This is a genomic window from Corynebacterium sp. p3-SID1194 (assembly GCF_025144155.1).
GTDB lineage: Bacteria > Actinomycetota > Actinomycetes > Mycobacteriales > Mycobacteriaceae > Corynebacterium.
In genome coordinates this window covers 1-57,671 of the sequence record NZ_JALXWY010000007.1, presented here as the reverse complement: position 1 = coordinate 57,671, position 57,671 = coordinate 1, and the positions used below count along the sequence as shown (strand labels likewise).

The following is a 57,671-nucleotide window of genomic DNA, read 5'->3' as shown; positions in this document are numbered from 1 at the left end:
TTCCCCTGAACCCCTGTTGTCTGCCTGGGAGCATGCGGAAAGTAGAATTGAGAATTATGACTGGCGTGGTTATCGGTGTTGTTTTCATTGTCTTTGCGCTCGCACTCCTCATCCCGGGTCTGCTTGCTGCGCTGGGGCGTTTGCCCGGCAATAACGTGATCGGACTCCACGTGCCGGAGGTGCGCAAGGATGAGGAGATCTGGGTCCAGGCGCACAAGGTCGTTGGCCCGTATTTGATTCTCGGCGGACTGGCCCTCGCATTCGGCGCCGCATTTGCATTCATCGCCGAGGGATGGCTGTGGGCAGGTCCGATCGTTCTCGCGATCATTGCCGTCGCCGCAATCGCCGCAGCTGGCAACCAGGGGGCACGTGCGGCGCGAGTCTTCAGCCAGGCCAAGGAAGACGAAGCGGAGGCCGATTCCGAACCGGCACCGCAAGTCGATCTCGGAGCTCTCCGAAACGCCGCCCGGCGGGCGGACGACAGGTAGTCTCTCATTTCAGAAAGGAGGCCAGCCGTGAGCGAGTTCCGCGCGCAGGTCACGCACCGCGAGGTGCGCTACCACGCCGATGCGTCGAGCCTGTTCGCCAGCATCGGCGGAACGGATATGACGGATGTGGTGCTGCTGGAAAGCGCCGACATCACCACGAAATCCGGCCTGCAGTCAGTCGCGGTTCTCGGTGCCTCGCTGCGTGTCACGTGCAACGGCCCCTCTGTCACGGTCGACGTGCTCAGCCCCGACGGGGAAGCCATCGCCGACCGCCTCCACGACCAGCTCGCCGACTACGCGACGGGAGAGCGCACGTTCAGCTTCCCACGACCGGACGCAGCCGACGAACGCGATCGACTCACCGCCCCGAGCTCAGCGGACGTTCTGCGCGCGCTCACCTTCGACGCCGGCTACACCGACACCGAGCACGCGACGTTGCCCATGCTCGTGGGCGGTTTCGCATTCGACTACCTCGCCACATTCGAGGAGCTCCCGGAGGTCGGGGACAGCACGAATACCTACCCCGACTACCAGTTCATTCTCGCGGATATCGTGCTCACGATCGACCACCGCGAGAGCACTGCACGGCTGACAGGAGTGGACGGGGGCAGGGGAGACGTCGATAAGCGAATGCGCACTTTCGCCGCGCTTATCGACGACGCCGAGCACCCCGCGCCCCGCCCTTCCCCCGCGCAAGGACCTTTGCGCGTTAAGGCGAGCATGGACGATGCCGAGTTCCGCCGCGACGTGGACAAGCTGAAAGACAATATCTATAACGGCGATATCTACCAGGTGGTTCCTGCGCGCGCGTTCACTGCGGATTGTCCCGATGCTTTCGCCGCGTACCAGTGTTTGCGCGAGACGAACCCGTCACCGTACATGTTCTACGTGCGTGGCCTCGACCGCAACGGGGAGCCGTACCAACTGTTCGGCGCATCGCCCGAGTCGAATCTGAAATTCGATGCCGCGTCCCGCGAGGTTCAGCTGTACCCGATTGCCGGAACCCGCCCGCGTGGCGAGACCCATGAACTGGATACCCGTATGGAACTCGAGCTGCGCACCGACGCGAAAGAGATCGCGGAACACACCATGCTCGTCGATCTCGCCCGCAATGACCTCGCCCGGGTCGCCGTGCCCGGGACCCGGAAAGTCCGCGATCTACTGCAAGTCGACCGTTATTCGCGCGTCATGCACCTCGTCTCCCGCGTGACCGCGACACTCGCCGACGATCTCGATGCCCTCGATGCGTACCGCGCCTCGATGAATATGGGCACGCTGACCGGCGCACCGAAGCTACGCGCAACGGAATTGCTCCGCGAGCTTGAGGGTGTCCGTCGCGGTTCCTACGGCGGCGCGGTCGGGTATCTGCGCGGCGACGGCGAATTCGACACTTGCATCGTGATCCGTTCCGCCTACGTACACGGCGGGGTGGCCACCGTTCAAGCCGGTGCCGGAGTTGTGCGCGATTCCGTCCCCCAATCCGAGGCCGACGAGACGCTCCACAAGGCCTACGCAGTACTCAACGCCATTGCGATGGCATCCGGCCAAGACGTGGAGGTGAACCGATGACCGCGCGCATCGTCCTACTGGATAACCGTGATTCCTTCGTCTACAACCTCGTCGACGCGCTGTCGACGCTGCCCGACGTCGAATTCACCGTCTTCCGCAACACCGTCACCGCAGACCACGTCCTCGCCACGGAACCCGACCTAGTCATCCTCTCACCCGGCCCCGGCTACCCCGCCGACGCGGGCTGCATGATGGAACTCATCGAGCGCATTCACGGCGAGATCCCGATCCTCGGCATTTGCCTCGGCTACCAGGCCCTCATCGAGCAGTTCGGCGGCCGCGTTTCACCGTGCGGACCAGTCCACGGAGTTAGCGAAGCCATGCACCTTACGGAAGAGGGCATTGGGCATCCGCTTTTCGACGGCCTCACCACCGACTCCGGCCCCCAATACCGCGACACTCCCGGGCGCCTCGTCCCGGTGGCTCGTTACCACTCCCTCGGAACTGTTGATGTGCCCCAGGGACTCGTCGCTCTCGCACGTGTGCCCGCCAAGATCGGCGACGTGGTCATGGCTGCAGAAAGCACCGACGGAATGTCGATCGGCCTTCAATTCCATCCCGAATCGATTCTCACGCCTCAGGGACCTGTCATTTTGCAACGGTGCGTGGACCAACTATTGGCCCACTCCAAGAAAGGTGATTTCAATGGCTAGCAGTTCTTCGCTGGATACGCTCCGAGCATTCCTCGACAACAAGACACCGACTCTCGAGGAAGCGACCGAAGCATTCGTTCCGCTAACCGTGGGCGATTACGACGATGTCCACATCGCCGCGCTACTCGCCACAGTGCGCACCCGCGGCGAGACATTCGCGGATATTGCAGGCGCCGCGAAGGCTTTCCTGGCTGCTGGCCGACCTTTCCCCATCACCGGCGAGGGACTCATGGATACCGCCGGAACGGGCGGCGACGGCAAGAACACCATCAACATCACCACCGCCGCCTCCCTCGTCGCTGCCGCTGGGGGAGTGAAGATGATCAAGTGCGGAAACCGCTCCGTATCCTCCAAGTCTGGGTCTGCCGACGTGCTCGAGGCACTGAATATCCCGCTCGACTTGGATCCTGAACGCGCCGTCCGCCAATTCGAAGCATCCAATTTCACGTTCCTCTTCGCCCCCGCGTACAACCCGGCCATCGCTCATGTGCAGCCCGTGCGCAAATCCTTGGGTGTCCCTACTTTGTTCAACACCCTCGGTCCGCTGCTCTCGCCCGGTCGTCCGGAGTACCAAATCATGGGTATCGCCAACCCCGCACTCGGACAGACCATCGCTGAGACCATGCGCGAACTCGGACGCGGCCGCGCCATGATCGTCCACGGCGCCGGAACCGACGAGCTCGCCGTCCACGGCGATACCCTCGTGTGGGAGCTCGACCGTGAGGGAAGTATCGAGCACTACACCATCACTCCCGAAGACATGGGTCTTCCCACCTATTCGCTTGAAGAGCTCGAGGGCGGCGACGGCAAGGAGAATGCCGCGGCCATCCGCGCCATTTTCGACAACACCGCCCCCGATGCGCACCGCGATGCAGTTGCCGCGACTGCCGGCGCCATTTTCTACCTCTACGGCACCGACCCCACGATTGCCGACGGCGTCGCACGCGCCCAAAAATTGCTTGTCGACGGCTCCGTCGCCCAGTGGCTCTCCACCCACGAAGGAGCTGATTACAGTGGCTGATAAACAAGCCTCTGACCAGCGCTTATCCGATACAGCTCCGTCTGCCGGGTTACCGACAGTCCTTGAGGACATAGTCACCGCACGAAAACGTCATATTGACGAAATTAAGGCTCGCATCTCCCATGTGAACCCGGCAAGCCTGCCGCGCTCCGAGCGCTCCCTCTACGATTCGCTGGCACGGCCCGGAACTCGCTTCATCATGGAATGCAAGTCGTCATCGCCGTCGCTCGGCATGATTCGCGAGCACTACGAACCGGGGGAGATCGCTTCCATCTACTCCCGCTATGCCGCCGGCATTTCCGTTCTGTGCGAACCGGAGCGATTCGGGGGAGACTACGACCACCTAGCCACCGTCGCCGCGACAACCCATCTTCCCGTTCTGTGCAAGGACTTCATTGTTGACCCGGTCCAGATTCACGCCGCCCGCTATTTCGGCGCCGACGCGATCCTCCTCATGCTCAGCGTCCTCGATGACGATGAGTATGCTTCCCTTTCTGCCGAAGCTGACCGACTCGGCCTCGACGTTCTCACTGAGGTGATCGACGAAGATGAGGCAGCCCGCGCGACCAAGCTCGGCGCAAAGATCTTCGGAATCAATCACCGAAACCTGCACGACCTGACCATCGACCTTGAACGCTCTGCTCGGCTCGCGCCGCTCGCTCCCGAAGGTGCACTGATTGTTTCCGAATCGGGCATTCGGGATGTCGAAACCGTCCGGCGACTCGGCGGTCACTCCGATGGCTTCCTCGTTGGGTCCCACCTCACAGGCACGCCAGATATCGACTGGGCAGCGCGAATGCTGGTCTACGGCCCGAATAAGGTCTGCGGCCTGACGTCTCACACCGCCGCACAGACTGCCCGTGCCGCCGGCGCAGTGTATGGCGGGCTCATCTTCGAGGAAAACAGTCCGCGCAATGTTTCACGTGAAACAGCGAAAAACATCATTGCTCACGAGCCCGGGCTCCACTACGTCTCCGTCAGCCGTCGCACCGACGGCTGGGACGAGCTGGTATTTCCAGGGATTCGCGCCGTGCAAATCCACTCGCCGTTCCAAGGCTCTCTCGACGCCGAGCATGACCTGATCGCGAAGATCCGCGACAGCGTCCGTGCCCTCGACCCGGATATTGAGATCTGGCGCGCAGTATCAATGTCAGATCCCGATGGGCCAGCGGTGGCAAAGGGGCTGGCAGCGGACGTCGATAAGCTCGTTCTCGATGCGAAGGACGGCGGATCCGGGACTGGATTCGATTGGTCCACGATTCCCGATGACGTGAGGGGCCACTCCCTCCTCGCCGGGGGATTGGGGCCAAAGAATGTCGACGAGGCCCTTAACGTCGGATGCCTCGGCCTCGACCTCAACTCGGGCGTCGAGTATCCCGCCGGCGCAGGCATATGGGCTGGCGCGAAAGACGCCGGCGCACTGCGCGTGACCTTCGACCGGATCCGCAATTTTCATTACTGATTAACGCTCAATAAAGACTTCCAACTACCAAGGACTCTTCATGACTGACTCCACAGACACACGCAACGGGGGACGCACGATTCTGCCGGCGTATTTCGGTGAATTCGGCGGACAGTTCGTCGCTGAATCGCTGCTCCCGGCGCTCGACCAACTTGAAAAAGCATTCGTCGATGCCTGGAATGACGAGCAGTTCATGGACGAGTACCGCGTTTTGCTCCGCGACTATCTCGGCCGCCCGACTCCGCTCACCGAAGCGAAGAACCTGACCAAGGGTAACGATTTCGCGCGTATCTTCCTCAAGCGCGAGGACCTCGTTCACGGCGGTGCCCACAAAACCAACCAGGTCATCGGGCAAGCGTTGCTGGCGAAGAAGATGGGGAAGAAGCGCATCATTGCCGAGACCGGTGCCGGCCAGCATGGCACCGCGACCGCTCTCGCGTGTGCGTTGATGGACCTTGATTGCGTGATCTACATGGGCGCAAAGGACATGGAACGCCAGGCACCGAATGTCTACCGCATGCGCCTAATGGGCGCGGAGGTGATCGGTGTCGATTCTGGCTCCGGCACCCTCAAGGATGCGGTCAACGAAGCCCTGCGCGATTGGACCGCTACCTTCCACGAATCGCACTACCTGCTCGGCACCGCCGCGGGCCCGCACCCGTTCCCGACTATCGTTCGCGAATTCCACAAGGTCATTTCCGAAGAGGCTAAAGCACAGCTCGCCGAGCGCACGGGAGCGCTTCCCGACGTGGTTGTCGCCTGCGTCGGCGGCGGATCCAACGCCATCGGCATGTTCGCTGACTTCATCGACGACGAGTCAGTGGAGCTCGTCGGCGCCGAGCCTGGAGGCGAGGGCATGGAATCCGGCAAGCACGGTGCCGCCATCGCCGCAGGTACAGTGGGTATTCTGCACGGGACGAAGTCCTACCTCATGCGGGATGCCGACGGCCAGATCGAGGAATCCTATTCGATTTCGGCGGGGCTCGACTACCCGGCCGTCGGTCCGCAGCACGCACACCTGGCCAAGTCCGGCCGCGCGACGTATGTCCCCGTCACCGACGGCGAGGCACTCCGCGCGTTCCAGCAGCTCTCCCGTCACGAGGGCATCATTCCCGCCCTCGAGTCCTCCCACGCGCTCGCGTACGCATTGCGCCGCGCCGAGGAAGCCCGCGACACCAGCACGCCGACGACCATCCTCGTCTCCCTGTCCGGCCGCGGCGACAAGGACATCGCCCACGTCCAGCAGACACTCGAGGAGCACCCGGAGTACGTCCTGAACAATTCGGAGGAGAAATAATGTCCCGCTTTGCCACCCTTTTCGCGGACCTCGACGCCAAAAACGAAGGCGCATTCGTCCCCTTCGTCATGCTCGGAGACCCCTCTGCCGAAGATGCCGTAGACATCATCAGCACGCTTATCGACGCCGGCGCCGACGCCCTCGAGCTCGGCATTCCCTTCTCCGACCCCGCAGCCGACGGCCCGACCATCCAGAAATCGCACTTGCGGGCGTTGGACGGCGGCGCCACCGTCGATAAGTGCTTGGACCAGATCCGTGAGATCCGCCGCCTCTACCCAGATGTCCCGATCGGCAAGCTCGTCTACGCGAATGTTCCCTACGTTCGCGGACTCGAGAAATTCTACTCTGACCTGCACGAAGCCGGCGCCGATGCCGTGTTGATTCCTGATGTTCCAGTCCGCGAGGGCGCTCCCTTCATCGAGGCCGCGACCGCAGCCGGTATCGACCCGGTCTTCATCGCCCCCGCCCAGGCCCGCCCCGAGGTACTCGAGGGTGTTGCCGCGAACTCCCGCGGATACATCTACGCCGTCTCCCGCGACGGCGTCACCGGTGCCGAGCGCGAATCCCAGACGCAAGGGCTTGCCGACGTCGTCTCCAACATCGCCTCCTACAACGGCGCCCCCGTCCTCCTCGGATTCGGTATTTCTACCCCGCAGCACGTGGCCGACGCCGTTGCCGCTGGCGCTGCCGGCGCGATCACCGGCTCTGCTATCGCGAAGATCATCGATGCCCACGTCGACTACGCGCACCCGAATCCCGGCACCATCCGCGATATCGATGCCCTGAAAGCCGAGCTACGCGAGTACGTCAGCACCATGAAGCAAGCTACGATCAAGGCATGACTGAGTTCTCCTGTTCCCGCCGCACATTCTTGCTCGGCACCGCGACCACCTTCGCCGGCGCATTCCTCGCCGCTTGCGGTAAAGCCCCGTCCGCGGAGGTCGCCGCCACGGAGGTTCCTGTCGGTAGCGCGGTGATCGTGGACAACCTCATCATCGCCCAACCCACCGAGGGCGAGTTCGTCGCCTACTCCGCCAAATGCCCGCACCAGGGCAGCCCGATCACGCAGGTCGACGGAGATACAGTGCGGTGCCCGTCCCACGGCTCGGTGTTCAATATCGCGACCGGCGATCCCGTCTCCGGACCGGCTGCAACAGGCATGACCACCGTCCCCGTCCGCGAGGAAGGCCACACTGTCGTCGCTGGCGGCAGCAACGAGTAGCAATAGGAGCAAGAAAATCAGCGAAAATCCCATGCGCCTCTTCGTGAAGACAATTTTCACCGCCCCAGACGGGTCTGGGCTGGTGAATGTCGCCGAGCTAGCAGAACTCGACGACACCCGCACTCACTGCCGCATGGTCAGGATGATCGAATTAACCCCTGACAATTCCATCGTCGGCACATACACTGAGGGCACGGTCTACGGCAGTGCTAACAAACCCCTCGATGTCGTGCCACACCCAGACCAGCTCGACCAATTCGAGGACATCGAGCACCACATGCTCGAGAAAAGCGCTTTCGATGGACTGTGGGCAGAAGCCCAAGCCATTTTCCCGGACATTCCCGATCGCCCAACATCCCCCGACCCGAACTAAGACCCTCGAAGCAGGAGTAGAAGATCATGGTGCGACAGTCCACAAAGATTTTGGCCGGAATTATCTTGACGGCTGCCTCTCTCACTGGTTGCAGCCAGTTTTCCGACGACATTGATGAACCGACCCTCACGGAGCGTAGCTCCACCGCGAGCCCAAGCCCCGCCGCCGACAAAGCAGCTGCAGGAACGACAACGATCGAGTCTGGGCCGTCCTTCGTGAAGTGCGAGAAGAAGGACACCGCGCAGCTTGCCGACGGCAGCACCGTCACCGACACCCGCCGATGCGGCGATTTTGAGGAAGAATCCGCACAACCCGAGCAGCCGGAACAACCAGAGCGACCGGCACAATCTGAGCAACCAGCAGCCCCAGAAGCTCCCACAGCTCCTCCGGCTGCGCCTGCTGAACCAGAATGCACCGGCGGTGCCGCGGAATGCGGTTACGGTCACGATGAGCAGGGAAACCCGAACCCATCCTCGGGTGAACTGCAGACCCAGTACGGATGCGAACAGGGTTATATCACCGACCCCGAGTTGTGCGCCGCGGTGAGAGATCTCTAGATGTACTGACCGAGGACGTTGGTCAATCGAGAGATGGGCGGCTGGTAGTCGCAGGCCGTGTGCGGCCGGTGGTGGTTGTAGTGGTGGAGCCAGTCAGCGAGTGCGTCGCGACGCTCCTGCTTGCTGGTGTAGCAGCGAGCGTAAGCCCATCCGTCGGCCATTGTGCGATGGAAGCGTTCGACCTTGCCGTTGGTTTGCGGCCGGTAGGGGCGGGTCCGCTTCGGGGTGATGGACAGCTCCTCACAGGTGCCGCGCCACAGGTGCGAGCGGTAGGCACCGCCATTGTCTGATAAGACTCGTTCGACAGTGACGCCACGATCAGTGAACCACTCGACCGCACGGTGCAGCACAGCGACCGCAGTGGTGGCGGTCTCGTCGTCGTGGGCCTCGGAGTACGCCACTCGTGAGTGATCGTCGATCACGGTGTGGATGAAGGCGTACCCGAGCTTGGGATCGCGCCACTTGTTCTTCGACTTGCCCGGGGGTGGCGGAACGGTTCTTCTCTCCTTGGCGGCGGCCCACGTAGCGCCAGCCACCGCCATCGGGGATGTTCCCGAACTTCTTCACGTCTACATGGACGAGGGAGCCAGGGTAGAGGTGTTCGTACCGGCGAACTAGCTCGCCAGTGGCGCGGTCGAGGTAAGCAAGTCGGTTCAATCGAGCCGAGCGCAGGATGCGGTGCACGGTCGATGGAGCGACACCGACGCGCACGGCGAGCTGAACCGGTCCTTCTCGCAGCCTCATTCGCAGGCTGATACAGCGCTTCGTGACCGCAAGCGATGTCTTGGTCGGTGAGTTCTTCGGGCGCGAGGACCTGTCCTGCATGGACTCGCCGGACAGATAGCGGTCGACCCAACGCTTCACGGTGGGCCACGACACCTGAAACCGGGCTGCGATCTCGCTGATCGGCCATCCTTCGTCGACGACGAGGCGGGCGACCTTGAGTCGGTGGCGAGGTGTGAGAGCGGCGTTCGCGTGCGTCGTCATCGGACCGGCTCCCACTGGAAGCGCCACCGGCCAACGAGAGCAGCGACAGCGAGTACAACGCACAGAAGAAACACCGGCATGATCATGGCGGCTAGTGGGTCGCCGTCCCACGCGTGTTGAGCGGCTTCGACGAACCAACGGACGGGTGAATACTTAACGATCTGCTGAATCGCCGACGGCATCGCCGCCAATGGCGTAAAGGCTCCGGATGTGAGCATGAGCAGGATCATGAGCACGTTCCCTATGCCCGTAGCGGCAGTGTCGGACGGATAGAGCGCTGCAAGCGCGCAACCCACTGCGAGGAAGGTGCTGAGCCCGATGAGGCACACAGCCAGGACACCTGGGACGTGGCTAGGCATGGGCACTCCGAAAACCCCGATCCCAATCGCCAAAGCGGTGAGCATGCCCGCAATACCTACGACGAAGTGCACGGTGAGGCTCGCTGCGATGAAGGTGGAACGACGCAGCGGCGTAAGACTCAGGCGTCGGAGTGCGCCCGTGTCACGAAGGGTAAGCATCGCCACGGGCACCTGGAGGACCCCGGTCATGGCGAGAACAAGAGAGGCGAAGGCGGGCAGGGTCGCATCGAGGAATCCCCGTCCACCGAACTCCGGTCGCGGATCGTTACCGAAGATCACACCCAAGGCCAGCACCAAAACCGGCGCGAAACCGAAAGAGAAGAACAGGCCTACAGGGTCGCGGCGCTGGGAGCGCCATAGGGCTTTGAGAAGGGCTCGATATGCGTTCATGCCGCCTGCTCCTCGGTGGTGATGTGTCGACCGGTGAGGGCCAGGAAGACGTCTTCAAGGCCGGGGGTCGTCGTGCTCATGCTCGTTACGGTGATGCGGTGTGCCGCCAGTGCAGCAAGGACGCCCTGCAGCCCGTCCGCAGCGCCGCGGATGGTCAGTTCCCGTCCCTCTGTTCGAGCGCTGGTCACGCCAGGAACTCCGTTGAGGTCGAACTCTGCGCTAGGCGACGCCGACAGGATGAGCTTCGCCGTGGTTTCGCCGGCGTGTTGCTGGATGAGGGAAGCCACTGTGTCCAAAGCAACCAACCGGCCGTGGTCGATGATGGCTACACGGTCGCATAGCCGTTCGGCCTCCTCCATGTAGTGGGTTGTGAGAACGACCGTTGCACCGCTATCGCGGACGTGCTCGACGGTGTCCCACATGTTTCGACGTGACTCAGGATCGAGAGCGGTGGTGAGCTCGTCCAAGAAAGCGAGCTGGGGACGGTTGATCAAGGCGAGGGCGACGAACACTCGTTGACGCTCCCCACCCGAGAGCCTGTCAACGCGGGCGTTGGCCTTGTCCTTGATCCCCAGATCCTTCAGCAGTTCGCGCCAAGGCCGCGGACGCTCGTAGAGGGCGGAGTAGAGCTCGAGGGCGTCCTGCACAGTGAGGCGAGGTGGCAGGGCCGCGCTTTGCAGCTGGACCCCAATTTGCTGAGCCAACGAGTGCTGGTCCTTGATGGGGTCGCAGCCGAGCACCTCGACGTGCCCAGACGAGGGGCGGTCCAGTCCTTCCAGGCAGTTCAACAGGGTCGTCTTACCAGCACCATTCGGGCCCACGACCCCGAAGATCTCTCCTTCGCGGACCTTGAAGGAGACGTCTTCGAGGGCAGTGAAGCCGCCGAAGTTGCGGCTGACAGCCGCACAGCTCACGACATTCTTCATCCCTCATCACCCTCGGAGTCCACGGGGGCCTGATGGCTAGGCATCGCCTGCATGACGATCTGATCGAGCGTCTCCTGGCGCATCAAAGCGATCCCTTGGTTCGTGTCAGCGAGCAGGAGCAGGGTGTCGCCCGGGTGAATATCGAAGAGCTCCCGCGCGCCCTTGGGGATGACGACCTGTCCCTTGGGGCCGACCTTGACCGTTGCGGCGTACTTGCCCGGTGGGGGCGTTTGATCCATGTCCATGCTGACCTCCTGGTTGGTGCCACAAGTATAACTAGTGGCACAAGTATAACAAGTGGCACCAACCAGGAAGTGACCTCACGGCATGTAGTCGATCAACGTGTCCGGTCAGTACATCTAGAACGGCGGCTCCTCGGGGAGCTGACATCCCCGGTGCTTTTCTGCCCTGTTTTCCTGACCGTTTTCCGGTGATTGTCCATTCACCTCCTCGGCTTCATCTTCGGGAGGCTCCGGACGGAACGGGAATTCCATGTTGAATTCCTTTTCGAGTTCGGCGATCGCTTCGAGCGTCTCCTCGTAGGTGATCGGGGAGAGTTCCTCGGAATCGGTACCGGATTCTGCGCCAGAATCGGGTTCGTCGTTGGTGGGGCGGGGGAGGCCTGCCTCGTACGCGTCGATAAGCGTGTGCCCTTTCGCGAGAAAATGGGCCTTTTTACGCTTGCGGTGCTCGATGTCCGCGGTGGAAGCGCGCCAGCGCGGTGCAGTCGGGGTGACCTGGGTGCCGATGAATCCGGCGGGTTCGGTGCGGGCGTAGGTTCCATCGTCGAAGAGCCAGATGATTTCGCCGGTGACCGGATCGGGCACGTAGAAAGCACGGCGATCGGTCTTGATGTTGTGGTGGTGAGCGCACAGGCAGTAGAGATTCGCTGCAGTGGTCTGGCCGCCTTCGTCGTAGGGGATGCGGTGGTCGAGCTGGCAGCTCCACGCCGAACGGTGACAACCCGGGAAGATGCAGGTGCCATCGCGGCCGCGAACGTACGCCTTGACTTTGTCGGGCGCGATATAACCGGCAACTGCGTAGTCCTCGTATTCTTCGAGGTCGATGATCTTGTCGGCCATCTCGTGGAAGGCTTCCGTGCCGGCGCCGGTGGTCCAACCGAATCCGGGGAGGAATGCAGACTTCGACGGATCGGGCATTCCGTTCTTCATCGGCGCGTAACCGTAGATGGTGGCCGACGTGGAACGAACCTTGTCGAAGATGAGCAGACGCAGTGCGTCCCACTGATCGACGCCATTTTCACGCGCGATGGCGTTGAGCTCGGCGCGCATAGCGGCGACTTCCACCTTGTCGCCCGTGACATTCATGTACGCGTTGCTGGGGTCGCCGGAACCGGAAGGGGGCACGGAGAAGGAGATCTCTCCTTCACCCGGCCCGAAAGGTTCCTTCTTCTCTTCCCGGTCCTTACGCTTCTTCTCGTCGTACGCGGCGGTGGAATCGAAGTTGGCGATCATCGAATTGATGCGGTGCGTGATCGCTTTCTTCGTGGGCAGCTGCTGGTTCATCTTCTCCGGCGTGAACAGGGCCGTGAGCATGTCGTCGAACTTCGCGTACACCTCGTCCGACACGTTGTTGCCCAGATCCGCGAGGCCGTTGGCGATAGCATTGACCCGCTCGAGATCGAGCCGGTAATGCTCGAATTGGAGGGCGCGGAGCTTGGGCAGATTGCGCAGGCACATATACGCGGTGATCGCGTTGTCTACCTGCGGCTTCGTCATTCCGGTCTGGGTGCAAACCTGAACGACTTCGCGGTCGTGGTCCTTAGAGCAGAACCCATAACCGGGCTCGGAATAGGGTGCGAAAATCTTGGTCTGTGCCTCACGGATGGCCAACGCGGCGCGGCACGTCGCATTGTCGAAGTTCTCAGTGGCGAAGCAGGCGGGTTTCTTGGAACGGGCTCCTTCCTTCTCGGGCTGGCTATTGGTCGTGCTATTGGAATCGGTGTGATGTTCGTTCGGAGGGCTGTCAGTCTTTCTATCTTCGGGTGGTCTCGCTGTAGTCATTGTGCTGGCTTTCAGTGAGTGCTTTGTTTGGTTGTATAGAACACTCTTTCACATAGACCGAACCATACCCCAGGGAGACAGGAACTCATTCGCCTCTTTGTTCGAACACATTGGCAAAACTCCAGGTCAACCCTGTGAAGAACTTTTGCTTTTCGAACAACCCCGGACGCGAGACCACCATCTAGACAGCGAACCAAGGCCGCACTGAGTACGAACCGCAAAGCAAACCGCGGGCCACACTGAAAGCCACCGAGCCCACGGCGCAAAAGCTACGGCAAGTACGCCTCAATCTGCGCGCGCACATCGCCTTGGACTCGCGCGAGATTCGACTGCGCATCAGCCTGCAGACGCCCGAAATCAGCAGAAGTGGGGAGCGCGATAAGACCAGCCTGATCAGCCGCGAAAACACCGCCGAACAGACCCACCAAGACACCAGCTGCGATCCACCAGTTCAGAGCCGTGCCCAGTTGCTGTCCACGCGCAGCATCCCACCGCAGGGAGCTTCCGAGCACCGCATTCGCGGATTCGTTATCCATGCGCTCTTCGAACCCGTCGGGGATCTCAAGGTCGTAAATCGACTCAATAATCGGGGAGAAAAAGCCCTTCCGCGAGGCGGCTGCCCACTCCTCGCGAAGCTGCTCGTCCGTTGCCATGCTGGAGTGCTCGGAACTGTGCTCTGGGGAGCTGAGCTCGAGCAACGGCTTGATCGAGCTGCGCTGATCGACAGGCCGCTCCTCGCCAGCATGCGCGGGCACGGCACCCGCAACGAGTGCGACGGTCAGGGCAGCAGCGACGGCACGACGCTTCATGGAAACTCCTTGAACGGCAGAAATACAGCACAGCAAGCATAGGACCTCAACGCAGCTCTAGCAGCACGTTTACAGAAAATTCACTCACCGAGCAAAAAGCATTCGCTTATCGACGCCCACCCCTCCCGCGCAGAAGCCCCAACCCGCATCCTTTTGAAGGAGCGTGGTTGGGGCTAAAAGACTGGAGCGCTAGGGCGCTAGAACGGGAGCTTCGGCAGTTGGACCAGACCCTGCTGGACAGCGAAATTACCGAGACCGCCGAGAATCAGGGCGGTGATGCCGGTGCCGAGCAGAATGTTCAAAGTCTTACCTGAGGCGTAACCGTTAGCGGCGTCATTACGTAGGGAACTGTAAAGAGCCTGCGCAGCGGGGGAATCATCACCCGGCTTCTGGTGCTCCTTTCTCGCAATCTGCTTCATGAGCGCAGTGACATTTCCATTCCGCGCTTGCTCCAGGAGGTAGCTCTTCAGCTCAGAGTCCGAGATTTCGGACGAGGTTTTATTCTCAACTGCCTGGGCGGGGGCGACGGAGAGGGACAGGGCCGTGGCGGCTGCAAGGCCGGCGGCGAGGATACGACGCTTCATTTCAAGGAGCTCCTTCGGGGTGTGAACCAGTGAGAAATGATCGACCAATGTAATTGGCATCACTTGATTAATAGCAGAGCCAAACCGAGTTGTTACTACAACTGACAAAAAGTTACGGAGCAGTGACCCTAGAACACCAGATTGATGAGCAGCATGTAGATGGCGGTGCCGGTGAGAATGGACAGGCCGGCGCGGCGCTTCCAGGCATGCAGTGCGAGGGTGATTCCGGCGGCGATGAGGGCAGCGACGAGGCCATGGGGAATGTCAGGGTCGCGAGAAATGGAGGAAATTGTGTAGATAGCGAGGACAGTCATCACGCCGACCGGCATGGTTGCGCCGAGGAACTGGACAACGGGGCTGTCCTTGAGCAGCCGCAGGAACGAAAAGGGGAGGGCACGCAGGAGCACAGTGACGATGCCGACGGGAATGAGGACAGCGGCGACCATGGCGAAGGTGACGCCTTCGGGAAGGCCCAAGATCACTGACCTCCTTCGTGGGAAGGGCGGAGCTCGAGGGCGCGGTCGAGGTCGGGGTGCGCGTAGCGGAACAGCAGGACAAAGAAGTAGGCGGTCAGGGCGACCATGAGGAGCCAGGAGGGGGCGATGACGGCGACAAGGATGGCGATTGCTGTGGCGGTCAGGGGCAGGGAGAAATCGCGGTTGGAATTGAAGGACTCGTAGGCGAGAACGACGAAGAGGGCGGTCAAGGCGAAGTCCATTCCTTTGACCTCCGGCGGGATGATCTCACCGAGCAAAGCGCCGAAAATGCCGGGGATGACCCAGAGAATTTGGCAGACGATCTCCACGGTGAGGATGCGGGTGCCGGTAAGGGTCGAGCGGGTGGAGGGGGGAAGGGAGGAGATGACGGCGTAGGTTTCGTCGGTAAGCGCGTAGGTAGAGTACGCGCGGCCGAGAGACGACGAAATGCGGTGGCGGGGGAAGGTGAGGCCGTAAAAAATGTGGCGGAAATTCACCATGAACCCGGTGACCGCCGCTGACAGTGGGCCGACGCCCGCGGAGACGAGCTGCACGGCGAGGAACTCCATCGACCCCGCATAGATGACGACGGAGAAAATGGGGGTCCACCACCACGCGAAGCCAGCTTGGGTCATGACCAGGCCGAATGCGAGGCCGAGGGGAATCAGCCCCAGGCCGACAACCCACAGGTCTTTGAGGGCGGCGCGGATCTCCCGATCCATGGCTAGTTGTCCTCGAGGTCCGCGGGGAAGGTCGAGAAGAGGGGCAGGGGCATCGGTTGACGGCGCAGGACATCGCTGTACAGGTCGGCGGCGGCGGGAGCGATGACGTCGGTGGGCAGGGCGGGGGCGACGTACCAGTCGCCGCGCTCGATCTCCTCATCAAGCTGGCCCGGGGCCCACTCGGCGTAACCGGAGAAGACGCGCATGCCCTCGAGGAGACCTTCGACAGACTCGGGTTCGGCCTGCAGGTTCACGTGGACAAGGCGATTAGCCAGACGGGTGAACTCGGGGTGGTCCTCAATGACGGTGCCGGAGGACGTCATGCCGACGGCAATAGCAGCCTGGGGGCGCAGGGGTCCGCCGACATAAAGAGCCTGCGGCTTTGCCACGTGGGGGAGCCAATCGGGCAAAACGGAGTGGACGGCCAATTCGGAGCGGCGGTTGAGGACGACGCCGAAGGTGGCGGAAGGGGAGACGTCGATAAGCAAAATGACGGTGCGGGAGAAGTCATCCGCGAGCATGCCTGGGGCGGCGACCAGCAGCATTCCGGGCGCTGGTGTTTCGCGCTCGAGCGCGGTGAATAAGCGGTCCGCGTAAAAGAACTCAGCCATTTTCCTTCTCCCACCAAGCCTTGAGCTCCGCAACGGCTACGTCGTGGTCGAGCTCGCCGCGTTCGAGGCGCAGGTCCTTCATATACTTCCAGGCTTTGCCGACCTCGGGGCCCGGTTTGAGGTCGAGAATCTTCATGATCTCGTTGCCGTCGAGGTCCGGGCGCACGCGGGCGAGGTCCTCCTTGGCGGAGATCTCCGCGATGCGTTCCTCCAGCTCATCGTACGTGCGGCGGAGACGCGCGGCCTTCTTCGGATTGCGGGTGGTGCAGTCGGCGCGCACGAGCTTGTGCAGGCGCGGAAGGAGATCGCCGGCATCCGTGACATAACGGCGAACCGCCGAATCGGTCCACTGGCCCTCGCCGAAACCGTGGAAGCGCATGTGCAGGTAGACGAGCTGGCCGACATCCTCGATGACGTGCTTCGGGTACTTGAGCTTGCGCATACGCTTGCGGGTCATCTTCGCGCCCACGACCTCATGGTGGTGGAAGGAAACGCCGCCGCCGGGCTTGAGCTCGCGCGTGTCCGGCTTGCCGATGTCGTGCATGAGCGCTGCCCACCGCAACTTGAGATCTGGGCCCTCATCCTCGAGCTCCGTGGCCTGGCGCAGGACGGTAAGCGAGTGGGCGTAGACGTCCTTGTGCTGCATGTGCTCATCGCGCTCGAGTTGGAGAGCGGGAATCTCAGGGAGAATATGGTCGGCCAGGCCGGTCTCGACGAGCAGGTCAATGCCCTCCCACGGCTGGAGACCCAGCATGAGTTTGTCGAGCTCAGCCTGGACGCGCTCAACCGTGATGCGGCCGATCTCTTCTGCCATATCCGTCATCGCACGCTTGACACGCGGGCTGACGGTGAAGCCGAGCTGGGAGACGAACCGGGCGGCGCGCAGCATGCGCAGCGGATCGTCGCGGAAACTCACCTCGGGTTCTTGCGGGGTGTCCAAGGTACGACCCAGCAGGTCCTTCAAGCCGTCGACGGGGTCGTGGAAATCCAGCGACAACGTGCCGTCGGCGGCGGGAATGAGCTCGATCGCCATTGCATTCGCGCGGAAATCGCGGCGGACGAGATCGCCCTCGATCGTGTCGCCGAAGGTGACCTCCGGATTGCGTGTCACACCGTCATAGAGGTCGGCGCGGAATGTGGTCACCTCCACCTGCTGCCCGTGCTTCACGGTGGACACGGTGCCGAATTCAATTCCGGTGTCCCATACGGCCTCGCCCCACTCGGTCAGGATCGCCTTGATCGTCTCCGGGCGGGCCGAAGTGGTGAAGTCCAAGTCGTGGCCCAACCGTCCCAGCATCGCATCGCGCACTGGGCCGCCGACGAGAAACAGCGACTCGCCCTCGGCGGCAAAGGCGGCAGCAAGGGGTCCGAGCAGGCCAGCGAGCACGCCAACGGCACTTTCCGCGCGGGCGAGCAGGGCAATGAAGGCTGTCGGATCCCCCTTCTCCGGCAGGTTGAACAGCTCCGCCGGGTCGGTCGACGTCGTCTGACTGCTGTTCTGGGTGGTCACCCGCACAACCTTACAGCCCCACGCAAACCACCCAGTAGCACCTCACAGAACACCACCTTGGAGCAACTCAAGTACCACATGGTCACCACGGGCGGATACCATTCAATAGATGGCTCAAGAAACCCCCGGCGATTCGAATTCGCCGCAGCACAACACGCGCAGGCGCAAACGCCGCCGGCGCGCGTCGAGCCGCGCCCACGATAACCAGAGCCAGAACAAGAGCCAAGGCAAGAATCAGGGCCAGAATCAGGGCGAAAAACACCGCGACAAGCAGGGCGAAAAACAGGGTGACAAGAATCGTCGCCGCAAGCGTCGCGGGGGAAGCAACAACCGGGGCAATAACCAACGGGGCAACCAACGCGGTAATCAGCGCGGTCGGAATCGCGGCGGCGGAGGCAATAGGTACCGCAAGCCTTCGCACAAGAATGCGCAATACGCGTCGCAAAACATGGAAACGCGCGACGAAACGAGCGCGGGCGGCCTCGTCGTTTCGGGCATGGCGGAGGCAGTTGCGCCGGACGGTTCCGTTGACATGTCGCAGATCTACGTCGCGCTCATCGGGCGGCTCGACAGGCGCGGGCGTTTGCTGTGGTCCATGCCGAAAGGGCATGTCGAGCCGGACGAGCACCAGTGGGACACCGCGCGCCGCGAGGTATGGGAAGAAACGGGTATCTCGGGAGAGCCGTTCGCTGAGCTGGGCGTGATCGATTACTGGTTCGTCTCGGAAGGAGTGCGCATCCACAAGACGGTCCACCACAATCTGTTGCGCTATGTCGACGGGGTGCTCAATGACGAGGACCCGGAGGTCACGGAAGTCGCGTGGGTACCGGTCAGCGAGTTGATCGAGCATTTAGCGTACGCGGACGAGCGGAAGCTGGCGCGCATCGCATTCGACAAGATGCCGGAGTTCGCCCGCGCGGAAAAAGAAGCGGGAAGGACTACCCCACGGTGATGAGTCGGCGCACGCATCGGGCGGCTGCGGTGCTCACCGCGGCGGTGCTCTCATGCGCGGCCCAGCCCGTCCCCGTCGATCCGAACGATCCCGCAGTCGCACACGAGTGGGTCAACGAGCAGATCCGTCCCAACGACGGGGAGCAAGGACTGAAGCTTTCGCTTATCGACGCCCCGGCCACCGTCCCTTCCGGCAACCCCCTGTCCGTCACTGTTCGTGTCAGGAATGAATCTGACGCGGACGTCTCCGGACTGACCGTGGCACCACTGCGCGGACCCGCCTCCGGCTCGGTGTCAGACGCGCGGGCGGCGAGCGTGGCATCGGTCTCGGAGTACCACGCGGCTGGCGACGAAGTGAAGGTCCCGGAGCTGGCACGAGGCGAGGAGACCGAGATCAAGGTCACCATCCCCACCCAGAAACAGCCGTATAACAGCAGTTTCCCGATGATGCTGGTGCTGGGCCAAGACGGCGCGACGCTGGATACGGAGCGCTGGCACATGGCGGTGAAGGGGGAAACGCCTGAGAATGAAGCAGAAGCAGAAGCAACCAAGCCCGCAGGAATGAGCGTGCTGTTCCCGATTTCTGCTCCGGTGGACATCGTCCCGGGGGAGACGGGAGAAGCACCGAACCGGCCACCGCTGATTCTGCGCTCGGAGGAACTCGCCACTCAGGTCGCGCCCGGGGGGCGCTTGGACGAACTGGTGAACACGTACGAAGAAGCGACGGAGGACGAGGGCGTACGCAGCTCGACGTGTCTCGCGGTCGACCCGGCGCTGCTCGACACCGTGGAACGCATGGCCCACGGCTACATGGTGGATGACGACCGGCCCTCGCCAGGACTGAACCGGAAGCGGCTGCGCGATTCTTGGGGCGGTGACGAAGCTAGCGCAGGTGCGGAACAAGGCACAGGTGCCGAAGACGCCGCGGCGTGGTTAGACAAGCTCCGCGGGGCCGCAAAAAACAATTGCGCGGTCGCACTGCCGTGGGCGAATACCGACCTGAACGCAGTGGCGCGCACCGGCGACACGTGGCTCATGCGAGAGGCAGTCGAGCGCGGACCCTTCACAGCAGAACGCATCCTTGGGACCCCGGTGGTACGCAACCTGGTGGTGCCCGGCGCGGGCTACCTCACCTCCGAATCCGCGCCGGGCATGGGCTGGGCGGACCTGAGCAAATCGGACCTGCCCGTCACCGGAATGCACACCCAGTGGGAGCTCGACCAGCAGGCGCAGGCGAAGAATGCCGAGGCCCCCGGCGGGCGCATCGAGGGGGAGCAAGGCGTTGCCTTAGACAACCTGAATAACCCGGCACTGCCGAGCGTGGCCGACATCGCGGCGCCAGAACCGGCTGAGACCGTGCGGGTGCTGGTGGCGGACAACACGGTGGATACGGTCGAAAGGTTCGCCACTCTCACGCCTGGGGTCACGGCGGTGACATTCGATAGTTCACTGGCGGCCACTTTGGCAGCGACGGGACCAGCGCCGGAAACAACGGGGTATTCCGACGAGCACCTGCGCTACGACTACACGCTCGACTCGGTGCAAGCGCGGGATCTCACTGCAGCGACGGCAGTGCGGACCGCGGCGGAACGGGCAGAACGGGCGGAAGAGCTCGATCCGACGCTGGTCAACCCACCGGCGGCGTGGGAGGCCTCGACGGCGCAAGCAGTCATGGCGACGGTGACGGAGCTCTTCGGGGAGCGCACTGCCGCTCCGATGACGCTCGAAAATTATGTGGGGGTGCCGGAAGAAGTGGGGCAGGGGGACGTCGATAAGCTCGGCGTCCCGGAGAGCGACCCGGCTGAAATCACGGACACCGAAATGCTCAATTCTGGGCAGCAAGCGCGCTTCATCAACGACCTGACGGCGCTGCTGGCCAACGACAACGCGATCGCGCTGACCCGGTACGGATACACGTTGCCACTGCGCACAAACCTGCTCACCGCGATGACGGTGACCGGGCGGCGGGCGTACACGGGCTACGCGGAGGCGGAAAAGCGCACCCGGGAGCGCCTCAACGGAGGCCGGGACACCCTGGCGGCGCTGAGGTCGTCGATCGCGCTCATCCCGCCGGGAAACGTGTACACGCGCACGTCTGCGTCGTCGCCGCTTTTGATCGTCGCGCAGAACGGCCTGCCGTTGCCCGTCGACGCGACGATCCTCTACCGCGGACCGGAGGGGGCAAAATTGAACACCCCGACGGAATTCCGCATCCCGGCGCGTGGCTCGATCACGCTGCAGATGACAGCGGACCTGCCGTCGAATAACGAACGCACCGACTTGCAGTTATTCCTTGCCACACCACAAAACCAGGCGATTTCGCAACCGGTGGGCATCGGGGTGCAGACGGCGGGGACGTCGATAAGCAACTGGGTGCTCATCTCGCTGCTGGCGGGACTGTTCGTGCTCGCTGTTCTCGCGCAGTTGGGGAAACGCCGACGAGATAGAGATTCCCGGCAGGACGACTAACATACCCTTGACCCAGAATTCCCGAACCCGGGATTCTCAAGACTTGGAGTGTGTATGGCGGAAACGACGACGGAGGAGCAAAAGACAACGAGCGATAAATCCGTTGTCCGCTCCACCGGCTCCATGGCGGTGGCGACACTGATGTCGCGCATCACCGGCTTCATCCGCACGGTGATGATCACCTCCGCACTCGGCGGCGCAGTGGCGTCGGCATTCAACACGGCGAACACGCTGCCGAACATGATCACGGAGATCGTGCTCGGGTCGGTGCTCACCGCGCTGGTCGTGCCGGTTCTCGTGCGCGCGGAAAAGGAAGACCCGGACCGCGGCGCCGCATTCATCAGGCGGCTATTCACGCTGACAATCACTCTGCTGACCGCAGTCACGCTGATCACCGTGATCGGTGCGCCGCTGCTCACCGAGGTGATGCTGAAAGAGGGCGGGCACGTCAACCTGGTGCAGGCGACGTCTTTCGCCTATCTGCTGCTGCCACAGATCATGTTCTACGGCCTGTTCTCACTGTTCATGGCCATATTGAATACCAAGGAAGTGTTCCGGCCCGGGGCGTGGGCGCCGGTGGCAAACAACCTGGTCTCCATCGGCGTGATGATGCTGTACATGATCCTGCCGGGCCAGCTCGACCCGAAGGAGCACACCGGCGTCACCGACCCGCACATTCTGCTGCTGGGTCTGGGCACCACGCTCGGCGTGGCGGTGCAGTGCCTGATCATGCTGCCGGCGCTGCGCCGACTGAAGATCGACCTGCGGCCGCTGTGGGGCATCGACGAACGCCTCAAACAGTTCGGGGGAATGGCCCTGGCGATCGTGACGTATGTGGCGATCTCGCAGGCGGGATACATCATCAACAACCGCATCGCGTCGGGCGTGGATAGTTCCGCGCCGGTGATCTACATGCAGCACTGGCAGCTGCTCCAGGTCCCGTACGGCATCGTCGGCGTGACCCTGCTGACGGCGATCATGCCGCGCCTGTCGCGCAATGCCGCCGACGGCGACGACGAGGCCGTGGTCCGCGATCTGACGTTGGGCACGAAGCTGACGTTCATCGCGCTGATCCCGATCATCATCTTCATGACGGCACTGGGCCCCGACATCGGCAACGCCCTGTTCGGCTACGGCAACTTCACCAACGAAGAAGCCCGCACGCTCGGCCTGACTTTGAGCTTCGCCGCGTTCACGCTCATTCCGTACGCGCTCGTGATGCTCCACCTGCGCGTGTTCTACGCCCGCGAAGAAGCGTGGACGCCGACCTTCATCATCGCCGGCATCACGCTGACCAAGGTGGTTCTGGCCACCTTGGCGCCGACTGTGGCGTCGCGGCCGGACCAGGTCGTGGTTCTGCTCGGCGCAGCCAACGGCTTCGGCTTCATTGCCGGCGCAGTGATCGGCGCATTCCTGCTGCACCGCAAGCTGGGCTCCCTGCGCTTTGCTTCGGTGCTGCACACCTCCGTGTGGGCGGCCGCCGCGGGCCTGGTGGGTGTCGCCGCCACCATGCTCGTGCGTTTCCTGCTGCGCCTGATTCCCGGCGGCATGCCCGGGCTGGCCGCGGCCTTGGGCCGCCGCGATTCCTTCGGCCTGCTGCTGGAAATCCTGATCCTCGGCATCGTCTTCGTCATCGCCACGGGCATCGCACTGTCATTCTCCAAGCTCCCTGAGGTTAAAAGCCTGGGCGCGGTGCTCGCACGCGTGCCTGGCCTGCGCCGCATCGTGCGCACGAGCCCCTCCGACGACATCGCAGCAGGCACCGGCGTAGACCCGCAGTTCCTCGGTACTGACACCTTCAACACCTCCCCGGTCCCGCCGCCGATGTCTGCCGGCGTGGTCCGAGGCCCGCGGCTCGTGCCCGGCGCGGCTGTCTCCGACGGCCGCTTCCGCCTCCTGCGCGATTGCGGCGCGTCCAATTCCGCCCGCTTCTGGCAGGCGCGCGAGCAAGCCACCGGCCGCATCGTGGCGCTGACATTCGTGGACACGTGCGGAGCCGCGCCCATGGCGCCCGTCACCCCGCGCCAAGCAGCGATCGACGCCGCCGGCATCTGCCACCGCACGAATCAGCTGAAAGAGCTAGGCCTGCCCGCGGTCGCACCGGTCCTTGAGACAATCCGCTACCGCACCGGCGCTGTCGTTGTCGCCGACTGGATCCCAGGCTCCGACCTGAAGACAGTTGCCGACTCGGGTGCAACACTTCTCGACGAAGCCGTCGCCGCCGCCATGATCCCCCTGACCGATGCCATGGCACAGTCCCGCGATCGGGGCGTGCCACTGGGTCTGGACAACCGCAACCGCATGAGAGTCAGCGACGATGGCATGGTGGTCCTCGCTTTCCCAGCGATCCTGCCCGATGCCGACGTTGAGGCCGATGCTTCCGCCTACGCATTCGCCCTTGAATTGCTGGCCGGTTCCGCGGAGACGGACGCACTCGCACCGCCCACCGCCGCCGCGCGCGAAGAGGTGCCCGACTACCGCGCCATCGAGCAATCGCTCGCCGAGATTGGGCACACGCACGTCGCTCCGGCACCGCTCGTGGAGGGCGCTGCTCCGGAGGAAGCGAATTACGACGCGACCTTCGAAACACACGAGTACACCGCGCGCAGAGGCGGCTTCGGCGAACGCGGCGTCGGCGCGCTCGGCACAGCAGGGCTAGTTGCCGTCGCCATCACGGCGGTCGTGCTCGTCGCGGCGCTGACCGTCTACCTCGTGGGTATGTTCAGCCACCGCGCCGATTCGCCGATCACCAGTGAATCCGCGCGCGACGGAGCCGACCAGGTCTCCGAAGGCATAGAAAACGGCCCGCTCGGAACACTGCCCGTGATCATCGCACCGCTCACCGCCGCCGCATGGGGCGAGGATGCCGACAGTGACAGGAATATCGACTTCGCCGCGCTTGTCGACGGCGAGGACTCCACCGCTGCCTCCGCCAAGGCGGGGGAGAAGGTCCTGCTCGCCGCCGATAACGGTGCCCCGTTCATCCCCGAGGAGCTCAATATCGACTCCGCCAGCGGCGCGGGCATGGACTACGTCATTTATGCCACGACCGAGCAGACTGCGGACGCCACAAACGTCAACCACCTGCGCATTTTGACGAACGGCACGTTGAAAGACGGCCGCACGAGCATCGAGATCGACGGCAGCAAAGAGGCGGTTACCGGTCTCGTCATTGCGTTCAACAGCGAGAACGACGCTGCAGCGATCATCCGCGGCATTTCCGTCGTCGGCACGCGCATGAGGTAGAAAGCCCTTTAGAAGCGTTGCGCACTATAGTGCGCACTTTTAGCGAGCGCGTCCCCCACGCGCCAGGGCAAAATGGGTCCCACAGCACACATACAGCTGGAAACAGGGGAGACTTGTTCGGGGGGACAAGGTGAATACGCATAGTCACGGCCGCTTGGCGCGCACATACCGGATCAACGCGCAGCGGAAGCAGCAACAGCTAAAGAAGACCGATAATGCACTGGTCACGGAATACGTCGCGGGGGACAACCGGGCCTTTCAGATCATTGTGGAAAGGCACCGGCAGCGGATGATGGCCGTAGCCAAGCAGTACGCGCGCAATGAGCACGACGCGCAGGACATCGTTCAGGACGCGTTGTTCAAGGCCTCGCGCAATATGCACACTTTCCGCGCCGAATCCGCACTGACCACGTGGCTCTACCGCCTCGTGAAGAATGCGGGCTACGATCACGCGAAACGCGCGGAGAATAAAAGGCAGCACACGAGCCTGGATGATTCGGAGAAGCTCAGCCCTGACGCGAACCGCTACCTCGCGCATGACCCGCTGGGCAATCTCGACCGCCTGCTCACGCTCCGCCAGGCCCTTTTCAAACTTCCGGCCGCGCAACGACGAGCTTTAATGCTTATCGACGTCGCCGGCTACTCCATCAACTCCGCCGCCTCCCATCTGGGCGTACGCCCCGGCACCGTGAAGTCGCGCCGAAATCGGGCTCGCCAAGCGTTATCTGACGGCTTGCGCAGTTAACTACACTGGCAGCCATGACTGAATCCAACGGGTCCACCGGCTCCAACAACATTCCGAAATTTCCCTCCGTCAATGCCCTGGGCGGATTCAAATCCGCACCGGAGACTGCTCCCACCGAGCAGATGAAGGAATCCGCCGAACGCACCGGCGCGGACGCCGACAGCAACACCATTTACGACGTCATCGTGGTCGGCTCCGGACCTGCCGGCTACACCGCCGCGTTGTACACCGCGCGCGCCGACTTGAAGCCGCTCGTGTTCGAGGGCTACGAATTCGGCGGCGAGCTGATGAACACCACCGAGGTGGAGAATTTCCCCGGTTTCCAAAATGGCATCCAGGGCCCGGACCTGATGACGGAGATGCGCGCCCAAGCCGAGCGTTTCGGTGCCGACCTCCGCGCTGACCAGGTCGATAGCGTCGAGCTGGACGGCGACATCAAGAAGGTTCACGTCGGCGACGAAGTGTTCCACGCCCGCGCGGTCATCCTGGCCACCGGTGCAGCGCCGCGCCACCTGGGCATTCCGGGCGAGCAGGAACTCACCGGCCGCGGCGTGTCCACCTGCGCGACGTGCGACGGCTTCTTCTTCAAGGACCAGCACATCGCTGTCGTCGGCGGCGGCGATTCCGCGATGGAGGAAGCCACCTTCCTGACCCGTTTCGGCTCCAAGGTGACAATCATTCACCGCCGCGAGGAATTCCGCGCCTCCCAGATCATGCTGGACCGCGCGAAGGAGAACGACAAGATCGAATTCCTCACCAACGCCGTCGTGGAAGAGGTCCTCGAGGACGGCGGCCGGGTCGCCGGTCTTCGCATCAAGGACACTCAGACGGGGCAGGAATCCACCCTGGACGCCACGGCAATGTTCGTCGCCATCGGCCACGACCCGCGTTCCGGCTTCCTTGACGGCCAAGTAGCCACCGACGCAGAAGGCTATGTCACCGTCGAGCACCCCACCACGAAGACGTCGTTGCCGGGCGTTTTCGCCGCTGGCGATTTGGTGGACAACTACTACCGCCAGGCCATCACCGCCGCCGGTTCCGGATGCCGCGCAGCCATCGACGCGGAGCACTACCTGGAAGCGCTGTAGGGAAACGGAAATCTAAAAGAAAGCGGAAACCGCAGCAGAAACAACTGTCAAAACAACAGCAGAAACAGCAGCGGTAAAAGAAAATCGCAAGTATTTTGGACGAAAATAAAGCAGAATAGGAGCGCAGCGACCATGAGCAAGCCCATAGACATCACGCAGAACACCTTCAAATCGGAGGTCGTCGAATCCGACGTCCCCGTCCTCGTCGACTTCTGGGCGGAATGGTGCGGCCCGTGCAAGAAGCTCTCGCCGATCCTCGACGACATCGCAGAAGAACTGGACGGCAAGGTCAAGGTAACGAAGGTCAACATGGACGAAGAACGCACACTCGGTTCGCTGTTCCAGGTCTTGACCATCCCGACCGTGTTGATTTTCAAGGACGGCCAGAAGGTCGACGAATTCAGCAGCGTGCGCCCCAAGGCCGAGATCCTCTCCCGCCTGGAACCGCACCTGTCTTAAGCAAAAACGGCGACACGCAAGGTGTTCGGCTTACCCAACGCAGGGGACAGTAAGATGAAACCGTTCCTCAATGCTCATAGAAAGGTGAGTTGTGTTCGGTCCGTATCGAGTGGGAGACTCCAGCGCACGCGTCGCTGAAGTCCGCTCGACCCTTGCGCGTCTGGGGTTGGTGGACGACTTCGAGGGAGATGTGGGGGAGTGGAACCGCCGGCGTTTCTCCCAGTCGGAAATGTATTTCGACGAGGAATTGTGCACCAAGCTCAAGGCATTCCAGCAGTCCCGCGGCATTCTGCCCTCGGGCGAGATCGACGAGCTCACTCTGCGCGAATTGCGGCACGCTTCCTACACGCTCGGTGCGCGTGCTTTGTCGTACCAGCCGAACCAGGTCCTCGTCGGCGACGACGTGGGCCAGCTGCAGAAGCAACTGCAAGAACTCGGCTTCTACTCCGGGCGTATCGACGGTCACTTCGGTCCCGACACCCACGCCGCACTGTCCAATTACCAGCTGAATTACGGTATCCAGGACGATGGTGTCTGCGGCCCGGAGACCCTGCACGCGCTGAGCTTGCTGGGCCGGCGCATTACCGGCGGTTCTACCCAGGCGATCCGCGAACGCGAAGTCGTCCGCATGGCGGGACCGCGCCTGACGGGCAAGCGCGTGGTCATCGATCCGAGTATCGACGTCGAGAGTATGGCACGCATCAAGGGGCCGTACGGCGAGATCACTGAGGAAGAAATCCTCTGGGACCTGGCCGCCCGCGTGGAGGCACGCATGATCGCCGCCGGCATGGAGACGATCATGTCGCGTCCGCGCGGCGATAACCCTTCGGCGAAATCGCGGGCGGATCTGGCGAATAGCTTCGAAGCAGACCTGCTGATCTCCTTGCAGCTAGACCGCTACCAGAATGAGAAAGCTAACGGCGTAGCAACCTTCTATTTCGGGTCTGAATTGGGCGCGTCGTCCATGACGGGCGAGATGCTTTCCGGCTTCATCCAGCGCGAAATCGTCGCGCGAACGCAGCTAGGCAACTGCTACAACCACGGCCGGACGTGGGAGCTGCTGCGCATGACGCAGATGCCGTCAGTCGAGGTCGTACTCGGATACGTGACTAACCCGCACGATATGTCCATCATCACGGATCCGACTCAACGAGACGCGATCGCCGAAGCGATCGTCGTTGCCGTGAAGCGCCTCTACCTGCTCGAGCAGGACAACCAGCCGACAGGCACCTTCTCTTTCACAGAGCTGTTGCGCCAGGAACGCGCTTAGCGTCCACCAACGGAAACAGCCGCGAGCAGATCTGCGATCTCCCGCTCAGTGAGCAGATCGTGCACTGGCGGCAATTCCAAACGCAGACGCGGAATCGCCGGGTGATCGGCGACAATGCGAAAGCCCGCTGACTCCAACATATCAACAGGCATCAGGCCGATGGTGGAGCGGTTGGCCACCAACTGGCGGCACATCCGGGTCAGGTCCTCGGGCAAATCAGAACGCAACCCGAACGCTTCCACCGCGGGAAGGGACCTTTGGGTGAGGGCGGCAACGGCGGCGTCGATAAGCACTGCCTCCCAGCCGATGCCCTCGACCGCCGCATCAATATGCAAGCTGGTCAGGCAAAATGCGTCGGTGGAGAAGGGCGCGGTGGGCATCCGAACGGCGCCGGGCGCTGCCGACGGCGGGCACATGAGCAGACTCGCGTGCGCGCCGACGGTGGTAGCCGGGTCGACAATGGAAAAGCCCACGGCGGGCTGCTCGTAGGCGAGGCTTAGGAGCCAGGCGGCCTTGTCCACGTCGGAATCGGTGCCGCTGAACGCGTCGCCCAGCGGATCGAGCTCCCAGAACACGCTGCGCGCGGTCGTGCGGTGAATGCGGTCCAAGGTGGCCGCCTCCAGCGGAATCACCCGGACGTGTCGCAGCGCCATGGCCCCAGGGCTAGTCCGTGCCCTCGATGAGCGACATGATGCGCTCGAAATCCTCGCGGTCACCGAATTCGACGACGATCTTTCCCTTGCGCTTGCCCATGGTCACCGAGACTTTGGTGTCCCACTCATCGGCCAAGCGGTCAGCTGCCTGGGTGAGGAATTCCGGCTGCGGCGTCGGCTCGCGCTTCGGCTTGTCCGGCAAGGCGCCCTGACGGTTGAGCAGGGTCACGGCCTCCTCCGTCGCGCGGACGGACAGGCCCTCGGCGACGATGCGGTCCGCGAGCTGCTCTTGGGCCTCCGGGCCCACCTTCACTCCGAGGAGCGCGCGGGCGTGGCCGGCACTCAGAACACCAGCGGCAACACGGCGCTGCACCGGCACAGGCAGGTTCAGCAGGCGGATCGAGTTGGTGATCACCGGGCGGGAGCGGCCAAGGCGGTCGGCGAGCTGCTCCTGGGTGACGCCGAATTCATCGAGCAGCTGCTGGTACGCGGCGGCCTCTTCCAGCGGATTGAGCTGCACTCGGTGGATATTCTCCAGAAGAGCGTCGCGGAGCATATCCTCATCGGATGTCTCGCGCACGATCGCCGGAATGCGCTTCAGGCCAGCCTTCGAGGACGCGCGCCAGCGGCGCTCACCCATGATCAGCTCATAGCCGTCCTTCGCCGGGCGAACCACGATCGGCTGAAGCAGACCGAATTCCTTGACGGAGTGAACCAGCTCAGCCAGCTCGTCTTCGTCGAATTGAGTACGCGGCTGCTTCGCGTTCGGGAAAATATCCCCGATCGGGATCTCCTGGTAGGAAGCGCCGAAAGAATCGTTCTTCTCCGTCACCATTGCCGCCGGCACGGAAGAAGGTCGGCTCATAGTCGGCGCACCGGGAATCGTCGGAGCGCCCTTGACCTGTTTCTTCTTCTTGGGCTTGCTGTTTTCATCCCGCGCGCCCTTATTCCCGCCGATGATCACGTCAGCCGCGCCATCACCAAGCGGGCCCGTCTTCTGGTGGTGGTCCGGATTCGACGGGATCAGCGCCGCCAGCCCGCGTCCCAGGCCGCCCTTGCGTTGCTCTGCCATAGCTCTACTCGTCCTCCTCGCCCAACTGAGCGAAAATCTCGGGGCTCACACCGATCGGCCCCGTCGTTTCATGCGGCTGATAGTCGCCGCGGGTAGCCAATTCACGCGCGGCATCGAAATATGCCAGCGCACCGCGCGAGCCTGGGTCGTACTCGATCACGGTCTGGCCGTAACCCGGCGCCTCCGACACCTTCACCGATCGCGGAATCATATTGCGCATCACCACATCCCCGAACTGGCCACGGACCTCCTCGGCGACCTGCTCCGACAGCTTCGTACGGGCGTCATACATCGTCAACAGCACTGCAGAGATGTGCAGGCTCGGGTTCAAAGCGCCGCGGATCATCGTGATGTTATTCAGCAGCTGGCCCACACCCTCGAGTGCGTAATACTCGCACTGGATCGGAATGAGCACCTCATCCACAGCATTCATCGCGTTGATGGTGAGCAGACCGAGCGACGGCGGGCAGTCCACAAAGACGTAATCGAAGCCGTGCTCCTCAAGAAATCCACCGCGCAACGCATCTGCCAAGCGGTACTCGCGCCGGACCAGACTGACCAGCTCAATCTCAGCGCCAGCCAAGTCGATGGTCGCGGGAATGCACCACAAATTGTCGTTGTCCCCGGAGCGCTGCAGAGCCTCTGCCGGACCCGCAGCACCGATGAGAAGCTCATAACTCGATGTCTCGCCGTCACGGTGGCCGGCACCCAGCGCGGTGGACGCATTGCCCTGGGGGTCCAAATCCACCACGAGCACCTTGCAGCCCAGCTTGGCCAGCGATGCCGCGAGGTTCACCGACGTGGTGGTCTTGCCCACGCCGCCCTTCTGGTTTGCCACAGTGATCAGGCGCGGTTGATCCGGCTTCGGAACAGTAGAGCGGCCGTTATTCATCTGCGCCGCACGGCGAGCCGCCGCAGCAATCGGGGTGTCATCCCACTGCTCGTCGTCCACGTGGCCTCCCGTCACTCTCAATATCAGTCAGTGTCAGATTAGTAAAGCGACCGAACATCCGTTACCCCGCCCGCTTAATGCGGATCAAGGTGGTGGGTTGTTCCAGCAAGCCCTCACCGACAGTGAGGATCTCCGCATCCGTACCGCGGGCCTTGGTGATCATGGCGGCATCGCGCTCCAATTCCTCTGCCACGCTCGCACCTTTCATCGCGGTCATAGAACCGCTGGGACGCACGAGGGGAAGGGACCAGCCAGCGAGCTTGCCCAAGGGGGCAACGGCGCGGGAGGTGGTGACGTCGAAAAGCATCTTTTTCTGCTCTTCTGCACGCCCGCGGACAACCGTGACGTTATCGAGTCCGAGTTCTGCGGTGATCTCGCTGAGGTACGTCGAGCGCTTCAGCAACGGCTCGATGAGCGTGATCTGCAAATCCGGGCGAGCGATGGCCAAGGGAATGCCCGGTAGGCCCGCGCCGGAACCGATGTCCGCAACGCTTTGGCCCTCGTCGAAGGCCTCGGCGATGACCGCGCAATTGAGCACGTGGCGGCTCCACAGGCGGGAGACTTCCTTCGGGCCGATGAAACCGCGCTCCGCCGCGGTGGTGGCCAGGGAATCGTGATAGGCCTGCGCGAGCGGCAGCCGGTCGCCGAAGATCTCGGCAGCTGCGGCGGGCGCGGTCTCCCACTCAGGCGTGTGCTCAGGCATGTGCCTTATTTCCCTTTCTTCTTTTTCTTCTTCTTGCCCTTCTTCGGGTTATTCGGCTTAGCTCCCGGCTTGGGCTTGAGGCCGACATTGGAATCCCCATCCGGATCAGCCTTGTCCGACGGCTTGCTCTCCGGCTCATTCGCCACGGACTTTTCCGTGTCGTTTTCCGGGTGATTATTGTTCGCGCGCTGCTTCGCGGCATCGCGCTGACGCTGTTTCTTGGAGCGGTTGTCCACCGTACGGGCACCGGCGACCGGTGCGGAAGCACGCTTCGCCTCGCGCTTGGCCTCTTCCTCTTCCGCCTCTTCCTTGTCCATCTTGGCGTAGACAATCTTGGTCTGGAAGAAGGTCCAGATATTGTTGGACAACATGTAGGTGAGCAGACCGATGTGCCAAAAAGCACCAGTGACCAGCAGGGTTGCTGGGAGGAACCACAGCATCATGCCGTTCATGGTCTTCATCTGCATTTCCATCATTTCCGGCGAGCCCGGACCGGTCTGGTCCGGCTTCTTGCCGGCAGCCGCCTGCTCAGCCTTGCGCTTGGCCATGCGCTCGCGCTGGCGGCTCATGGACATGCGCGCGTTGAAGTGTGTCAGCAGCACACAGGCGATGACCATCGGCAGGGCCACCATGATGATTTCAGTGCGGGTGAAGTCCGCCGGGGCGAACGCCGCGAACTGCTCTTCCGGCATAGACATGTACGACGACAGCGGAACCCCGAAGACACGGGCATCCAGGAAGGACTGGACATCTTCCGGGGAGAAGATGTAGTTCGCGGTGTTGCGGTTCTCCTCCACGGTCATGCCCAAACCGCCGCCGGAGGTGCCTGTGCGGTTAAAAGAGCGCAGCACGTGCAACAGGCCAATGAACACCGGCATCTGCACCAGCGGCACAATGCAGCTGGCCAGCGGGTTCATGTTGGCTTCCTTGTACAGGCGCTGCATTTCCTGCGCCTGTTTCTGCTGGTCCTTGGCGTATTTGGTGCGGATTTCCTGCATCTTCGGCTGGATTTCCTGCATCTTGCGGCCGGCGCGCAGCTGGTTCACCATCGGTTTGACCAGGAAGATACGGATGGTGAAGGTCAGGAACACGATAGCCAGCAGCCAGGACACACCGGAATCCGGCGAGAAAATGTAGCCGAAGACCTTGTGCCAGAACCACAGCACCGCGGAAATGGGCCAATAGATGAAATTCAGCACCGGTTGTCTAACTCCTGTTCATAGGTACGGGGTCGTAGCCGCCGGGATGCCAAGGCCCGCACTTGGCTAGGCGCACAAGCGCGAGGAGGCCACCGCGGGCTGCTCCATGCCGGGACACCGCTTCTAGCGCGTACGCACTGCAGGTCGGCTCGAAGCGGCACGTCGATCCCATCTTAAGGGGTGAGAAATGTTTTTGGTAAAGCCGCACGCACCGCACCACAGCCGCGCCCATGGGGCCGGAAGGTGCGGGGATGCGCTCACCGTCAGTATTGAAATGCTCGAAATCGGTCATGAGCGCGCGGCTGCTTTCTTGCGGGCCCGCGATACACCTGATTCCAAGTCCGCCAGCAGTTGCACACTCGTGGCGCCGGCACCCGCCGGAAGGGCACGGATGACAATGTCCACTTCCCGGTCGAGCGACCCAGCGACTTCCATGCACAGGTGTCGCAACTGCCGCGACAGACGGTGACGGGCAACGGCGTTGCCCACCTGCTTAGACACAATTAACCCGAACCGCGGGCCGCCAGAGATGACGGTGTCGGTTCGGGTGTAATAGTGCACCACGAGGGTGCGGGTGCCTGCGCGCCCGCCCTTAGAGATCACCCGGCGGAATTCCGCGGACGAGGTGAGCTTGTGGGCACGGGGCAGCACAGCGCGCTCGAGACGAGCCTAGAAGAACTAGGCAGTGAGCTTGGAACGGCCCTTGCGGCGGCGCGCGGAAACGATGGCGCGGCCAGCACGGGTGTTCATGCGGGTACGGAAGCCGTGCTTGCGTGCACGACGGCGGTTATTCGGCTGGAAAGTCCGCTTAGACATGGCGGGGTACTCCTTGCAATCTATGCGGCGGCCAGCGGCGCACACCGAATTTTGCGGTGCGTGCGCCTTCCCGGGAAGAGGCAGCCATTTTCAAAACATGTAAGTGAGATGCTCTTACAGCGAACTCGCTGGTGGCATACATTATCTGCGCTGACTCGCCAACACGGGCGGCCCGGTGCTCGGCGCTGATGATGCTCTCACGCACACCCCGACTTCCGCGGAACCGCAGAGGTCACAGAGTGCGACAGACCATGCCAGGATACGTGATCGTCGTCGCACCGGCCAAATCGACGCGCGGGGGTAGTTGACCCGAAATTCGTTCACCCCCGAAATTACAACAATGTGTTTTTCCGCAGGTCAAACCGCGACACGCCGACGTAGCCTGCACAGGACCGGTGGGGGTGTCGAACGTGCTTTCTCATACGCCGCGGACAAGGCCTCGGCCACGGATCGGTCGCCTAGACAGTCGGCGGCGGAGCAGGGTAAGAAAGCTTTATCACCACAACTTCACAGGAAAATTTCCACCACCGCTGTGGATAAACCTCAATCAGACCTTGAGGCTTAATCGAAAGATGCGGTAAAACACGAGGTCAAGGGCGGTAATTTGGCTCCAGGGGGTTATCCACAGCAAGATGAATGTCTTGTGGATAAACTTCGAGTCACCCTGTGGATAACATTGTGAATTCACATGTTCAGGGCGATGTTCACACTCCTGTGAGTTGTGAATAGCCCGCGGCACGCACGGCCCGGAACCGGGGGATCCCGTGTGCGCCGCGGGCTGATTGTTGGGATTTATATGAGGGAAAGCAGGCTTTCATGGCACACGACCAGCAGAGTTTGAATGCTCTGTGGCAAGACATTGTCGCCGAACTGCTCAACCTGTCCGAACGCCCGAATTCCCACGTTCCCACGTTCAGCCCGGGCGACCGCGCATACCTGCAGCTGGTCACACCCGTCATGCTCGTCGACGGCTACTGCATTCTCTCCGCGCCCCACGCGGCCGCGAAGAATGTCGTGGAGAATAATTTGGGCCCCTATATCGTGGAACTGCTCAGCCACCATATGGGTCAGCCCTGCAACCTCGCCGTTTCAGTGAATGCGCCAGCACCCGAACCGCAACCAGCGCCGCAGGAACAGCCAGCTCCGCAGCACACGCAGCACACCGACAGCTCCGCCGATGACTGGTACAGCACCTATTCGGAGCCGGCTTTTCCGATGACGCCGCAGCAAGCACCGACGCGGCCGGCGAATCCGTCGCCGTTGGCGGGGGAGCAGTTGCCGATGGGCCTTGACGAGCTCGCGCGCATTCATGCGCAGCAACAGGAGAACCCGGTCGAGGAATCCTCCCGCCAGCAATCGAGCCACCCAATCGTCGCGGCGCCGCAGCGCATTCCGCGTGAGAAACCGGCGCATGATCCCGACCGGGAGATGAGCCTGAACCCGAAGTACACCTTCGAGAATTTCGTCATCGGCTCTTCCAACCGCTTCGCTAACGGCGCCGCCGTCGCTGTCGCAGAGAATCCTGCCCGCGCCTACAACCCGCTGTTCATCTGGGGCGGATCCGGCCTGGGCAAGACGCACTTGCTGCACGCCGCAGGCAATTACGCCCAGGTGCTTCAGCCAAACTTGCGCATCAAGTACGTCTCCTCGGAAGAGTTCACCAACGACTACATCAACTCCGTGCGCGACGACCGGCAGGAATCTTTTAAGCGCCGCTACCGCGACTTGGACATCCTCATGGTCGACGACATCCAGTTCTTGGAAGGCAAGGAAGGTACGCAGGAAGAGTTCTTCCACACGTTCAATGCCCTGCACCAGTCGAATAAGCAGATCATTTTGTCGTCCGACCGTCCGCCGAAGCAGCTGACCACGCTGGAAGATCGCCTTCGCACGCGCTTTGAGGGCGGGTTGATCACGGATATTCAACCGCCGGATCTGGAGACGCGCATTGCGATTTTGATGAAGAAAGCCGCAGCCGACGGCACGCGAGTGAGCGAGGACGTCCTCGAGCTCATCGCTTCGCAATTCGAGTCCTCCATCCGCGAGCTCGAGGGCGCTTTGATCAGGGTGTCGGCGTATTCATCGCTGATCAACGAGCCGATTACGCTCGACGTCGCCCAAGTCGCGCTCCGCGACATCCTCCCGGATGAAGGGGATGTGACGATCACGGCGGAGACAATCAAGGAAGCCGCAGCGGAATTCTTCCGCGTCCCGATGGACAAGCTCACCGGCGCCGGCAAAACGCGCGTTGTCGCGCACGCCCGCCAGTTGGCCATGTATCTGTGCCGCGAGCTCACAGATCTGTCTCTGCCGAAGATCGGCCAGGAATTCGGCGGCAAGGACCACACGACGGTGATGTACGCCGACCGCAAGATCCGCAAGGAAATGACGGAAAACCGCGAAACATACGACGAGATCCAGGAGCTCACCCAGATCATCAAGAATCGCGTTCGCGCGCGCTAGTCACAAACGGTAATCACGAACAAGCACGGCGCTTATCGACGTCGCACTCACGCCATTGAGGGAAACACCCCCTCAATGGCGCTTTTTGTTGCCCATGAATTGCAGGTTTTTACAGCGATCAAGTTATCCACAGAGTTATACACACCTGTGTAATTCCACGGTTGTAATTAAGTGGAGTTGGTCACTTCTGGCTTCTCCACAGCCGAAATCCGCTTTCCACAGACGCGGGAGAAGGTTGTGATTTGGCGGTGGAATTTCACGCGTCCGCTGTGGGAAACGAAGACCTCGAGAAAGTTATCCACAACATCGCCGAGTTATCCACAGAAATTGCACACCCGCTCCCCACAAGCGACACGCCGATCCGACATGCACCAACGAGCTGAGATCCACAGACTGCACAACGCTTACTGTTACTCCTAATCTTTTTCCTAGTATTGAAACCAAGAGAAAGAGAGCGTGGGGACAACTCCGCCGGGCTGCCGACACCGAAGCGAATGACAATGCGCGACTATGGGCAGCCTTCCGTTGAGGCGAAACCACGCACCGCTTAAGGTGAGTTGGACATGAGCTCACCTGACGATGACCGGCAGCGCTAGCAAGGAGCAACGAGGACCATGGACGACAACAACGTGTCATTCCGCGTGCACAAAGACGATCTTTCGGATGCCGTCGCATGGGTGGCACGGAACTTGCCGACGAAGAACACCCAGCCTGTGCTCCGCGCCGTGGTGATCACGGCAGATGACACCGGTTTGGAGTTGGCAGGCTTCGATTACGAAGTCTCCACTCGCGTGCGCATCAGCGCTGAAGTCGCAGAGCCTGGCCGTGTGGCTGTTGCTGGCAAGCTCATGGCGGACATCGTCTCAAATATGCCGGCCAAGCCGGTCGAGGTATCCGTGGACAATTCGCGTCTGCTTCTGCAGGGCGGCTCCGCGCGCTTCGAGCTGCCGCTCATGCCGCTCGACGACTACCCGGTGCTGCCTGAACTGCCGGAGGTGACCGGCACGCTGGACACCTCGACTTTCGTCAACGCTGTCACCCAGGTCGCATCTGCTGCCGGCCGCGACGACACGCTGCCGATGCTCACGGGCGTGCACATGGAAATTGCAGGCAACCAGGTCAAGCTAGCCGCCACCGACCGTTTCCGTCTGGCGCTGCGCTCCCTGGAATGGGATCCGGTAGCCAACGACGTTCAGGCGAAGCTGCTGGTTCCGGCGAAGACGCTGCTGGACAACGCGCGCACCCTGGATTCCCACCTGCAGGATCCGGTGGAGATCGCGGTGGGCACCGGCGAGAATGTCGGCGGTGACGGCCTGTTCGGCCTGCACTCACAGAACCGCGAGACCACGACTCGCATGCTGGACGCGGAATTCCCGAATATTCAGCCGTTGCTGCCGAAAACGCACACCTCGATGGCCTCAGTGGAGATCGCTCCGCTGGTGGAAGCGATCCGACGCGTGAGCCTTGTCGCCGACCGCAACGCGCAGCTGCGCATGCATTTCAAGCCGGGCGAGGTCTCGTTGTACGCCTCCGGAGCTGATTCCGGTGAGGCGACCGAGTCGCTGCAGTGCGCTTTCACCGGCGCTGATGAATTGCTCATCGCCTTCAACTCCGGCTACCTGCGCGACGGCCTGAGCGTCATTCCGACGAAGCGCGTCGTTTTCGGTTTCACTGAGGCATCCCGCCCGGCGATCATGATTCCGGAGCCGGAGGAAATGCCGGAAGCAGGAGCGGACGGCACGTTTGAGACTCCGGCGACGGACTTCACCTACCTGCTCATGCCGGTGCGCCTGCCGGGATAGCACGTGTTTGTCCGTGAACTCGATCTGCGTGATTTCCGCTCCTGGCCGGAGCTGAATCTCGCGCTGGATAAAGGAGTCACAGTCTTCTCCGGCCGCAACGGCCACGGCAAGACCAATATCGTCGAGGCGGTCATCTACTCGGCGACGCTGTCCAGTCACCGCGTCTCCCAAGACCAGCCGCTGGTGCGAGCGGGTGCGCAGAATGCCCGGGTCTCGGTCACTACGGTCAACGAAGGGCGAGAGCTGACGACCCACCTGCTGATCAAGCCGAAAGAAGCCAACCAGGCGCAGATCAACCGCACCCGGCTGAAAACGCCACGGGAAATTCTCGGGGTTTTGCGCACAGTGGTTTTCGCGCCGGAGGATTTGGCGCTTGTCGTGGGCGAGCCGGGGGAGCGGCGCCGCTTCCTAGACGGGCTGGCCGCCATCCGAACGCCGCGCTTCGGCGGGGCGAAAGCCGATTACGACAAGGTCCTGCGCCAGCGCAATGCTCTGCTGCGTTCGCAGAATATGCTGCTGCGCCGGGGCTACAACGACGACCAAGGCGCGAGCGCGCTGTCCACCCTCGACGCCTGGGATATGCAGTTGGCCTCCCTTGGCGCGCAGGTGATCGCAGGACGGAAAAAGCTGGTGGGGGAGCTCGCCCAACCCGTCCATGACGCATATGCCTCGGTGGCGCCGGAGTCGCGGCCGGCGAGCATTAGTTATGTGTCGACGGTGGATGGGGGCGTCGATAAGCTCGCTGGCGTTGATAGTGATGACCCGGAGATTCTTGAGGCCGCTTTTCTCACTGAGCTGTCGCGGCGGCGCAAGGAGGAGATCGACCGGGGTACGACGCTGGTCGGCCCGCACCGCGACGACCTCGTGCTGATGTTGGGTGACCAGCCGGCGAAGGGGTACGCGAGCCACGGCGAGACTTGGTCGTTCGCGCTGTCGCTGCACTTGGCGGAGTACGCGCTGCTGGCATCCGATGGCGCGGAACCTGTGCTGATCTTGGACGATGTCTTCGCTGAACTCGACGCCAAGCGCCGTCAGCGACTTGTGTCTGTGGCGGAGAAGGCTGAGCAAGTGCTCATCACTGCCGCTGTCGGCGACGACCTGCCTGAAAATCTCGACGACCATGTCTCCGCGCGCTACGGCGTCGTCATGGAGGACAGCGACGACGGGCGGCGCGTGTCGCGGATCGAGGAAGCCCCGTGACGCGACCGGAAGAACCAGACCTGGTCCGCGCCACGTTCGAGAATCTCCGCGCTACCGCGAAACGCCGCGGCGGGAAGGTTCCGCGGCTGTCGGGGCAGGGAAAGAATGTCGTGCCGCGCCGCTCGGTGGGCAAGCTCGCCGTGGCGATGGGTGCGGACGAACCCGCAACGCCGGAGATCTCCGTGCCGGGCTTGGACCTCACGCCTGAGCCGACGAAAAAGAAAAAGTTCCAGCGGGGTCGCCCGACCGGCCCCGACGGGCGTCCTCTGCAGCGGGAATACACAGTCGCCGGCTTCGGATCGTTGCTGAAAAAAGAGATTTCGCAGCGCGAATGGACCGAACCGATCGCCCACGGCTGGGTGATGGGTAACTGGGAAGCGCTCGTGGGGGAGAAGATCGCGCAGCACACCGAAGTCAGCATGATCAAAGACGGCGAACTGTTTATCTCCTGCGACCAGACCGCCTGGGCGACGAACCTGAAGTACATGCAGTCCACGGTGCTGTCCCAGATCGCGGAGAAGATCGGTCCCGGCGTGATCACGAAGCTGCATGTCTACCCGCCGAAGACCAAGAATTGGCGTTACGGGCCCCTGCACGTGAAGGGCCGCGGGCCGCGGGATACGTATGGATAAGAGCCAACCAAAGAAAACGCGCGTGAAACACCCTGTCGCTGAAGCTGGCGCTGCAGCTGTGGGGGACCACAACCGTGTAAGATGACATGGGTTAAAGACGTATTCACGCCGTGACAGGAGAGTTTCGGGAAAGTGGCCGAACAACAACCGCATTATGACGCGTCATCGATCACCATCCTTGAGGGATTGGAGGCCGTGCGCAAGCGCCCCGGCATGTACATCGGCTCTACCGGTGTGCGCGGCCTGCACCACTTGGTGTGGGAGGTCGTGGACAACTCCGTCGACGAAGCCATGGCTGGCTACGCGGACAAGGTCGAGGTGACACTGCTGGCAGACGGCGGTGTCCAGGTCATTGACAACGGCCGTGGCATTCCGGTGGAGATGCACCCGTCGGGCGCGCCGACCGTCCAGGTCGTCATGACGCAGCTGCACGCCGGCGGCAAGTTCGACTCGGAGTCCTACGCGGTTTCCGGCGGCCTGCACGGTGTGGGTATTTCCGTGGTGAACGCGCTGTCCACCCGCGTTGAGGCGGACATCAAGCGCGACGGCAAGCACTGGTACCAGAAGTTCACCAACGCGATCCCTGAGGATTTGGTGGAGGGCGATAGCGCCCGCGGCACCGGTACGACGATCCGGTTTTGGCCGGACCCGGAGATCTTCGAGTCGGTCGATTTCGACTACGACACGATTTCCCGCCGTCTGCAGGAGATGGCATTCCTTAACAAGGGCCTGACTATCACCCTGAAGGACGAGCGCGTCTCCGACGAGGAGCTGGAGCTCGAGGCAATCGCCGAGGAAGGCGATACCGCCCAGGTCATCGAAGGAGATTTCTTTGACGACGCTGAGTCCGAGGGCGCCGACAGCGAGACGGAGAAGACTGAGGACAGCGACGATGAGACAGGCGTCGCGCCGGACACGAAGAAGAAGCGCGAAAAGAAGGTCACGTTCTTCTACCCGAACGGTCTGATCGATTACGTGAACTACTTGAACCGCAACAAGACGGCGATTCACCCGACGGTGGTCGGCTTCGACGTGAAGGGCAAGGACCACGAACTCGAGATCGCCATGCAGTGGAATGGCGGGTTCAAGGAGTCGGTGCACACCTTCGCCAACACCATCAGCACGCACGAGGGCGGCACCCACGAGGAAGGTTTCCGCGCGGCGCTGACCACGCTTATGAACCGCTATGCACGCGAGCACAAGCTGATCAAGGACAAGGATCCGAACCTCACCGGCGACGACTGCCGCGAAGGCCTGTCCGCGGTCGTGTCCGTGCGCGTGGGTGACCCGCAGTTCGAGGGCCAGACGAAGACCAAGCTGGGCAACTCGGAGATCAAGGGCTTTGTTCAGCGTGCGGTGAACGAGCACCTCAACGACTGGTTCGACGCGAACCCGGCTGAGGCCAAGGTCATCATTAAAAAGGCCGTGTCCTCCTCCCAGGCACGTGAGGCCGCGCGCAAGGCCCGCGAGTCCGTGCGCCGCAAGTCCGCCACGGATCTCGGCGGCTTGCCGGGCAAGCTCGCCGACTGCCGTTCGAAGGACCCGACAGTCTCCGAGCTGTTCATCGTGGAGGGCGACTCCGCTGGCGGTTCCGCGAAGCAAGGCCGCGACTCGATGTACCAGGCGATCCTTCCGCTGCGCGGCAAGATCCTGAACGTGGAGAAGGCCCGCCTCGATCGTGTGCTGAACAATAACGAGGTGCAGGCGATCATCACCGCGCTGGGCACGGGCATCAACGATGAGTTCGATATCTCGAAGCTGCGCTACCACAAGATCGTCCTCATGGCGGATGCGGACGTCGACGGCCAGCACATTGCGACGCTGCTGCTCACGCTGCTTTACCGCCTCATGCCGGACCTGATCGCCAACGGTCACGTGTACTTGGCTAACCCGCCGCTGTACAAGCTGAAGTGGGCCAAGGGCGAGCCGGGCTACGCCTTCAGTGACGCTGAGCGCGACGCTGAGCTCGAGGCCGGCCTGAACGCAGGCCGCAAGATCAACACCGATGACGGCATCCAGCGCTACAAGGGTCTGGGTGAGATGAACGCGGGTGAGCTCTGGGAGACCACGCTGGACAAGGAGCACCGCGTGCTGCGCCGTGTGGACCTGGAGGACGCCCAGCGCGCCGACGAGCTCTTCTCCATCCTCATGGGCGACGATGTCGCCGCCCGCCGCTCGTTCATCACGCGCAAGGCAAAGGACGTCCGCTTCCTCGATATCTAGCGCATTTTCGCTTATCGACGAATAGTTGTTGCCCCCTGATGCATGTCATCCGGGGGCATCTTGCTTTGCGTGAGTAAGTGTTGAAAATCACAAACCCTAAGACGGATCTTTAGATCACATTTCTGCCCGTTTGCCCCGTTGATGATGACTGATGAGTCCATCCAGGAATCAATATTTTTAGGGGACTGAATATATTCGGTTCCTCCCTGCATAAGCGCAGATAGGACACTTGACGGTGAACGTAACTGCATGGGAAGCTAGAAGGACCTGTCATGAAGCTGGCAAATTTATTCAAATTATCACCACGGCCTTGGGTGGCTCGTGGTGTTCGCGGTTCACAGCCCGTGTAGCAGCGCTTTGGTCCGTGATTATCAAACAGGAGTAGAAGTGACTGAATCATCTCAGCGCCTCAAAAGGACGTCTCGCGCCGGCATCGCCGCCGTGTCCACCATCGCGTTAGCGCTCGGCGGCATTAGCGTCGTCGGCCCCGGCCCCGTTGCCACGGAGGCTGCTGCAGCAGAACTCTCCGGTGGCATCCGTGATAAGTCCGGCGCGGTAGAGAAGGGCGACCAGCGGGCGTCCGACCTGCCGGCCGGTTCGTGTGTCGTTAGCAGCCGTGAGCCGAGCGGAAGCCAGGCAGGTTTCACCTGGAACACCCTGGAGCCGAGTGGGACCAGCCCCGACAAGAAAGCCTGGGGCCTGAGCTTCTCCTTTGATAACTCGAAGGACCGCACGTTCGCCGATTGGTACTTTTCCAATTCAGGGCCCCTTAGCACAGTCTTGGATCCCGGCAAGGTGTCTTCCATGGAGGCCGGCCAGACCTTTATTGATAAAAGGGTCACCCACAAGGCCGACGAAAGCATCTTCATCTCTAGTTCTGGTCGCTCACTGCGAAACTTGAATCTCGGAGCAGATCTGACCGACGAGGAAGTCAAGCAGTTCGCGTCGGCCACTGCCGATAACCCTGTGCGTTACGCCTGGCAGGGCAACTACAAGCAGGACAATCCTGAAGGCTCGAAAGCCACCAAGGGGACCAATGCGTCTTTCTCCGCTGCTGTAAACCCGTGGCCGAGCGAGAACAACGAATGTAACCCGATCACGGTCTCGTGGGAGACTGCCGAAATATCTGAGAAGCATGTGATCGTCCCTGGTGAGGAAACCAAGGTCGGTACGATCAACGTTCCTGCTGTGCAGGACGATGACTCGATGTCCCGTATGGTCGTGGAAGCGTACGACGGCAACGGCAAGTTCATCGGCACCACGGATCCGTCCGTCTCCGGCGGTGAGCAGCGGCTGCGCATCGACGAAGCGACCGGCGACATCTACTTCACCTGGCCTGAATACCGTGGTACCGACCTGGCGACGGACAAGAACGTGAACTTCTCCGTTCTGGCGAAGCCACGTACCGTTGACCAGCTCCAGAATGCCGCTAATAACAACACTGGCGGCAATGGCAAGACCTTCGACAGCTCGAACTCGCTGACGCGTTATAACACGGCGAACGTCATCGACTCCAAGGCGTTCTCCCTGGACGACACCGAGTACCACGACCCGAAATACGACAAGGTAGACGCTTCGATTATTTCGGGCGTCGATAGTGCTACCGGTCCGATTGCTACCGAGCCACAGAAGGTGACCTTCACCCAGGTCCCAGACCTGATCAAGGACCTGGCGAAGAAGAAGGGCGACGGCGGCTTCGAAGCCAAGGTTTCCCTCGACGAGAAGTACGTCTATGAGGGCTGGAACGTCGAGATGGACGAGGACTACAACGTCACCGTCACCGCTCCGGAGAACCCGAAGCCGGGCACATTCGCCCGTCCGGTGGTCACCGTCGAGTACTCCAACGGTTCCACGGACAGGCTTGAGCTGCTCGTGGTTGTTGACCCGAACAACACCCAGGTCACCGACCTTGTTCGCCCGAGTCTGACAAAGGGCACGATTGGTGACGAGCTCACCGCCCAGGTGGGCACCAAGTCCATCATGAAGGGCCACAAGCCGGTTCACCCTGCTAAGTTCGAGATCGACCCGTCCACCGTTCCCGAAGGCTGGACTGTCACTGTCGACGAGACTGGCAAGGTCACCGCGAAGGCGGACGATACCGTCGCGCCGGGCACAATCATCACCCCGACGGTCAAGGCGACCTACCCAGACCAGACCACCGACGAGATCGAGACCCAGTTCCAGGCGATCGTCGATATCAAGATCCCTACCTACGACACGGTGACCAATAAGCCGACTGCCAAGGTCACTCTCAAGCCTGAGCTTCCGGAGCGCGGACTGAGCGGCAACACGACCGATGAAGCTCCGAAGCGTTACACCTTCCCGGAAGGCAAGACCGAGTACACCCACACTGACGACAGCGGCACGTGGACCGTCAAGATCGACGAGACGACCGGCGAGATCACTACCACGATCCCGCGGACCGCCCCCGAGGGCTACATCCTGAATGTTCCGGTGCTCGCGCACTACGACAACGCCGACAAGCCACAGGAGGTCAAGGGCACCGTCGTTGTCTTGAAGAGCGACATTGCGCCGACTTACGACGTCAAGGTCACCGGCCCGAACCAGGCTGTCAAGCACCAGGTCCAGGATGCTCCGAAGGGCTCGAAGTTCTCCTTCGGCAACGACGAGAACGGCGCACCGATCACCGAACAGGAAGTTGACGGCTGGAAGTACACGGTCGACCCAGAGACCGGTGTCGTTTCTTCCACCCCGCCAGCAAACGCTAAGCCGGGCGATCAGAACACCGTCAACGTCACCGTTACGGCACCGGACGGGGCTGCCCCGAAGGTTCCCGTCACCACCGTGGTGAAACTGACTAACAACTGGGAGGTAGATCCGACCTATCCTGAGGAAACGGTTTACCCGGGTGAGAGTGCGAAGTTGCCGGTGACTCTCGAAAAGCCGGACAACGTCAACGTCGCGAAGGAAAACCCGTACAAGCTGGGCACCATTCCCGCTGGCTGGACCGCGACCATCGACGAAAATGGCCAGGTCACCGCAACCGCACCTGCGGATGCGAAGCCGGGCGACCAGGTTAAGATTCCCGTCACCGTCACCTACGAGGACGGCTCTACGGACACGGCTTATGCTGTCGTCAACGTCGTCGACGTTCCGACGCGTGAGGTCCCGTTTAAGGTCGAGTACAAGTACGACGACACCATTCCGGCTGGCACCTACAAGGTAGAAACTGAAGGCAAGCCCGGCGAGGAGAAGCAGAAGAAGGACGGTACCTGGGAGCAGACCACGGCACCGACTAACGAGGTCGTGGTCGTCGGCACCAAGCCTGCCAAGAGCGCCGAGGAAGTGACCTGGAAGGTTCCGCTCCCGTACCCGACCGAGGTTCGCGAGAACCCGGACCTGAAGCCTGGTGAAACCCGGGTTGTCCAGGAAGGTGAGAACGGTGAGAAGACCTACACCGCTAAGTTCGCTGCTGAGGGTGATAAGGCTGAGGTAGTCGAGGAAGAGACCACCAAGGAGCCTGTCAAGCGGATCGTCGAGTACGGCCCGGGCCTTGCTCCGAGCGAGCTGGTGACCAAGACCGAAAAGCCGATTCCGTTCACCACCAAGGTCGTCTTCGATAACACCCTCGAAGAAGGTAAGCAGGTCGTCGATCAGCAAGGTGAGCTCGGAACCGAGGTTGAGACCTCTACGCAGAAGCTTGTCGACGGTAAGCCTTCTGGCGATCCGACCGTCACCACTGAACGCACCAAGGAGCCGACGGAGCAGATCATCCGCGTTGGTACCAAGACCACTGGTACGAACACCGAGACTTACAAGGCTGAGGCTCCGTTCAAGGTCGTCGTGAAGTACGACCCGAACATGCCTGCTGGTGAGTCCAAGGTGACCACGCCGGGCGTTCCGGGTGAGAAGACGGTGACGATCAAGCGCGACATCGTCAACTCCAAGCCGGGCAACCCGGAGATCACCGAAGAGATCACTAAGCAGCCTGTCGACCAGGTCATCACCGTCGGTACGAAGCCGTCTGAGGCTTCGGAGAAGGTGACGTGGACTGCTCAGGTTCCGTTTGAGGTTGAGACCCGTCCGAATCCGGAGTTGAAGCCGGGTGAGATCAAGGTTGCCCAGAAGGGTGTTCCGGGTGAGAAGACCTACACGGCTGACTTCACCGCTAAGGGCGACCAGGCAACGGTGACTCCGGAGGAGAAGCAGACTAAGGATCCGGTCAACGAGATCATCGAGTACGGCCCGGCGGCTGAGGACACCTCTGTGGTGACCAAGGTTGAAAAGCCTGTTCCGTTTGAGACGGAGATTGTCTTTGATGACTCCCTCGATGCAGGTGAGCAGGTTGTTGATCAGCAAGGTGAGCTAGGTACGGAAGTCGTCACCTCTACCCAGAAGATTGTCGACGGGAAGCCTTCTGGCGATCCGACTGTGACCACCGAACAGACTAAGGCGCCGAAGAACGCCAAGATCCGCGTTGGTACCAAGACCACCGGTACGAACACTGAGACCGTTGAGGCTGAGGTTCCGTTCGATGTGAAGGTCATCTACGACCCGAGCCTGAAGCCGGGCGAATCCAAGGTCACTCAGGAAGGTAAGCCAGGCAAGAAGAATGTGACGATCGAACGTGACATTGTCAACTCCAAGCCGGGCGACCCGAAGATCACTGAGGAGATCATTGAAGAGCCGGTTGAGAAGATTGTCACTGTCGGCACCAAGCCTGCTGAGGCAACGAACAAGGCAACGTGGGTCGCGCCGCTGCCGTACGACACGATCGTGCGGGTGAACCCGGAGTTGAAGCCGGGAGAGATGAAGGTCGTCCAGGAGGGTGAGTACGGCGAGAAGGAATTCACCGCCGACTTCACCGCGAAGGACAACACCTCTAAGGTGGACACCACTGAGAAGGTGACTAAGCAGCCGGTTGAGCAGATCATCGAGTATGGTCCGACGATCTCTGACCAGACGTTGAAGTCCACCGAGACTCGTCAGCTGGAGTACCCGACTGAGTTCATCCTGGATGACTCCCTGCCGGCTGGTACCCAGAAAGTGGACCTGCAGGGCGAGAACGGAGTCGAGACCATCACTTCGGTCCAGGAGATCAAGGACGGTAAGCCGGTTGGCGAGCCCAAGATCACCACGGAGCGCACGAAGGAGCCCAAGAAGGCGGTCATCCGCGTGGGCACCAAGGTCGACCCGACCACTGTGTCGACAACGGTTCCGACGACCGTGGAAAAGCCGGTTCCGACGACGGAGAAGACGACCGAGACGATCACGACCACGGTCAATGGTGAGCCGACGACGCTGACGACCACTAAGGAAGTTCCGACGACGGTTCCGACTACCGTGCCGACGACGGTGACGGAGAAATCCACCGAGAAGACAACGGAGACGACCACCGAGCGCACCACGGAGACGGTGACCGCGACGATCACGAATGTGATTGAGAAGCACTTCACCACCACCGTCACCCCGACGCCGGTGACGTCGCTGCTGACCACGACGGTGACGCCGTCCCCGGTCACGACCACTGTTACCGAGCAGGGCGAGCCCGTGACGACGACGATCACTCCGGACCCGGAGACGACCGTGGTGACCACTACTGTCACCGGTGAGCCGGTGCCGACGACCATCACTGAAACCGAGACTGCTGACCCGGTCACGACCACGGTCGAGGTCCCGGTCAAGGAGGTCGAAGTCAAGGTTGTCGGTGGCACGATCATCGCTAAGGGCAAGCCGGATACCCCGCTGGCGCTGGCGCTGCGTGATCCGCTGGTTGACAACGACTCACTGAAATTCCGTCCGGTCAACGGCGGAACCCTCAGTGACGACGGACGTACCCTCACCGTCGAGGGCCAGGGCGTGTGGAAGGTCAACCCGGAGACCGGCGAAGTCAGCTTCGACCCGGAGAAGGGCTTTAACGGCCAGGTCACCCCGGTGGAGTTGGACTACGAGCGGACCGATGGTGCTGAGGTGATCACCCCGATTCGCATCGAAGCGAGCTACCCGAAGGCCGACGAGCCGGCTAAACCGGAAGAGCCAGGCAAACCGGAAGAGCCAGGCAAGCCGGAGGATCCGAATCAGCAGGGTTCGTCCGGTAGCGAGACTGCGAAGCGTTGCTTCGGTAACGCGGTGCGATCCCCGCTGCTGTGGCTGCTCCCGATCGCTCTGCTTTCTCAGGTTGGCGGCAAGCTGGCCCAGCCGTACATCGGTCAGGTCCAGGGTCAGTTCAACGCACTGAATGCGCAGATCCAGGAAGAGATCCGTCGTAACACGCCGGACTTCGGCTTTGGCCACCACGGTCATGACAATGAACAGTTCAATGAAATTGTTAGTCGCGTGAACGCGGCCAATGCGCAGCTGCAGGGCTACGCGAATGACCCGGCCATCCAGAAGATCGGACAGGGAGCCGGTGTCATCCTGGCAATGGTTGCTGCAGGCGCCGTCCTCTACGACTGGTGCTCTAGCCCAGTGGGTGAAGCCAAGACCTCCATCGGTGGTGCGGGTTCTTCCAAGCCGGATGGTGGCGAGCCAGCGAAGAGCGGTAGTTCTGCACAGCAGGACCGCGGCTCCTCCCGCAGGGAAGGCAGCTCCGGCAAGTCCGGCAAGTCTGAGAACTCGGAGAACTCCTCTAGCAGTAAAGGTTCTCAGAACTAAATCGAATCCTTCCGGCTCCTCTCCGTGAGGAGCATGGGGGAAGGTGGCTGGTGGCCGTTCGAGCATGAGCTCGGGCGGCCGTTTCCGCTTATCTAGGTCTGTGATCTGGCACACTAGCTTCATGAGCGAAAACAGTCATTCACGCGACTACACCTTCGTCAACGCAGATGTGACCTTGCCGGACGGGACCACCTCGCCGGTGTTCGTGTTTCCGGCAAAGGGGGGAGCGGGGAACGTCGATAAGCCGTTGGTTGCTATTTGGCCCGGCTTCGGCATGGGTGCGCGGTACTTCCGGCCCACGGCGCAGGAACTGGCGGACCGCGGCTACCCGGTCGTGATCGGTGAGCTCCGCGGGCAGGGGAGGAGCAAGGCCAAAGCGTCGCGCAAGGCGCGCTGGGGCTACCACGACACCGCCTCGGAGGATTACCCTAGGACGATCCGCGCGGCAAAAGAGGAGCTGGGTCTGCCGACAGACCACCCGACTGTGCTGCTGACGCACTCGATGGGCGGTCAGGTGGCGTCGCTGTTCCTCGCGCGCCCGGAGGCGAAAGAGCTCAATGTGGTGGGCATGATGGGCGTGGGCACCGGCAGCCCGTACAAGGAAAGCTTCGTGGGGGCGGACCGCCGTCGTGTAGCGCTGGGAAGCCTTTTCATGACTGCCGTGTCCAAGGTCGTCGGCTACTGGCCGGCGGGACGCGTCGACCTAGCCGGGTACGGTCGACAGTCGGGTGTGCACGTGGAGGAGTGGACTCGGTTCGCGCACTCAAATTCCTTGGCTAATCTGCGGGGCCAAGACATCGATTACGAAGCAGGAATGAAGGACGTCACCGTTCCGATTCTGCTGACACGTTTCACTGACGACGATGACTGCACATTGGCATCTGCGGCGTACCTGGCAGATAAATTCGACCCCGACAATGTTCATGTTGAACAGTTGATCGGGGGACTGGGGCACACGAAGTGGGCGCGTAAGCCGGAGCGGGTCGCCGACCGGCTGGATAAATTCGTGGCGTCGCTCTAAGTCGGGGTGGGTCGGGCTCAGAACCTAGCGTTCCAGCCACTCCGAGCGGAGAATCCCGTGGCGTGAGCAAATAGCTTCCCAAGCCACAGGGTTCATTTTCACGACCATCCGGCGCTCGCACAACGGGCAGATCCGAGGTGCGTCATAGGGTCGCGCCGGATCAAAAGGTAATTGGATCTCGCCGCTCAACACTGCGTCGGCCAATTCCGTTGAATCGGGGATTCTCACTAGAGCGACTTCAACGTGCTGTACAGGACGCCGTGGTCGGTGCGTTGTTTCTGGCCGACGGGCGTGATGGGAAGGTTTCGCGGGGACTCCATGGCGCGGTCGACCGCATCACGGTCTTTTTCGATCGGCCGGCCGAATGTCGTCAGGTAGTTGCCGCCGATGATGGCATTAGCCCCGCCAAGGAGACCCGTTTCTGTGCCGTCATCCCCGAGCGCAAGCTCAGTACCGCCGGCGAAACGAAGCTGTGTCGACGGCATGGCGAGTCGGAGAGCGGCGACCGCACGCAGGGCTTCGCCCTGGGGAACCAAGGGTCGGTCAGCGAACGGGGTCCCAGGGCGGGGATCGAGGAAGTTGATCGGTGTTTCGTGCGGATTGATTTCAGCGAGCTGAGCGGCGAACTCGGCGCGCTGCTCAAGACTTTCGCCGAGACCGATGATCCCGCCGGAGCAGGTCTCCATTCCCTCCGCCAAGACATTCTCCAAGGTGTCCCTACGCTCCTGCCACGTGTGTGTGGTGACGACGTTGGGGAAGAACGACTTCGCTGTCTCCAGGTTGTGGTTGTAGCGCATGACACCCATCTGCGAGAGCCGGTGGGCATCCTCGCGGGTCAGTGTGCCGAGCGAGGCGGAGATGGAAATGTCCACCTCGTTGTTGATTGCGACGATCGCCTGGGCGACTTGGTCGAGCAGGGACTCCGTCGGGCTCTTCACAGCGGCAACGATGCAGAACTCGCTCGCGCCCATCTTCTCGGATTGCTTCGCGGCCTCGACTAGTTCTGCTGTGTCGAGTGTGACAGAGCGGACGGGGGATTCGAACAGCCCGGACTGGGAGCAGAAGCTACAGTCCTCCGGGCACCCGCCGGTCTTTAAGGAAATGATGCCTTCGAGAGAGATCTCGACACCGCAGTGCTTGATCCGGACCTGGTGGGCGAGATCGAGTAGTTCCTGCAACCGTTCATCCTCGATGGTGAGAGCCCGGTAGATCTCACCTTGGGAGAGTCCTTCGCCGTTTTCCAGGCATTTCTCTCGCGCGATGTCGAGGATGTCGGGTTCGTTCACTGAAGCGGGTGTAGCCATAGCGATAAATGTAGACCACTCACCGCCAAATAGCAGCATGCAGCATGTTTTGAACGGTGTTCAGCAGGTGTTTGGCAGTGGGGTAGGGGGTGCGCTAGCTGTCGAGCGCCTGCTGCCAGAAGTCGGCTTCCAGGCGAGTTGCTGTACGGAAAATATCCAGTAGGCGCTCGAAGCGCTTCGTGCCCTTGATCTCCTCGGCGGGCACCCCCAGTAGGTCGTCGAGAAGCGTCGTCATGGCTACCGCTTGGTTCTGGAAATCGTCGCCGGCGTATTCCTGGATCCACTCCGCGTACGGGTGGTCCGGGTTCTCCTTCAGCTTCGGCTCGAGGTAGGTGCCGATCTCGGCATAACCGATTTGGCACGGCGCAAGCGCGATCTGCAGCTCCAGCAGGTCGCCCGCCATGCCCGTGTCGAGCACGTAGCGGGTGTAAGCCACCGTGGACTTCTTCTCCGGCGCGCGCTCAAGCTCCTCGGTGGAAATGCCCCAGCGCTCCGTCAGGCGACGGTGGAGATTCGTCTCATGAATGGTGGCGGACAGGCCCTGCGCCGCGGATTCAACCTCCGCCAACGTGCGGGACTTGTACGCGGCGAGCGCGTTCGCGCGGGCGTACTGCACGAGGAAGAGGTAATCCTGCACCAGGTAGTCCTGAAAGACCGGAAGGGGCAGAGTGCCCTCGCCGAGATCTTCGACGAACTTGTGGTGGATGTAGGCATCCCACTCGGGGGAGTCCTGCTTGAGAAGCTCCAAGAGACTCATGTTTTTACACCTCTAGCGGTTGCTCGTAGGAATTGTTGAAGAAGTCCAGCTCCAGCGCCACGGCGCGGCCGAAGTACTCCTCGACGACCTCGCGGTTGTCCGGGCCGACGCGGTCGACCTCGCTGCGGAGGAACTCCACCAGGTCGTGGAACTCCGGGTAGTCGTGCAGCTCGATCCACTCGTTGTGGACGAAGCTCTCCGGCCTCTTCTCCGGGGCGTTCGTGGCCCAGTCGAGGTACAGCCACTCCGCCACGACGAGCACGCCGAGGGCGGCGGCGTAGGAGCGGGTCTCGGCTGCCTCGCGCATCAGGCCGGTGAAGCCGGCGCATGCTGCGGTGTCCGGGGTGTTGTCGCGCTGCTCCTCAGTCACGCCGAGCTCCTCGAAGGAGCGGAGGAAATACGTGTTCTCATCGCCCGCGACCTCGCCGATGAACTGGGAGAGACGCAGACGCGGGGCGAGCTCGTCCGCGGTGGACATCGCAGCACCGAGAAGCTGGAGGAAGCTATCCAGGAAGCGGTAGTCCTGCACGAGGTAACCGGCCATGACACCGTCGTCAATCGTGCCGTCGAAAAGCTCCTGCACGAAACGGTGGCCCACTGCGGCGTCCCACTTCTCGCGGTGGGCATCGCGCAGCTCGTCGCTGAATCTAGTCAATGTTGTGTCCTTCCAGTTGACGTGGAACTAGCGGACACGGGGGCCGTTGCAAGACAATCCCTCCGCGAAGATGGCTTCGATCAGGTTCGGCGGGTGTGATCTCAGCCCTGCTTGAGCAGGGCACCCCGTGTCTTGCCCGCCCACGCTACCAATTTCTGCAAATGGCGGCCTAGGCGCGGGTGTAGTGCGCGTTTGCTACTTTGCGTGGCGCTCGATGATGTCGCCGAATTCCGGCAGTGCCGGGGCGACGATCTTGCCCACCTTGCCGCGCATGGAGGAGTACACCTTCTGCACTGGACCCGGCGCGCGGTCGGCGAAGGAATCGCCGATCTTCAGCACGGACTCGGTGACGCTGTCCTCGTTGTCGGCGAGGTGCGCGCCAAAGCTGGCTGTGCCGGAACCCTCGTAGGACTCCCAGTGGGGTGTGAGCTCCTCGACGATGCTCGGCATGAGCTGGTTGATGCCCTTGCTCAGCGCATCCGCGTCCGCCTTCTTCGCGGCGCCGACAGCGGATTTCAATGCCATGCCGGTCAGACCCGACTGGTTACTGATGGTCGTATCCGCCAGCGTAGTCAGGTCGGCGACGACCTCGGTGCGGGTGGAGTCATTCAGGAGAGATTTCAAGTCAGTCACGCGGACCATATTAACTGTCTTTTTGATCTGCGAACGGGTCCAGCAACAGGGAAACGGTCCCGCGCGTTCACCCTTGTCGGTGCTCGCGGGACCGCTGATTCCCATTCAAGTTGCAGTTCTTCCGCCACAGGTTCACATGAATCACTGCAACCACAACAGGCACAAATGTAACAAACGTTTCAGAGCTCCGCTACATAAGGTGGGGGAGTGTCGCGTTTGTCACTGCTTGCGGGCAGGCTACTGGGCCTGTTGCTGCTGGTTCTGGCGCTGCGGTTGGTTTTTCGGCTGGTTCCGCCCCTGGTTCTGCTGCGGGAGGGGAAGGAACTTCTGGAGCTCATTCATCGCCTGGCGCTGGATATCCATCCACTGGGCATTGACCTTCTGCAGTTCCTTTTGGATCGGCGGGTACTGCGCAATGACACCCAGAATCGCAGTGGTGGCGGCGGTGGCCAGGAAGATCGAGAACGAGGCCGAACCGGTGTATGCGCTGCCCAACGGCGGCTGCTCCGGCACTTCGTACCCGTCTGGAATGGCGTCAGCGTTGTCCTTATTCCTTGTCACAGAATCAGCCGAGGAGCTGGAGCTGCCGCCATTATCCGCCGCGACAGCGGTGGGAGCGACGAGCAAGGATGCGGACAGTGCGGCTGCAACAGCAGCAGAGGTGAGCTTTTTCATGCCCCGCATTTTACCGACCAGCTCTTTGGCGGAAACTAGAACAAACTTATGCCGGGCGCATCAGTCTCGCTCGCACCAGCGCTGATAGATCTCCCTGGCGATATCGGCGAAGGGAGCATTGAAATCGGTGAGCGGCTCGAGGCGCTCGATGCCGCGTGCGAGAGCGGCGGCAGCAGCGGTGGGGGAGTCGAAGACCGGCAGGCCGTCCAGCTTCGCGCCGGGAATCGCCACGGCAGCGCAGATCGCGGAATAGCTCCGCACGGTCGTGCCCCACTTCGTGCAGCACTCGTCGGCGATGATGAGCAGTTGCTCAGGGCTTAAAGGTTTCATGATTGGTGTGTGTGGGGATGTGGTGGGGTTTAATCCGTCTCATTGGGTCGGGCACGGCGGATGCGGGCCTGCAACGCGGCGCGGCCGGGGACGGTGTCGTTGGCGAGGGAGGCCACGGCGGCGTCGTCAAGCAATCTGCTTGCTGAAATGACCACCGCGCGTTTCGCTGCTTCCTGTTTGCTGCACCCCCATGCGCTGGCGAGCAGGACGAGCGCGCGGTCCTCTTCAGCGGACAGCCTGAGCGTCATAGCCATGATCGTGATGGTATCACTCTGATACCGCATGTGAGCGGGGGAATGGTTCTCACGGCGCGTAAACTGCTCTATGAACTATCTCTAACTGAAAGGCCTCAACTTTGAGTGACGATATTTTCGGTGGCGGTAGCGAGGGCGACCGCATCCTCCCCATTGACATCAACGAGGAGATGCAGACCAGCTACATCGACTACGCGATGAGCGTCATCGTCGGCCGCGCACTGCCTGACGTGCGCGACGGCATGAAGCCCGTGCACCGCCGCATTGTCTACGCAATGTACGACTCCGGCTACCGCCCGGAGCGCTCGTACGTGAAGTCCGCGCGCCCGGTCTCCGACACGATGGGTCAATTCCACCCGCACGGTGACTCCGCTATTTACGACACCCTGGTGCGCCTCGCGCAGCCGTGGGTCATGCGCTACCCGCTGGTGGACGGCCAGGGCAACTTCGGCTCCCGCGGCAACGACGGCCCGGCGGCCATGCGTTACACGGAGTGCCGAATGACTCCGCTGTCCATGGAAATGGTGCGCGATATCCGCGAGAACGCCGTGGACTTCGTGCCCAACTACGACGGCAAGGCGCAGGAGCCGGTCGTGCTCCCGTCGCGTGTGCCGAACCTGCTGCTCAACGGCTCTTCGGGTATCGCCGTGGGCATGGCCACCAACATCCCGCCGCACAACCTGGGCGAGCTGGCCGAAGCGATCTACTGGATTCTGGACAACCACGACGCGGACGACAAGGCCACGCTCGACGCGTGCATGGAGCGCGTCAAGGGCCCGGATTTCCCCACCGCAGGACTTATCGTCGGCGACCAGGGCATCAAGGACGCCTACACCACCGGCCGTGGTTCCATCCGCATGCGCGGTGTCACCGAGATCGAGGAAATCGGCACCCGCCAGGTCATCGTGATCACGGAGCTGCCGTACAACGTCAACCCGGATAATTTCATTTCCGGCATCGCCGAGCAGGTCGCCGCGGGCAAGCTCACCGGCATCTCCAAGATCGAGGACGAGTCCTCCGACCGCGTGGGCATGCGCATCGTGGTCACGCTCAAGCGCGATGCCGTGCCGCGCGTTGTGCTCAACAACCTGTACAAGCACTCGCCGCTCGAGTCGAACTTCAGCGCCAACATGCTCTCGCTTGTCGACGGAGTGCCCCGCACCCTCCGCCTCGACCAAATGCTCCGCTACTACGTGGCCCACCAGATCGAGGTCATTGTCCGGCGCACCCAGTACCGCCTCGACGAAGCAGAAAAGCGCGCCCACATCTTGCGCGGCTTGGTCAAGGCTTTGGACATGCTCGACGAGGTCATTGCGCTGATCCGCCGTTCCCCGACGGTCGACGAGGCGCGCACGGGCCTCATGGAGCTTCTCGACGTCGACGAGATCCAGGCCGATGCCATCCTCGCCATGCAGCTGCGCCGGCTGGCCGCTCTCGAGCGCCAGAAGATCGTCGACGATCTGGCCGCCATCGAGGCCGAGATCGCTGATTACAAGGACATCCTGGCCAAGCCGGAGCGCCAGCGTGCGATTGTGGCTGAGGAGCTGAAGGAGGTCGTCGATAAGCATGGCGATGCGCGCCGCACCCGCCTTGTCGCAGCCACCGGCGACGTGACCGAGGAAGACTTGATCGCGCGCGAGAACGTCGTCGTCACCATCACCGCGACCGGCTACGCTAAGCGCACCAAGGTCGATGCCTACAAGTCGCAGAAGCGCGGCGGCAAGGGCGTGCGCGGCGCCGAACTGAAGCAGGACGACGTGGTGAAGAACTTCTTCATCTGCTCCACCCACGACTGGATCCTCTTCTTCACCAACTTCGGCCGCGTCTACCGCCTGAAGGCCTACGAGCTGCCGGAGGCAGGCCGCACCGCACGCGGCCAGCACGTGGCCAACCTGCTGGAATTCCAGCCGGAAGAAAAGATCGCGCAGATCATCCAGATCCAGACCTACCAGGACGCCCCGTACCTGGTCCTGGCCACCCGCGACGGCCGCGTGAAGAAGTCCCGCCTGACCGACTACGAATCCGCACGTTCTGCCGGCCTGATCGCCATCAACCTCAACGAGGGCGATGCCCTGATTGGTGCCTCCCTGGTCAGCGCGGAAGACGACATCTTGCTCGTCTCCGAGCAGGGCCAGTCCATCCGCTTTACCGCCGACGACGAGCAGCTCCGCCCGATGGGCCGCGCCACCGCCGGCGTGAAGGGCATGCGCTTCCGCGGCGACGACCAGCTGCTGGCAATGACCACGGTGAAGGACGATGACTTCCTCCTCGTGGCCACCTCCGGCGGCTACGGCAAGCGCACCCCGATCTCCGAGTACAACCCGCAGGGCCGCGGCGGCATGGGTGTCATGACCTTCAAGTACACCCCGAAGCGCGGCAAGCTCATCGGCGCACTCGCGGTGGAGGAAGACGATCAGATCTTCGCCATCACGTCTGCCGGCGGTGTTATCCGTACCGAGGTCAACCAGATCCGCCCGTCGTCACGCGCCACCATGGGCGTCCGCCTCGTGGACCTGGCCGAGGGCAACGAGCTTCTAGCTATCGACGTCAACGTCGAGGACGAAGGCGAGCAGGAAGCTACCGCCGTGGCCAAGGGCGAGAAGACCCTGGACCAAGGTGCCGAGCCCGTGAACGTCAACTCCGTCGAGACCGACGAGGTGGGCGAGAGCCACGAGTACGACGAGTCTGATTCCGACGGGAAGGAATAAAGCATGGCCGCACGCAACGTCACCGTCACGCGCATCCGCGCCGGGAGCGCCTTCAAAATAGGCATCCTCATGGCGCTCATCGGGTTCGCCGCGTGGCTGATCGCCGTCTCCGTGCTCTATCTCGCCGTCGATGCCGCCGGTGTAGTGGAGTCCATCAACTCCCTCATCGGCGGCGTGGGCGGGGAGACCATCATCGACTTCCCGCTCGTCATCGCTCTCGCCGCCCTGGCCGGCGCCATTGGCGTCGTGGCCGTAGCCATCATGGCCCCGCTCACCGCGTTCATCTACAACGCGCTTGCGGACCTGGTCGGCGGCCTCGGCGTCGAGTTGACCGACTACCGTTGATTAAAGCGCGTATAGTCGTGTTAGAGGCGCAATGAAACAACGCTAAATAACTTCATGACCAGGCGATTTGGTTTTAGTCCGGTCGTCTGGGTAATGTTCTAACAGTTCCGAGCGGGCCTATAGCTCAGTCGGTTAGAGCGCATCGCTGATAACGATGAGGTCGCAAGTTCGATTCTTGCTAGGCCCACCAGTTCGGAACAAAGGGGCATTAGCTCAATTGGTAGAGCGCCTCCCTTGCAAGGAGGAGGTCAGGAGTTCGATTCTCCTATGCTCCACAGCATAAAGGCACCGCTGACTTCGGTCGGCGGTGTTTTTATTTTCGCCCTACCCGGGTCGGGGTTGCGGGCGAAAAAGGGGCGTGGTGAATCTGTTTACATTTCGCGCATGTCGG

51 protein-coding genes, 2 tRNA genes, 1 pseudogene and 1 riboswitch are annotated in these 57,671 nt (G+C 62.1%); of the genes and pseudogenes, 28 read left to right on the top strand and 26 right to left on the bottom strand.

All coding sequences use genetic code 11. The features are described from left to right. The first annotated feature begins 56 nt into the window (after nucleotides 1-56). From M3G19_RS06575 to M3G19_RS06530, 10 genes are read left to right on the top strand one after another with little or no spacing between them, the layout of a single operon-like run. Nucleotides 57-488, top strand: a complete 432-nt coding sequence (locus tag M3G19_RS06575; protein WP_259901734.1) for an SdpI family protein — start codon at nucleotides 57-59, stop codon at nucleotides 486-488. A gap of 27 nt (nucleotides 489-515) precedes the next feature. After that, complete coding sequence (locus M3G19_RS06570) at nucleotides 516-2,057, top strand: anthranilate synthase component 1 (protein WP_259901733.1); 1,542 nt, start codon at nucleotides 516-518, stop codon at nucleotides 2,055-2,057. Then, nucleotides 2,054-2,710 (top strand): glutamine amidotransferase-related protein, encoded by a 657-nt coding sequence (locus tag M3G19_RS06565; protein ID WP_259901732.1) that lies wholly within the window; start codon nucleotides 2,054-2,056, stop codon nucleotides 2,708-2,710. The genes M3G19_RS06570 and M3G19_RS06565 overlap by 4 nt, the downstream gene beginning before the upstream one ends. Continuing rightward, on the top strand, nucleotides 2,703-3,731 hold the full coding sequence (trpD, locus tag M3G19_RS06560; protein ID WP_259901726.1) for an anthranilate phosphoribosyltransferase: 1,029 nt from the start codon (nucleotides 2,703-2,705) through the stop codon (nucleotides 3,729-3,731). Before M3G19_RS06565 ends, trpD begins: the two co-directional genes overlap by 8 nt. Beyond that, nucleotides 3,724-5,193, top strand: coding sequence for a bifunctional indole-3-glycerol-phosphate synthase TrpC/phosphoribosylanthranilate isomerase TrpF (trpCF, locus tag M3G19_RS06555; protein ID WP_259901725.1), 1,470 nt, complete (start codon nucleotides 3,724-3,726; stop codon nucleotides 5,191-5,193). Before trpD ends, trpCF begins: the two co-directional genes overlap by 8 nt. A 40-nt stretch (nucleotides 5,194-5,233) precedes the next feature. After that, the gene (gene trpB / locus M3G19_RS06550; protein WP_259901718.1) at nucleotides 5,234-6,490 is read left to right on the top strand and encodes a tryptophan synthase subunit beta; all 1,257 of its coding nucleotides are present in this window, start codon (nucleotides 5,234-5,236) and stop codon (nucleotides 6,488-6,490) included. Continuing rightward, nucleotides 6,490-7,332 (top strand): tryptophan synthase subunit alpha, encoded by an 843-nt coding sequence (trpA, locus tag M3G19_RS06545; protein ID WP_259901717.1) that lies wholly within the window; start codon nucleotides 6,490-6,492, stop codon nucleotides 7,330-7,332. The genes trpB and trpA overlap by 1 nt, the downstream gene beginning before the upstream one ends. Beyond that, a complete protein-coding gene (locus M3G19_RS06540; protein ID WP_259901711.1) occupies nucleotides 7,329-7,712 on the top strand; it encodes a Rieske (2Fe-2S) protein in 384 nt (127 codons plus the stop codon). Before trpA ends, M3G19_RS06540 begins: the two co-directional genes overlap by 4 nt. Before the next feature lie 31 nt (nucleotides 7,713-7,743). Then, entirely contained in the window at nucleotides 7,744-8,085 is a 342-nt protein-coding gene (locus M3G19_RS06535; protein ID WP_259901709.1) for a hypothetical protein, read from the top strand. A gap of 26 nt (nucleotides 8,086-8,111) precedes the next feature. Continuing rightward, nucleotides 8,112-8,642 (top strand): hypothetical protein, encoded by a 531-nt coding sequence (locus tag M3G19_RS06530; protein WP_259901707.1) that lies wholly within the window; start codon nucleotides 8,112-8,114, stop codon nucleotides 8,640-8,642. Here M3G19_RS06530 and M3G19_RS06525 read toward each other — a convergent pair. From M3G19_RS06525 to M3G19_RS06475, 11 genes and pseudogenes are all read right to left on the bottom strand, one after another. After that, a pseudogene (locus M3G19_RS06525) lies at nucleotides 8,639-9,629 on the bottom strand (IS481 family transposase). The gene M3G19_RS06530 and the pseudogene M3G19_RS06525 overlap by 4 nt on opposite strands. Continuing rightward, on the bottom strand, nucleotides 9,626-10,378 hold the full coding sequence (locus M3G19_RS06520) for an ABC transporter permease (protein ID WP_259901705.1): 753 nt from the start codon (nucleotides 10,376-10,378) through the stop codon (nucleotides 9,626-9,628). The pseudogene M3G19_RS06525 and the gene M3G19_RS06520 overlap by 4 nt, the downstream one beginning before the upstream one ends. Further along, entirely contained in the window at nucleotides 10,375-11,304 is a 930-nt protein-coding gene (locus tag M3G19_RS06515; protein WP_259901703.1) for an ABC transporter ATP-binding protein, read from the bottom strand. Before M3G19_RS06515 ends, M3G19_RS06520 begins: the two co-directional genes overlap by 4 nt. Beyond that, nucleotides 11,301-11,549 (bottom strand): AbrB/MazE/SpoVT family DNA-binding domain-containing protein, encoded by a 249-nt coding sequence (locus M3G19_RS06510; protein ID WP_259901702.1) that lies wholly within the window; start codon nucleotides 11,547-11,549, stop codon nucleotides 11,301-11,303. The genes M3G19_RS06515 and M3G19_RS06510 overlap by 4 nt, the downstream gene beginning before the upstream one ends. 114 nt (nucleotides 11,550-11,663) lie before the next feature. After that, nucleotides 11,664-13,328, bottom strand: a complete 1,665-nt coding sequence (locus M3G19_RS06505) for an HNH endonuclease signature motif containing protein (protein WP_259901701.1) — start codon at nucleotides 13,326-13,328, stop codon at nucleotides 11,664-11,666. A 269-nt stretch (nucleotides 13,329-13,597) separates the two neighbouring features. After that, nucleotides 13,598-14,137 carry a hypothetical protein gene (locus M3G19_RS06500; protein WP_259901700.1) on the bottom strand — a complete coding sequence of 180 codons (540 nt, stop codon included), beginning with the start codon at nucleotides 14,135-14,137 and terminating at the stop codon, nucleotides 13,598-13,600. Nucleotides 14,138-14,334: 197 nt separating this feature from the next. After that, entirely contained in the window at nucleotides 14,335-14,721 is a 387-nt protein-coding gene (locus M3G19_RS06495) for a hypothetical protein (RefSeq protein ID WP_259901698.1), read from the bottom strand. A gap of 128 nt (nucleotides 14,722-14,849) precedes the next feature. Further along, nucleotides 14,850-15,203: a branched-chain amino acid transporter permease gene (locus M3G19_RS06490; protein ID WP_396121757.1), complete on the bottom strand. Its 354-nt coding sequence runs from the start codon at nucleotides 15,201-15,203 to the stop codon at nucleotides 14,850-14,852. Next, nucleotides 15,200-15,919 (bottom strand): AzlC family ABC transporter permease, encoded by a 720-nt coding sequence (locus M3G19_RS06485; protein ID WP_259901697.1) that lies wholly within the window; start codon nucleotides 15,917-15,919, stop codon nucleotides 15,200-15,202. The genes M3G19_RS06490 and M3G19_RS06485 overlap by 4 nt, the downstream gene beginning before the upstream one ends. Before the next feature lie 2 nt (nucleotides 15,920-15,921). After that, nucleotides 15,922-16,530, bottom strand: coding sequence for a YqgE/AlgH family protein (locus tag M3G19_RS06480; protein ID WP_210573661.1), 609 nt, complete (start codon nucleotides 16,528-16,530; stop codon nucleotides 15,922-15,924). Then, nucleotides 16,523-17,992, bottom strand: coding sequence for a CCA tRNA nucleotidyltransferase (locus M3G19_RS06475; protein WP_259901842.1), 1,470 nt, complete (start codon nucleotides 17,990-17,992; stop codon nucleotides 16,523-16,525). The genes M3G19_RS06480 and M3G19_RS06475 overlap by 8 nt, the downstream gene beginning before the upstream one ends. A 157-nt stretch (nucleotides 17,993-18,149) precedes the next feature. Between M3G19_RS06475 and M3G19_RS06470 the strand changes: the two genes are divergently transcribed. The 7 genes from M3G19_RS06470 to M3G19_RS06440 all read left to right on the top strand — a co-directional run bounded on the left by M3G19_RS06470 (nucleotide 18,150) and on the right by M3G19_RS06440 (nucleotide 28,268). Continuing rightward, on the top strand, nucleotides 18,150-18,992 hold the full coding sequence (locus M3G19_RS06470) for an NUDIX hydrolase (protein ID WP_259901696.1): 843 nt from the start codon (nucleotides 18,150-18,152) through the stop codon (nucleotides 18,990-18,992). Then, a complete protein-coding gene (locus tag M3G19_RS06465) occupies nucleotides 18,992-21,460 on the top strand; it encodes a DUF6049 family protein (RefSeq protein WP_259901695.1) in 2,469 nt (822 codons plus the stop codon). Before M3G19_RS06470 ends, M3G19_RS06465 begins: the two co-directional genes overlap by 1 nt. Before the next feature lie 54 nt (nucleotides 21,461-21,514). Then, nucleotides 21,515-24,706, top strand: coding sequence for a murein biosynthesis integral membrane protein MurJ (gene murJ / locus M3G19_RS06460; RefSeq protein ID WP_259901694.1), 3,192 nt, complete (start codon nucleotides 21,515-21,517; stop codon nucleotides 24,704-24,706). A gap of 130 nt (nucleotides 24,707-24,836) precedes the next feature. After that, nucleotides 24,837-25,451 carry a sigma-70 family RNA polymerase sigma factor gene (locus M3G19_RS06455; RefSeq protein WP_259901691.1) on the top strand — a complete coding sequence of 205 codons (615 nt, stop codon included), beginning with the start codon at nucleotides 24,837-24,839 and terminating at the stop codon, nucleotides 25,449-25,451. 122 nt (nucleotides 25,452-25,573) lie between these two features. Continuing rightward, nucleotides 25,574-26,539: a thioredoxin-disulfide reductase gene (gene trxB / locus M3G19_RS06450; RefSeq protein ID WP_259901837.1), complete on the top strand. Its 966-nt coding sequence runs from the start codon at nucleotides 25,574-25,576 to the stop codon at nucleotides 26,537-26,539. A 132-nt stretch (nucleotides 26,540-26,671) separates the two neighbouring features. Beyond that, the gene (trxA, locus tag M3G19_RS06445; protein WP_259901689.1) at nucleotides 26,672-26,998 is read left to right on the top strand and encodes a thioredoxin; all 327 of its coding nucleotides are present in this window, start codon (nucleotides 26,672-26,674) and stop codon (nucleotides 26,996-26,998) included. Between the two features lie 91 nt (nucleotides 26,999-27,089). Next, nucleotides 27,090-28,268, top strand: coding sequence for an N-acetylmuramoyl-L-alanine amidase (locus M3G19_RS06440; protein WP_259901674.1), 1,179 nt, complete (start codon nucleotides 27,090-27,092; stop codon nucleotides 28,266-28,268). On the opposite strand, the gene M3G19_RS06435 is transcribed toward M3G19_RS06440, so the two are convergent. The 8 genes from M3G19_RS06435 to rpmH form a co-directional block, all read right to left on the bottom strand. After that, nucleotides 28,265-28,921, bottom strand: coding sequence for a hypothetical protein (locus M3G19_RS06435; RefSeq protein ID WP_259901673.1), 657 nt, complete (start codon nucleotides 28,919-28,921; stop codon nucleotides 28,265-28,267). The two genes, M3G19_RS06440 and M3G19_RS06435, sit on opposite strands and share 4 nt — an antisense overlap. Before the next feature lie 10 nt (nucleotides 28,922-28,931). Continuing rightward, nucleotides 28,932-29,993 carry a ParB/RepB/Spo0J family partition protein gene (locus M3G19_RS06430; RefSeq protein ID WP_259901672.1) on the bottom strand — a complete coding sequence of 354 codons (1,062 nt, stop codon included), beginning with the start codon at nucleotides 29,991-29,993 and terminating at the stop codon, nucleotides 28,932-28,934. Between the two features lie 4 nt (nucleotides 29,994-29,997). Next, entirely contained in the window at nucleotides 29,998-30,945 is a 948-nt protein-coding gene (locus M3G19_RS06425) for a ParA family protein (protein ID WP_311198339.1), read from the bottom strand. A 61-nt stretch (nucleotides 30,946-31,006) separates the two neighbouring features. Continuing rightward, nucleotides 31,007-31,648 carry a 16S rRNA (guanine(527)-N(7))-methyltransferase RsmG gene (rsmG, locus tag M3G19_RS06420; RefSeq protein ID WP_259901667.1) on the bottom strand — a complete coding sequence of 214 codons (642 nt, stop codon included), beginning with the start codon at nucleotides 31,646-31,648 and terminating at the stop codon, nucleotides 31,007-31,009. 5 nt (nucleotides 31,649-31,653) lie between these two features. Next, complete coding sequence (yidC, locus tag M3G19_RS06415; RefSeq protein ID WP_259901662.1) at nucleotides 31,654-32,847, bottom strand: membrane protein insertase YidC; 1,194 nt, start codon at nucleotides 32,845-32,847, stop codon at nucleotides 31,654-31,656. Nucleotides 32,848-32,854: 7 nt separating this feature from the next. Continuing rightward, nucleotides 32,855-33,079 (bottom strand): membrane protein insertion efficiency factor YidD, encoded by a 225-nt coding sequence (gene yidD, locus M3G19_RS06410; protein ID WP_259901833.1) that lies wholly within the window; start codon nucleotides 33,077-33,079, stop codon nucleotides 32,855-32,857. Nucleotides 33,080-33,135: 56 nt separating this feature from the next. Continuing rightward, the gene (rnpA, locus tag M3G19_RS06405) at nucleotides 33,136-33,498 is read right to left on the bottom strand and encodes a ribonuclease P protein component (protein WP_259901660.1); all 363 of its coding nucleotides are present in this window, start codon (nucleotides 33,496-33,498) and stop codon (nucleotides 33,136-33,138) included. Nucleotides 33,499-33,525: 27 nt separating this feature from the next. Continuing rightward, on the bottom strand, nucleotides 33,526-33,663 hold the full coding sequence (rpmH, locus tag M3G19_RS06400; RefSeq protein WP_076598259.1) for a 50S ribosomal protein L34: 138 nt from the start codon (nucleotides 33,661-33,663) through the stop codon (nucleotides 33,526-33,528). A gap of 816 nt (nucleotides 33,664-34,479) precedes the next feature. Here rpmH and dnaA point away from each other — a divergent pair. The 7 genes from dnaA to M3G19_RS06365 all read left to right on the top strand — a co-directional run bounded on the left by dnaA (nucleotide 34,480) and on the right by M3G19_RS06365 (nucleotide 49,619). Then, the gene (gene dnaA / locus M3G19_RS06395; protein WP_259901652.1) at nucleotides 34,480-36,126 is read left to right on the top strand and encodes a chromosomal replication initiator protein DnaA; all 1,647 of its coding nucleotides are present in this window, start codon (nucleotides 34,480-34,482) and stop codon (nucleotides 36,124-36,126) included. A 614-nt stretch (nucleotides 36,127-36,740) separates the two neighbouring features. Continuing rightward, nucleotides 36,741-37,928 carry a DNA polymerase III subunit beta gene (gene dnaN / locus M3G19_RS06390; RefSeq protein ID WP_259901650.1) on the top strand — a complete coding sequence of 396 codons (1,188 nt, stop codon included), beginning with the start codon at nucleotides 36,741-36,743 and terminating at the stop codon, nucleotides 37,926-37,928. A 3-nt stretch (nucleotides 37,929-37,931) separates the two neighbouring features. Beyond that, nucleotides 37,932-39,128 (top strand): DNA replication/repair protein RecF, encoded by a 1,197-nt coding sequence (recF, locus tag M3G19_RS06385; protein ID WP_259901642.1) that lies wholly within the window; start codon nucleotides 37,932-37,934, stop codon nucleotides 39,126-39,128. Then, nucleotides 39,125-39,760: a DciA family protein gene (locus M3G19_RS06380; RefSeq protein ID WP_259901640.1), complete on the top strand. Its 636-nt coding sequence runs from the start codon at nucleotides 39,125-39,127 to the stop codon at nucleotides 39,758-39,760. The genes recF and M3G19_RS06380 overlap by 4 nt, the downstream gene beginning before the upstream one ends. Before the next feature lie 132 nt (nucleotides 39,761-39,892). Beyond that, on the top strand, nucleotides 39,893-41,983 hold the full coding sequence (gene gyrB / locus M3G19_RS06375) for a DNA topoisomerase (ATP-hydrolyzing) subunit B (protein WP_259901639.1): 2,091 nt from the start codon (nucleotides 39,893-39,895) through the stop codon (nucleotides 41,981-41,983). A 387-nt stretch (nucleotides 41,984-42,370) separates the two neighbouring features. Beyond that, entirely contained in the window at nucleotides 42,371-48,598 is a 6,228-nt protein-coding gene (locus M3G19_RS06370; RefSeq protein WP_259901637.1) for a G5 domain-containing protein, read from the top strand. Nucleotides 48,599-48,719: 121 nt separating this feature from the next. Continuing rightward, nucleotides 48,720-49,619: an alpha/beta fold hydrolase gene (locus tag M3G19_RS06365; protein ID WP_259901630.1), complete on the top strand. Its 900-nt coding sequence runs from the start codon at nucleotides 48,720-48,722 to the stop codon at nucleotides 49,617-49,619. A 227-nt stretch (nucleotides 49,620-49,846) separates the two neighbouring features. On the opposite strand, the gene bioB is transcribed toward M3G19_RS06365, so the two are convergent. The 7 genes from bioB to M3G19_RS06330 form a co-directional block, all read right to left on the bottom strand. Then, nucleotides 49,847-50,923 (bottom strand): biotin synthase BioB, encoded by a 1,077-nt coding sequence (gene bioB / locus M3G19_RS06360; RefSeq protein ID WP_259901629.1) that lies wholly within the window; start codon nucleotides 50,921-50,923, stop codon nucleotides 49,847-49,849. A 94-nt stretch (nucleotides 50,924-51,017) separates the two neighbouring features. Then, nucleotides 51,018-51,680, bottom strand: coding sequence for a thiaminase II (tenA, locus tag M3G19_RS06355; protein ID WP_259901627.1), 663 nt, complete (start codon nucleotides 51,678-51,680; stop codon nucleotides 51,018-51,020). Nucleotides 51,681-51,684: 4 nt separating this feature from the next. Beyond that, nucleotides 51,685-52,335, bottom strand: coding sequence for a TenA family protein (locus tag M3G19_RS06350; protein WP_259901623.1), 651 nt, complete (start codon nucleotides 52,333-52,335; stop codon nucleotides 51,685-51,687). A 39-nt stretch (nucleotides 52,336-52,374) separates the two neighbouring features. After that, nucleotides 52,375-52,473, bottom strand: a riboswitch (TPP riboswitch). A gap of 57 nt (nucleotides 52,474-52,530) precedes the next feature. Then, complete coding sequence (locus M3G19_RS06345; protein ID WP_259901621.1) at nucleotides 52,531-52,977, bottom strand: DUF6918 family protein; 447 nt, start codon at nucleotides 52,975-52,977, stop codon at nucleotides 52,531-52,533. 228 nt (nucleotides 52,978-53,205) lie between these two features. Beyond that, a complete protein-coding gene (locus M3G19_RS06340; RefSeq protein WP_259901619.1) occupies nucleotides 53,206-53,643 on the bottom strand; it encodes a hypothetical protein in 438 nt (145 codons plus the stop codon). A gap of 60 nt (nucleotides 53,644-53,703) precedes the next feature. After that, nucleotides 53,704-53,973: a TetR family transcriptional regulator gene (locus tag M3G19_RS06335; protein ID WP_259901617.1), complete on the bottom strand. Its 270-nt coding sequence runs from the start codon at nucleotides 53,971-53,973 to the stop codon at nucleotides 53,704-53,706. A 29-nt stretch (nucleotides 53,974-54,002) separates the two neighbouring features. Then, the gene (locus tag M3G19_RS06330) at nucleotides 54,003-54,227 is read right to left on the bottom strand and encodes a CopG family transcriptional regulator (protein WP_259901615.1); all 225 of its coding nucleotides are present in this window, start codon (nucleotides 54,225-54,227) and stop codon (nucleotides 54,003-54,005) included. Between the two features lie 170 nt (nucleotides 54,228-54,397). On the opposite strand from M3G19_RS06330, the gene gyrA reads away from it, so the two are divergent. The 4 genes from gyrA to M3G19_RS06310 all read left to right on the top strand — a co-directional run bounded on the left by gyrA (nucleotide 54,398) and on the right by M3G19_RS06310 (nucleotide 57,555). Next, nucleotides 54,398-56,935, top strand: a complete 2,538-nt coding sequence (gene gyrA / locus M3G19_RS06325) for a DNA gyrase subunit A (RefSeq protein ID WP_396121758.1) — start codon at nucleotides 54,398-54,400, stop codon at nucleotides 56,933-56,935. A gap of 3 nt (nucleotides 56,936-56,938) precedes the next feature. Next, a complete protein-coding gene (locus M3G19_RS06320) occupies nucleotides 56,939-57,280 on the top strand; it encodes a DUF3566 domain-containing protein (protein WP_259901613.1) in 342 nt (113 codons plus the stop codon). Nucleotides 57,281-57,393: 113 nt separating this feature from the next. Then, nucleotides 57,394-57,470 (top strand) — tRNA-Ile (locus M3G19_RS06315). A 12-nt stretch (nucleotides 57,471-57,482) separates the two neighbouring features. Next, nucleotides 57,483-57,555 (top strand) — tRNA-Ala (locus M3G19_RS06310). The last annotated feature ends 116 nt before the right edge of the window (nucleotides 57,556-57,671 follow it).

Coding starts and splice junctions, on each gene's coding strand:
- M3G19_RS06575 (WP_259901734.1), top strand. CDS start 57: ATGACTGGCGTGGTTATCGGTGTTGTTTTCATTGTCTTTGCGCTCGCA.
- M3G19_RS06565 (WP_259901732.1), top strand. CDS start 2,054: ATGACCGCGCGCATCGTCCTACTGGATAACCGTGATTCCTTCGTCTAC.
- trpD (WP_259901726.1), top strand. CDS start 2,703: ATGGCTAGCAGTTCTTCGCTGGATACGCTCCGAGCATTCCTCGACAAC.
- trpB (WP_259901718.1), top strand. CDS start 5,234: ATGACTGACTCCACAGACACACGCAACGGGGGACGCACGATTCTGCCG.
- trpA (WP_259901717.1), top strand. CDS start 6,490: ATGTCCCGCTTTGCCACCCTTTTCGCGGACCTCGACGCCAAAAACGAA.
- M3G19_RS06540 (WP_259901711.1), top strand. CDS start 7,329: ATGACTGAGTTCTCCTGTTCCCGCCGCACATTCTTGCTCGGCACCGCG.
- M3G19_RS06535 (WP_259901709.1), top strand. CDS start 7,744: ATGCGCCTCTTCGTGAAGACAATTTTCACCGCCCCAGACGGGTCTGGG.
- M3G19_RS06530 (WP_259901707.1), top strand. CDS start 8,112: ATGGTGCGACAGTCCACAAAGATTTTGGCCGGAATTATCTTGACGGCT.
- M3G19_RS06520 (WP_259901705.1), bottom strand. CDS start 10,378: ATGAACGCATATCGAGCCCTTCTCAAAGCCCTATGGCGCTCCCAGCGC.
- M3G19_RS06515 (WP_259901703.1), bottom strand. CDS start 11,304: ATGAAGAATGTCGTGAGCTGTGCGGCTGTCAGCCGCAACTTCGGCGGC.
- M3G19_RS06510 (WP_259901702.1), bottom strand. CDS start 11,549: ATGGACATGGATCAAACGCCCCCACCGGGCAAGTACGCCGCAACGGTC.
- M3G19_RS06505 (WP_259901701.1), bottom strand. CDS start 13,328: ATGACTACAGCGAGACCACCCGAAGATAGAAAGACTGACAGCCCTCCG.
- M3G19_RS06500 (WP_259901700.1), bottom strand. CDS start 14,137: ATGAAGCGTCGTGCCGTCGCTGCTGCCCTGACCGTCGCACTCGTTGCG.
- M3G19_RS06495 (WP_259901698.1), bottom strand. CDS start 14,721: ATGAAGCGTCGTATCCTCGCCGCCGGCCTTGCAGCCGCCACGGCCCTG.
- M3G19_RS06485 (WP_259901697.1), bottom strand. CDS start 15,919: ATGGATCGGGAGATCCGCGCCGCCCTCAAAGACCTGTGGGTTGTCGGC.
- M3G19_RS06480 (WP_210573661.1), bottom strand. CDS start 16,530: ATGGCTGAGTTCTTTTACGCGGACCGCTTATTCACCGCGCTCGAGCGC.
- M3G19_RS06470 (WP_259901696.1), top strand. CDS start 18,150: ATGGCTCAAGAAACCCCCGGCGATTCGAATTCGCCGCAGCACAACACG.
- M3G19_RS06465 (WP_259901695.1), top strand. CDS start 18,992: ATGAGTCGGCGCACGCATCGGGCGGCTGCGGTGCTCACCGCGGCGGTG.
- murJ (WP_259901694.1), top strand. CDS start 21,515: ATGGCGGAAACGACGACGGAGGAGCAAAAGACAACGAGCGATAAATCC.
- trxB (WP_259901837.1), top strand. CDS start 25,574: ATGAAGGAATCCGCCGAACGCACCGGCGCGGACGCCGACAGCAACACC.
- trxA (WP_259901689.1), top strand. CDS start 26,672: ATGAGCAAGCCCATAGACATCACGCAGAACACCTTCAAATCGGAGGTC.
- M3G19_RS06435 (WP_259901673.1), bottom strand. CDS start 28,921: ATGGCGCTGCGACACGTCCGGGTGATTCCGCTGGAGGCGGCCACCTTG.
- M3G19_RS06430 (WP_259901672.1), bottom strand. CDS start 29,993: ATGGCAGAGCAACGCAAGGGCGGCCTGGGACGCGGGCTGGCGGCGCTG.
- rsmG (WP_259901667.1), bottom strand. CDS start 31,648: ATGCCTGAGCACACGCCTGAGTGGGAGACCGCGCCCGCCGCAGCTGCC.
- yidD (WP_259901833.1), bottom strand. CDS start 33,079: ATGGGCGCGGCTGTGGTGCGGTGCGTGCGGCTTTACCAAAAACATTTC.
- rpmH (WP_076598259.1), bottom strand. CDS start 33,663: ATGTCTAAGCGGACTTTCCAGCCGAATAACCGCCGTCGTGCACGCAAG.
- dnaA (WP_259901652.1), top strand. CDS start 34,480: ATGGCACACGACCAGCAGAGTTTGAATGCTCTGTGGCAAGACATTGTC.
- dnaN (WP_259901650.1), top strand. CDS start 36,741: ATGGACGACAACAACGTGTCATTCCGCGTGCACAAAGACGATCTTTCG.
- M3G19_RS06365 (WP_259901630.1), top strand. CDS start 48,720: ATGAGCGAAAACAGTCATTCACGCGACTACACCTTCGTCAACGCAGAT.
- bioB (WP_259901629.1), bottom strand. CDS start 50,923: ATGGCTACACCCGCTTCAGTGAACGAACCCGACATCCTCGACATCGCG.
- tenA (WP_259901627.1), bottom strand. CDS start 51,680: ATGAGTCTCTTGGAGCTTCTCAAGCAGGACTCCCCCGAGTGGGATGCC.
- M3G19_RS06345 (WP_259901621.1), bottom strand. CDS start 52,977: ATGGTCCGCGTGACTGACTTGAAATCTCTCCTGAATGACTCCACCCGC.
- M3G19_RS06340 (WP_259901619.1), bottom strand. CDS start 53,643: ATGAAAAAGCTCACCTCTGCTGCTGTTGCAGCCGCACTGTCCGCATCC.
- M3G19_RS06335 (WP_259901617.1), bottom strand. CDS start 53,973: ATGAAACCTTTAAGCCCTGAGCAACTGCTCATCATCGCCGACGAGTGC.
- M3G19_RS06330 (WP_259901615.1), bottom strand. CDS start 54,227: ATGGCTATGACGCTCAGGCTGTCCGCTGAAGAGGACCGCGCGCTCGTC.
- gyrA (WP_396121758.1), top strand. CDS start 54,398: ATGCAGACCAGCTACATCGACTACGCGATGAGCGTCATCGTCGGCCGC.
- M3G19_RS06320 (WP_259901613.1), top strand. CDS start 56,939: ATGGCCGCACGCAACGTCACCGTCACGCGCATCCGCGCCGGGAGCGCC.